The organism is Bacillus sp. LBA3-1-1.1, from assembly GCF_040676495.1.
GTDB lineage: Bacteria > Bacillota > Bacilli > Bacillales > Bacillaceae_G > Bacillus_A > Bacillus_A nitratireducens.
This window is the reverse complement of the sequence record NZ_JBEGIB010000004.1, coordinates 1-57435: the sequence shown is the minus strand read 5'-3', so window position 1 is coordinate 57435 and position 57435 is coordinate 1. Positions and strand designations below refer to the sequence as shown.

Below are 57435 nucleotides of genomic sequence, written 5' to 3'. Positions count from 1 at the left end.
ATATAGACTTTATATGTAACAAATTTCTATACGTAAAGTTACATTATATATGACTTTTCCAGCTATATAAAATTCATTGCTCACAAAAAAACTACCGAAAGAAATTCTCTCGGTAGTTTTACTGTATTAACGGTATAAACGAACAGCACCTGCAGAATTATCATCAGCTTGTCCTACTACTTCAAACTTCAGACCAAGCTTCGGTAAAATACGTCCTGCATCTGGAATTTGCTCATTAATATACTTTTTAGAGTCATCAAACTTCGGTACTCCTGGTAATCCATCGTATACGAATGTTCCACGCGTTGGAGATACAACTTTCCAAGCTGGCGTTTTGTCGAATGAGAACGCCGAATCAGCAATTTGGAATCGCGTACTGCTTTTAAATGTTGGTTTGCCATTTAGAGTTCCTGCAATTGCTTCTGGATGAGAGTCAACTACACCAAGGAAACCATGTCCTGGATGTATGCCAACCCAGTTATCTGTGTAAGCTGAATCCGCATACCATACAACCATACCAGTGTTATATACTGGACCGCGAGCAAATTTCAATGCGTTATCTGAACCCGCATAGTTTCTCCACTCTACATAGTAGTTATGTTTTTTCTTATCCATTCCGTTAGATGCAACGAAACCATCCAATTTGAATTGTGGTGTACCTTCTGCATCATCAGAGAATGCAACATTTCCATCTACAGTTAGTGACGCGTTATCAAGTGTGAATCCATTTAACGCTAATCCACCATCTGTAATATATTCAAATACTAGTTTCACTTTCTTACCTTTGAATTGACTTAAATCATATGATTTATCAACCCATTTTCCATTTGTCGTAGCTGCATTTCCACTATTTGCTTTCTCACCAAGTCTTTCAATCAACGTTTTTTGACCGTCTTCTGTTACAGCGTGTACTTCAAGGAAATCGTACTCTGCTTCGATTTCATACAATGACTTATAATCGAATTTTGCAGTCGTTGCTTTCGTTAAATCGAATAGTGGCGTTTCCATCGTTGTATGAAGGTCATCACCCTTTGTGCTGTAGTAATACTGTTTACCAAATGCAGGCTGAATTCCTTTTACCTCTTTATCTGGTAAGTTAACACGAATCAGACCTGGACGATCTGACTTCGTAACACTTTGGTCTAAGTATGTTGCTAGACCGATACCTTTATTTAATTTCTCGTAATCTACCTCTACGATATTTGCCCAGTTACCACCTATTGTTTTTTGGAAAAACTCTTTATTTTGTGGTGATAAACTCGTTGGTGTTGTTCCAGCAATTTTACCAGCCCAGCTACCGCCACTCATAATAGACCAAGCTTCAACCGGCTCACCATCACCGCTATATTGTGTATCATACTCATCTGGAAGACCTAAATCATGGCCATATTCATGTGCGAATACACCAACCGCGCCATCTTCTGGTTCAATTGTGTAGTCGAATGCTGCCATATTTCCGCCCCAATATGGAACTTTCGCTTGTGTACCTTCAATTGCGAATGGTTTTGGTCCAACTGTCCAGCGATGTGACCAAATTGCATCATCACCTAATTTACCGCCACCTGCTTCTTGTCCAACACCCGCATGAATAATCATTAAGTGATCGATTAAACCGTCCGGTTGATTTTGATTTCCATCACCATTTACATCGTATTGATCGAACTGATCAAACTGTGATAAATCAAGTCCGCTATCTACAGCTGCTTTTAATGCATCTTTTACTAGATCACGTGGTCCTTTTGGTCCTTTATTATCATGACCTGTACCAGCATCAGCACCATAATCAGCTGCTTTACCAGGAACCGTTAACCATTTTGTAACTGTTCCATCCACTGTATAGCTACCACCAGATTGCTCTTCATAATATTGTTTAAACGTTTCAATTTTACTTCCATCATCTAGTGTAAACGGCTCGTTACCGAATAACATTTTTTCATAATGCTCTTTATTAAAATCGTTGGAGTACATGTAACCAGGCTCTTTATCAATATTGTTATGTTTGAAATCAGCGTACTCTACAAGCAAAACAAGTACTTTATCTTTACGAACTTCACCGTTATATTCTTTTTGCTTAGCAGGTGAAGTTGGCACTTTCCCATTTAAGCCGCCTCTAACTGGACCTGCTCCTGCTGCAGTCCCGTTTGCTGGTTGCTCTAATTTTTCTTTCGTGTCTGCTTTCGCATCTTTCACTTTCTTTAAAAAGTCAGATGCATCTTTCGTAAGTTGGTCCCCATTTGCCGCTTCTTTCCCAGGATTTTCACCCTTCTTCTTCTCTACATACTTTTCGACAGCTTTCTTTGTTTCTGTCCCTGAAGCAGATGAATCAATTACCCCACGTTTTTTTAGCGCATTTGCTAATCTCTCTTCTGGGATTAAGTGATCATCCACTGGGCTTGTAGCTGTCTTATTCTCTGGCGTTTCAGCATATGTAGGCTGACTTCCAGCACCAAGTGACAAGCCTAGAACAGCTGTCAAAGCAATTGATGATAACACTTTAAACGGTTTCTTTTTCATCCCTTATTTCCTCCCCTAATATAAAATATGTATTACATATTTTATATTATTAAAAATTCAATATATTTTCAATATTTAGTTATATTATGTAATTTTTTTAATATATTTGTAAAAATTACATAGTTAGTATACGAATATATCACAATTCAACAATGTTTTCAGAAAATATTGAAAATATTTGTCAGAAACTTTATAATCGCCATAGAGGGAATTTAATGGGGATTTTATCTTTGTTTCATCTACAAAATATTCGATAATTTGACACATAAAATATAAAAATCGGTTAATTATCGTCTACTATGTAGCAGCAATTATGACCAATAATTAGGGAGGAATTACACTTGTACAAAGATAAGGCTGACTCACTAGATCAAGAATGGATTGATTTAATACTTGAAGCTCTAGATGCTGGCATTGCCCTGCAAGATATTGAACACTTTTTTCAACGTATGAAGCATACGAGCCAGGCTTAATAGCCTTGTTCTTTTTAACGAATTTTATGTTATAATAATGACATCATAAGACGACTACATATTGATAGAAAGGTGCGCAAATATGATAGGAGAACGTATAAAACGCCTTCGTTTACAAAAAGGTATTTCACTAACAGAACTCGCCGAAAAAGCTGGTGTCGCTAAATCTTACATTAGTTCTATAGAACGAAATTTACAAAAAAACCCTTCCATCCAGTTTCTTGAAAAAATTGCAGCTGTTCTACAAATTCCAGTCGATACTTTACTTCACGATGAAACAACTACGGAAAGTCATCTAGACTCCGAATGGACACAGCTCGTTAAAGATGCGATGAGCTCTGGTGTCTCAAAAGAACAGTTTCGTGAGTTTCTCGAGTTTACACAATGGAAGAAAAATCAAAAATAATACATAGTAAGGAGTGCTTAAAACGGCACTTCTTTTTCTTTATAAAAAAAAAGCGGGGGATACCCGCTTTTTTTTATTATTTTTCTTCGCCATCTGTTTGGCTTGCGTTGAATGTCCATTCTAAGTTCAATGAATCGCCTTGGAATTTGTTTTGATCTTTACCATCATCTTCGAATACAAATTGTACCCATAGATAGTCTTCTGTTCCAGCTTCTAAGCCACCTTTTTCACCCCACTCTGGAGCAAAGATGTCTTTAGCTAAAACATCTGGATCCACATTTTGTAAATCTGCTAAAGTTGTTTCATATACAGGCTCACTTTGTTTATCCCAGTTCCAAAGGAATTTCACTTTAATATGCTTACCGAAGTCTTCACCAGCATTATCACCTTTTGCATCTGCAATACTGTACTTTGTCGCTAATTTAACATCTTTAATTGCTAACGTTCCGTTGTTCTGTAATAAGAACTCTTTCTTAACTGAATCCCCTGGCTTTAGGTCTTTAATATCAACAATTGTTTTAGGGTTTAAAGCAAGATCTAATGTCCCAGCTGCAAATGTATTGTTCGACACTTCTTTATCGCTAAAGAATGCGAATGTTCCTCCACCAATTAAAGATAACCCCAGTGCTGCTGATGCAACTCCCATACCTAATTTTTTCTTTAGACTCACAATAAATTCCCCCTAGCCATTTTTTGTATTTTTACATGCTTATTTCTTATTTCAAATACGAGGTGTAACTAAAACTATATTAGCTTAGCTAATATTTGTTCTTTTTTGAAAACCTCAAGTTCATTATAACGAACGAAACTATATAAATACAACATATTTTTTGATTATTTTTATTTCTCAACATTTTTTATTTTTCCCAGAAAATTATTGAGAAATAAAATAAAACTTTAATCAGTGGTTTTTGTCCATCCCCACTGATTATTAACCTTCACCAAATAGCGTGCGGCCAACTAACTTCCTCGCATTCGTTGAATTTTTTGGCCCTTATACCTTCGAAAAAAACAAAGCAAACAGATGAGTAGTAGGGCTCTCTCATCTATTTGTCTTATGATTGTATTTATACCTTCCGAAATGCTGCTGTATTTTACTTGCTATTCCTATTTCTTCTGTTCTTCTTGTTTCTTGCTCTCTTCTAACTTTTTCGCTTCTTCCTGTTTCTTGCTCTCTTCTAGCTTTTTCGCTTCTTCTTGTTTCTTACTTTCCTCTAGCTTTTTCGCTTCTTCTTGCTTCTTACTTTCCTCTAGTTTTTTCGCTTCTTCTTGCTTCTTACTTTCCTCTAGCTTTTTCGCTTCTTCTTGCTTCTTACTTTCCTCTAGCTTTTCCGCTTCTTCTTGCTTCTTACTCTCTTCTAGCTTTTTCGCTTCTTCCTGCTTCTTACTCTCTTCTAGCTTTTTCGCTTCTTCCTGCTTCTTACTCTCTTCTAGGTTCTTTTTCTTTTCTGTTTCATCTACTAATAATTTCTCAAAAGCTTGAATTTGTTTATCAATTACCTGTAAATTAACCTCTTTATCAACATACTCACAGTTTTCTTTCACTATATGAAAACCAGCATTCACATAAGAGAATACTTGCTTAGTGGATTCACTTTTATTTTCCTTTAACTCTTCTTTCACTTCGTTATACGGATTTTCTATTGATACATATACTTTTTGTAACAGTTCTCTCTCCGCAACAATTTTCTCACGTCCTTGTTTCCACGTAGCAAGTGTCTGTTCTAGCTCTTGAGTGGAAGTGAAAGTTAATTTTGATTTCATCTCTCCATACTCATGCAAAATAACTTCCTTATGCTGATTAGCTTGCTTTGTTAACTGATCAACTGTTTTTGGAAAAATACTTGCTGTAGAAATAGTAGCCTGCACTTTCGTCTCATGAATGAAAGCTGCTTCGGTATAAGTCATCATTTGAGAACCTAAATAAAAAGTAATAGAGCACAAACATGGCAATATAAGCATCTTTTTGAATTTACGAGGTGCCTTAAGCATTTTAATCTCTCCTATCGAACAACTTGTTCTTTATCAAGAACTATAACTTTATTATAATAAAGTGAATTACAAAATGAAATACAAATTATGTTTCTTTTTACATTTCCCGTTTAGCACAAAAAAAGACTACTTTTGATAGTCTCTTTTCAGTATGATTATTTCTTCTCCACACCATCGCCTTGTTGTGCCTCAAATGTCCATTTTAATTGAAGTTTATCACCTTGGAATTCATTTTGATTTTCATTTTTATTTTTGAAGTGGAATTTCACTTTAAATGAATCACTAGTTCCTGCTTCAATACCTTTCTCAGGCGACAGCCAACTTACTATATCATTTTCTGCAGCAGTCATTGTTGTACTCTTCAACTCTTTTAATGTCATTCTCTTAATTACGTCCTCATGTTTATCAATATTTTTTAAGAAAACTACTTCAATGTCTTCACCAAAGTCTCTCTTATTATCCTTCTTCACATCTTCTACATCATACTCCGTATTTAATAATACTTTTTTAATATCTAATGTACCTTTATTCTCTAATGTAAACTCTTTTTCAATTGTATCACCTGGTTTTAAATTATCCACTTTCACAATTGTTGATGGGTTCAGCGCTAAATCCAATGTCCCAGACGCAAATGTATTATTTGACACTTCTTTATCGCTAAAGAATGCAAATGTTCCTCCACCAACTAATGCTGCTCCTAGTACTGCTGATGCGATGCCCATCCCTAATCTTTTCTTTAAAGTCATGTCCAAATCCCCCATAATATATATATTTGTTAATTTCCTAGTAGGAAATTATAACTACGATAACTAGACGGATTGTTCTACTTTTTTATCTTTCTTTTCTCCGTCGATGCTACGAATAGCGCCAAAAATAGAAATCGCGGAATAGCCAAGTAAAAAGACTCCTGGAATAATAAGAAGTAATGCTGATCCCGCTTTTGAACTCGCATAATTCAGTCCATAACCAAGGTATGGAACTGTAATATCTACATATTTTCCGATTACATTCTCTGCAAGTACTGGTGCTAAATCTGGTCCGTTGTTGTTATCCCCTTTTGTTTCATACATTACTTTTCCGTTTATATCTTTCACACCGATAATACGGTGAGTGACAATTTTGTTTTCTTTCTCTTTAAACGTAATAACATCACCTTTTTGATATTTAGAACCATCTTTCGTTGGCTCTATCGCAATGATTGACCCTGTCAAAAATGTTGGTTCCATCGATCCTGAAAGAACGCTCTTAAATTGATATCCCATCACTGTTGGATCACCACCACTCGCTTTTGAAGAAATAACTACAAAAGCTAAACAAACCATTACCGCAAATAAAACAAATGAGATAACGTTGCTAATCACTTTCCAAATTAATTTCATCATCTCTCTCCCTCTCCGGTGTTTTATATTATTTGAAGTATGCAATATCCACCTTTGTTCTCTAGCAAGAACACAACTAAATAATATAACGAACAGTAGAGGAATGCAATAAGAAAATTTACAATTATTAGTTATCTTAAAGGGGTATATTAACGCAAAAAAGACCGTGACAAAATCTCATCACAGTCTCCATATTAGCTATTTACTTCTCTTCTGATTTCATGCCTTGGTTATTTCGGCGCAGCACTACATATAAAATCGCTCCAAATAATACAATCGCACCTATCCCAACACTTATCACTTTCACATTTGATTCCTTTACTTCAGGTTCAACTGTATCTTTTTTAGGCATCGCAAAAGTAACATCTTCTTTTGAAAGAACATTTATCGTCGCAATCGTTTGATTATTCTTCGTAATATCAACTGCACCAACTACCTCACCACGGTGGATTCCTTTATGATACAACGAATCTTTATCTAATGAAGCCGCCCGGAAAGTCGTTCTCACATTTTTCCCTTCATCTTTCTTAAGCATAAGTTCTACACTTTTTTCAAGTTCACTATCAATATCTTTATTTAAATACGTTGTCTTTTGATGCCAACTATGTTTATCTAGTACAGTTTGCTTCGTAAATTGCCCAAAAGAATATTCCGCCATCTGCTTCAAATCTTCATAAATTTCAGGTCTTTGAGAAGCCATTACTACATTTATAATACGATTACCATCCTTCTCATTTAATAAAACGAGCGTATTGCGCGCTTCATTCGTAAATCCTGTCTTACCACCAATGCTATATGGATTTTCAAAATAAGTAGACTTATTAAAAATAGACACTGTTTGCGTAGATGTCGTAACCGTCGTTCTTTTCGTATTCATCGCTTGTAAAATTTCGGGATACTTTTGTACACCTCTTGTAATCATTGCCATATCATACGGCGTCGTATAATGATTTGGATCATGCAACCCATTCGGCGTTACAAAATGGCTATCTTTAGCCCCTAATTGCTTCGCCTTTTCATTCATCATATTGGCGAAATTTTCAACACTTCCTCCAATACGCTCCGCAATCGCATACGACACATCATTTGCACTCAGCACCATTAAAATCATAAGTGCGGTATTTCTATTAATAGTCTCACCAGGTTGAAACTCAATTTGATAATTACTCTTCTCTTGATCTAATGCTAATTGTGAAAACGTGAATTGATCCTCTGGCTTCGTATGCTCCATCAGTAAAATCGCCGTTAACACTTTTGTCATACTAGCAGGAAACGCACGATGATGTGCATTTTTGTCGTACAACACATCTCCTGTTTTTGCATCAATCGTAGTCGCAAACTGACTAAAAACATTCGGCCCTTCCGCAGGCGGCGGTGCCACTTGCTCCGGATTTACCCCAATATTCGTCTCAGCATATAACGTCATAGGCGTCAAAAAAAATAAACAAATAACCGCAACAAAAACCGAAATTTTCTTAAAATTTACCATATGACTCTCCCTTTTCACTTTACTTTCACATTCTATAAAATAACTCTACCAATCTTCTCTATGTAAAATTTGTATTAAATTGGAAGAATATTCACTATTTTTTACTATATCACACCTTTACGATGAAGAACATAAATATACAATAAAAAATAAGAAGGAATTACTCTTTCTTATCCTTCTCATCAATCAACGAATCTATTAACTTTTGTCCAGCTTCCTCAGCCGTAATCTCATCCGTCATCCCCATAAACGACCAACCTTTAGAATCGACCCACTCAACAAACTCTTGCAAAAACTCATCATGCGTCACATCCACATCAAGAATCGATCCATTAATCGAAATCGTTCTATTTCTAGACACACGCATCTTAAACGTTTTTCTTACCATTACAATAATTCTCCCTCTACTCCTGAATATTTATAAATATCTTGTACTTCTTTTATACATGATTTCTTGAAAATTGTAAAAAGGATATATTGGCCAATTCGAATGCTGCAAATGAAAATCTATTATTATATAATCCTCAATCTACATTCATTTGGTCATAAATTACTAAATACATCCATATAAAAAAACAAACCAACTTACATTCTATCACACTAAATACACTTGACTTTAGTACAATAAAATAGAATATACTAGAAAAAACTTAAAATGAGGAGGAACTCCATGGCGCGTTGCACGTATTGTAAAACGAAGTGGAAAGTAAAAGATGTATGGTCACTTCTCATAACATTTGAAAAAGATTGTCCGTATTGCTTCGGAAGACAATATATGTCTAATGATACCTTTCATCATGCTAACGCCGCTTTACCTTTGCTATTCTTATGTCCTTTACTTGTTGATCTAAGTGACGAAAATCCTTTAGATAAATATCGAAAATAATATAACCGCTACATTCAAAACCTACTTTCTATTCAGTTCTCTCCTTATTAATTCTCCCTTTATTCACTACTAATATACTTGCACATGCTCCCTCTTTAAAAACTTACTATAAAAATATTGTAAAATTTCAGTTAATTATATATAATTGCTTTAGCATAATGATTAAAGGTGCTACTACATAAGCATTTTGAAGATCCCGTAGCTCAGCAGGGAGAGCGCCACCTTGACAGGGTGGAGGTCGTGAGTTCGAGCCTCTCCGGGGTCATATAACCTAATAGTATCAAGGCTTGAGAGGGTATTCTCAAAAGCTAAAACTGTGGAGGTCTCCATCAGACACCACAAGTTAACAGAGGACTACTTCTAGTCAGCAAACCAGCTGGCTCAGGGGTAGTCCTCTTTTTTGTTTCCATAAAACTGAGAAAGGACTGAAAAGAAAATGCTACTTAAGTTTGCTATGAAGGATTTCAAAGAGGAAAAAGAGTTCGCTAATCTGTCTCCTCGTACAATTCAATCTTATATGGCTACAATGCATGAGTTCCAGATTTTCTGCTCTGAGAGAGAACTGATAGATACACGAGATATTAGAGAAGCAACTGTTAAGAGCTACCTCATGTATTGCCAAAAGACAAGAGGAAACAACGTAGTAACTAGAAATACCAAGCTTCACCATCTCAAGATTTTCTTTAACTATTTACAACATGAGGAGATTATCGCTGAGAAAGAAAACCCTATTCGTAAAATGAAGCTGGCTAAAGAGGAAATAAAAATTGAAGTCTTTCAAGATGAACATATCAAACAGATGCTTCGCTACTATAGGAGGCTGAAAGCAAGAAATAAAAGCTTCTACGCTTATCGAGATCACACTATTATAGTTTTCCTTTTAGGAACTGGCTCTAGATTAGGAGAGCTTATCAATATACGTTGGAATGAATTGGACTTGGTAAACCAAACAGTAACCCTATTCGGTAAAGCTCGTAAGCAGCAAACTGCCCCTCTCACGGACAAGCTTGTAAAAGAGCTTTGTGAGTACAAGGTGTTTGTAGAACGTGAGCTAGGTAAAACACCTGAGTACGTCTTTACTACTCGGGAAGGCACTCAGCTTACACCTAATGGTATCAAACTCATATTTAAGCGACTCAAGCAAGTAATGAACTTTAAAGATGTTCGCTTATCAGCTCATACTTTCCGTCATACTTTTGCTCATCGTTGCTTAATGGCTGAAACCAGTGAGATAACTCTTGGGACTACTGTTTATTTAGCACAGATCCCCAGTTTTACCTACAGTAATCCCCCTCGGATATCCTAATTTAATGATGCTCTACTTAGTAATTCTATACAAAAAATAAAGCAAGGATTTCTCCCTGCTTCTGTTAGTTTCTTTTATTGAGAAGATTAACCACCAATATTCTTATCTGCCATTCTATACAATTTATATCTATTTTGCCCTCTTCTTTTTTCGATTTCTAAATATAACCTCTAACACTACTACTGTGGTGAATCCTACAGTTAGTTGTAAACCTGTAAACAGCAGTTTATCATTTAGAGGAATATCAGGTGCACTCCACAGTAGTACCGGAGGGATAAGTATACCTATGATTACAAGAGTTCTCATTATCTTTCCCATTTTGTTTCCCCTATCGTGTTTTTAAAATCTATATGTATTTTTCAATCTTTTTACAATTCTACTAACCTCTCACGTAAAACTAATTCACTCTCATTCAAATACCCTCTATGTATTTCCTCTACAATCTTATCATGATTAAAGCATAACACTTTTTCATCACCTAAATAACCAACCGGATAAAGAACCCCTACATAATCAAAATCACGTTTATCTGCTGAAATGACCATTCTTCCAATAATCATAACAGGTCGGTTTAGATCTTTTAGCTTTACAACTGAACCAATCGGGAAAAGCTCCATCGTCATTCTCCGTTCTTTTTAGATATATTCTTCGACTTGTTACTCAAAATTTCTAATAGATAGGAAATTCCAATACCTATTCCACCAATAATCAATGCTGCAATAGCTGTTAAAAACCTTTTTTCCATTGGCTGCGGAAAAAAGAATGAAGAAAAAAATAAAACCGCGGTAAAAATATACATCAAAATACGTCCTTGTTTAAACATGTGTGATTACTCCTTTTTTTCAAGTTTCAAGAAAAAACCTCCTCCAAAACCTTCGTATGATGCATAAAAACCTTTCTCTTGACCCATGTGAAGCTTATACCCATAAATCCCTACTCCCAATTCTAAGCGGATTGTTATATCGTGATCACTGAAATACGGAATAATATCCGGAACATCAATTTTCTCTAAAAGCAATTCATACTTGCGCGAACTATATTCCGCACCTACCTTCGCTGTATACTCATCATAACCTACAATACTACTAAAATCGTGCATTTTTTGAGTTACAGTTATATCTTCCATTACTTCTGTTTTTTCTTGTAATATGTTGGATTCGCTATTTTTAGTAGGTTGTTTGCTCGTTTCAATTTTCTTTGTCACTTCGCCAAGCTTTTGCCCGACTTCTTCTACTTTGACAGGTTCATTCGTAACGTAGTATTCCTGGCCCTCCCATACTAACATAGGTGGCACTTGTTCTCGTTTGTTACATATTATGTAAGTAATACTAGCCATAAATAGTAGACATACTGCTATGAAGAAGATAGCTTTTTTATTCATATACTATTCTCCTTACCTATCATTTTATTGGATTATATGATATACAGAATAAATAGCAAATGGGTTTTATGGTAATTTTTGTTTTATTTTTCAAAAAGAAAAACCTTACAAAAGTAAGGTTCCATTTTTAAATTCTATAGTGACTGATTTATTAAAACGATCATTACGATAATCGCTATAAACATAACAACTAGACAGCCGATCATTTTATAAAATCCTCTTTTCGTTAACGTCCCGCCTTGAACGTCTTTACGAATAAATAAGAATACGGCTAAAAATAATACAAGCCCAATACCAAAAGCATACATCATTTGCATATGTTAATCTTCCTTTCTCTCTTCCATCTTAATATCTTTTCGATAAAACAACAAATGAGATAAAAACTGTACTCATCGTGAGTGCCATAAGTATATTCAATAATTCAACCGCAGATAGTGTAATTACTTTTAAGTTCAAACCAATAGAGAAAAGAAGATAATATGCTGTTAGCGCAAAAAAGCTGAAGAACATCCCTTTATAACGAATGAGTTTCATTCGCTCATCTTTTTCCTTAAATTGCGGGTGCAAGTAGCTTAGGCAGAAACACATAATCATCATTGCAAGCACGGTATAAGTTGGAATTGGCGGTGCTGAATGGGTCATTATACCTGCTAGTATCATAAATCCACTCATAATTAAAAAGATAATTCCCATAATAACAAAGTACTTTTGTGAATAATTCATCCTTACTCCTCCTCTTCTTTTGCTTCATAAATAAATACATGTTCTATCGTTGTTTGAAATGTTTTCGCTATTTCAAATGCTAATGGAAGTGATGGATCATATTTCCCTTTTTCAATTGAAATGATGGTTTGTCTCGAAACCCCAAGTTTCTCAGCCAATTTCTCTTGAGATAGTCCAAATTTTTTTCGGTATTCGATCATTTTATTTTTCAAGGAAATTTCTCCCTCCTCCCTTATATCGAGTATATATGTAAAGGAAGCTTTACGTCAAGGTTCCTTTACATTCATTTAGATTATTTTGCATTCTATTTATATAGAAGAAACTTTTTCAACTTAATCATGTCTATTTTGAAATGAAACATGGAACAATGTATATATCCGTTACTATATCTCCTCCCCACTTTTGTGAAAATTTAATATCTCCATATTTGTTTTATCCTTTTAAACTATTTCATTCTTCTCCTTATTAGATGAAATGCGCTATTGTTTTTACGTTGTTTTTCGCCATATTTATAGAAACTAACGGTTTATGAACCATTTTTTATGTTTAGCCACTTTTTTTGTAGAAATCCTTCATTTTCCTTTCGATATTTAACACTATCGAAATAAAGTTTACGCTAAATTCATAATTTTTTATTTTTTATACTATATTCCGTTATATTGTTGTATAATATCAATGAAAGCGCTTATTATTTCAATATACATAATTCAAACTAATATTTATCGAAACATTCTAATAACTTTACTTATATTTAAATGCAACAATTATAGTCATTAATGTAGGTATACCAAATATATCCACCTCATTTTTCTGTAAAATTACTTTATAACATGAAAGATTAACTTGGGTGATAAGTTATTGTGAATGTTTTTTTACAAAACAGATAAGTAATAGTGTTTGGTATTATGTAAATTATTGTAATAACATAAGAGTAAAGATAAAATTTACATTAATTTTTAGTTCATCAATTATTGAAAAAGAGCAAAATGCACCTTTTGTATAGGAAAAGGATTATATGCATTGGGAGGTTTAAACAAATGACGAGGAAGAATACAACGACAAACCCTTGGGCCAAGTTCCATGGTCCGAACCTTGGTTATGTTATTGAACAGTATGATCTTTACGTAACTGGAGCAGGTTCTGTTGATCCGGAATTACAAGAGCTTTTTGAAATTTTTGGAGCTCCTTCGTTTCAAGATGATGTCGTAACAGGGGACAACACAGCAACACATTTTTCTCCTCAAAACACAGGGAACATTGAAAAGATTCTTAAAGTCGTTCAACTTGTTGAACAGATTCGTTCTTTCGGGCATACGTTGGCTCACATCAATCCGATGGAAGATGCTGCAAATGGACAATCTCTTCTTGAAAAAGCATTGAACGAACTGAGCGATGCTGATTTGAAAGCGATTCCAGCTAAAACAGTATGGCAAGATGCACCAGAGGGTATTCACACTGCACTTGATGTAATTCATAGATTAAAAGACGTTTATACAAAATCTTTAGCTTATGAATTCTCACATATACAAGATAGTGAAGAACGCGCGTGGTTGCATCAAATGGTGGAATCAAATTCATTGCGTCAACCATTATCAAATAAAAAACGAACTGCTCTTTTAAAACGTTTAACAGCTGTTGAAGGTTTCGAGCAATTCTTGCATAAAACATTCGTTGGTCAAAAACGTTTCTCTATCGAGGGCGTTGATATGCTTGTACCTGTACTAGATGAAATTGTTTCAGAAGGTGCTAAAGGCGGCGTTGAAGATGTCATGATTGGTATGGCTCACCGTGGTCGTCTAAGCGTACTCGCTCACGTACTAGAAAAACCATATGCTCACATGTTTGCTGAGTTCAAACATGCAAAAATAGAAGGTGCAGTGGCAAATGCTGGCTGGACTGGCGACGTGAAATACCATTTAGGTAGAGAGCAAGTCGTTGGTAATGAAGAAGTTAGCACTCGCGTTACATTAGCAAATAACCCGAGTCATCTTGAGTTCGTTAACCCTGTTGTTGAAGGTTTCGCACGTGCAGCTCAAGAGAATCGTAAAAAATCTGGTCTTCCAGAACAAGATACTTCAAAATCATTCGTAATTTTAGTTCATGGTGATGCTGCATTCCCTGGTCAAGGTGTTGTGTCTGAAACACTCAACTTAAGCAGATTAAATGCATACCAAACTGGCGGAACGATTCATGTTATCGCTAATAATGCAGTCGGCTTTACGACTGATAGCTATGATTCTCGTTCTACTAAATATTCAAGCGACCTTGCAAAAGGTTTCGATATCCCGATTGTTCACGTAAACGCTGATGATCCGGAAGCTTGTCTTGCTGCTGCTAACCTTGCGATCCAATATCGTACGTTGTTCAAAAAAGACTTCTTAATCGATTTAATCGGTTACCGCCGATATGGTCATAACGAAATGGATGATCCAGCAGTTACGCAACCACAAGTGTACAAAAAAATTAAAAATCACCCAACTGTAAGAGCAATTTATGCAGATCAATTACAATCTGCTGGCGTTCTGAATGCAGATGAGATTGAAACAATTACTCAGTTTATACAAGAGGAATTAAAGGCTGAATACGCACAAGTGCCACCAGCTGATACGAGTGCTGCAACAATTCACGTAAAAGTTCCAGAGGTTGTTGCAAAAGGAATTCAACCGATTGACACTGGTATTTCAATTGACTCACTTCGTGCAATTAATGAAGGACTATTATCTTGGCCTGAAGGCTTTAACGTATATCCAAAAGTGAAGAAAATTCTTGAGCGCCGTAAAGATGCTCTTGAAGAGAACGGTAAAATTGAATGGGCACTTGCTGAGTCGTTAGCATTCGCTTCTATCTTACAAGAAGGCACGCCAATTCGTTTAACTGGTCAAGATTCACAGCGTGGTACATTCGCGCACCGTCATATCGTATTACACGATACTGATACAAACGAAACATATTCACCATTACACCGTTTACCGAACATTAACGCATCATTCTCTGTTCATAACAGTCCATTATCAGAGGCTGCTGTTGTTGGTTATGAATATGGTTATAACGTATTTGCTCCAGAGACTCTTGTTATGTGGGAAGCTCAATATGGTGACTTCTCAAATACTGCGCAAGCATTATTTGATCAATATGTTTCAGCAGGAAGAGCAAAATGGGGTCAAAAATCTGGTTTAGTTCTTCTATTACCACACGGTTATGAAGGTCAAGGGCCAGAACACTCTAGTGCACGTCCAGAGCGTTTCTTACAATTAGCTGCTGAGAACAACTGGACAGTTGCAAACTTAACGAGCGCGGCACAATACTTCCATATTTTACGTCGTCAAGCATCTATCTTAGGAACAGAAGCTGTTCGACCGTTAGTGCTTATGACGCCAAAGAGTTTATTACGTCATCCACTTACGCTTTCAACTGCTAGTCAGTTAAGCGAAGGACGTTTCCAACCTGCTTTAGAACAAGAAAACCTTGGTACAAAACCAAATAAAGTAAAACGTCTTGTTTTAAGTACAGGTAAAATGGCGATTGACTTAGCTGCAGAAATTGAGTCTGGAAAACATGAGTACAACTTAGATGAAGTTCATGTTGTTCGTATTGAACAGTTGTATCCATTCCCTGCTGAAAAAGTTCAATCTATTATTAAACGCTTTAAAAACTTAGAAGAAATTATTTGGGTTCAAGAAGAACCTCGTAATATGGGCGCATGGCATTACATGGCTCCAATTCTGTTCGAACTAGCTGGAGATAAAGTGAAAACAGGTTACATTGGACGCCCGGATCGTTCTAGCCCATCTGGTGGCGATCCATTCGCTCACAAAGCTGAGCAAGAACTAATTGTTGCACACGCTTTAGATGTGAAGTACAACTTCCGTCAAGATAAACAAGAAATTGAAGTTTTCAGCAACTGAAAATAACAATGAGTTTTTCCGGCTCGACTTGGGCAGAGTATCTGCCCAAGTCGAGCTAACAAATGGAGATTACCGAAGATTAAAGAAGACAAAACACACCGTTAGGCAAATAAGGGGAGGACATTTAAAATGATCGAAATTAAAGTACCTGAGCTTGCAGAATCTATTACCGAAGGAACTATCTCACAATGGCTTATCAACGTAGGCGACAAAGTTGAGAAAGGTGGCAGCGTTGTTGAGCTTGAGACTGACAAAGTCAATGTAGAAATCATTGCAGAAGATTCAGGTATTGTATCGAAGTTACTAGGCGAACCTGGGGATACAGTTGAAGTTGGCGCAACTATCGCAATTTTAGATGCAAACGGAGCACCAGTTGCAGTAAGTACACCTGCACCATTGGCTGAGCAACCAAAACAAGAAACTACTGAAGCACCGAAAGCAGAAGCTCCAAGTGCTGAACAAAATAAAGCGTTGCAAGGTTTACCAAATACAAATCGTCCTATCGCATCACCAGCTGCTCGCAAAATGGCTCGTGAATTAGGAATCGACTTAAACGATGTACGCAGCACAGATCCACTTGGACGTGTGAGACCACATGATGTACAAGCTCATGCTGCAGCACCAACAGAAGCACCAGCTGCTCCAAAAAGTCCAGCTCCTGCTCCAGTTGCAAAAACTGAATTCGAAAAACCAGTTGAGCGTGTGAAAATGTCCCGCCGCCGTCAAACAATTGCAAAACGTCTTGTAGAAGTTCAACAAACATCTGCAATGTTAACAACATTTAACGAAGTTGATATGAGTGCGATCATGGAATTACGTAAAGAACGCAAAGATGCTTTCGAGAAAAAACATGATGTGCGTCTTGGCTTCATGTCATTCTTCACAAAAGCAGTTGTTGCAGCATTAAAACAATTCCCATTATTAAATGCTGAAATTCAAGGCGATGAGCTTATCATTAAAAAATTCTATGATATCGGTATTGCAGTAGCAGCTCCAGATGGATTAGTTGTTCCAGTTGTACGTGATGCTAACCAATTGAACTTCGCTGAAATTGAAAGCGAGATTCGTAATTTAGGTCTAAAAGCACGTGATAACAAACTTTCATTAAAAGAGCTACAAGGTGGTACATTTACAATTACAAACGGTGGTGTATTCGGTTCTCTAATGTCTACACCAATCCTAAATAGCCCACAAGTAGGTATTCTAGGAATGCATAAAATCCAAGTACGTCCAGTTGCGATTGATAACGAGCGTATGGAAAACCGTCCGATGATGTACCTTGCACTATCTTACGATCACCGTATTGTTGATGGTAAAGAAGCAGTTAGCTTCCTTGTTGCTGTTAAAGATATGCTTGAAGATCCAAAATCATTATTATTAGAAGGTTGATAGATTATTAATCTATTAAAGGCTGTAGAATGAATCATTCTACAGCCTTTTTTTATTGTGTTCATACGGGACAAATCACACTACATAGACTAATAATGTATGCCTAAAGCGTAAGGGGGATAAACATGAATAACCTTCCAGTTCATGCAAAACTTAAAGCAAATAAGGATACTTTCTTCCTCCCCGATTCAAACGGGGGTGTTTACTTTCGAAATAACTCCAGTTCATTCCGTATGGATGGTGATGGAATTTATGACTGGATTGAGAAATTAATGCCTATGTTTAACGGTAATCATTCTTTGACAGAAATAACCGATGGTCTCCCTCTCCCCTATCAAAATCGTGTATTTGAAATTGGAGAGATTTTATATGAAAATGGTTTCGTCCGTGATGTAAGTCAAGATGCTCCTCATGAATTAAACAGTGCGTTACTCGACAGGTACGCTTCTCAAATTGAATTTTTAGAAGCCGATTCTCATTCAGGCGCTTTAAAATTCGAGACGTATCGTGCGGCAAATGTCCTTATAATTGGTTCTGGGGATATGCTTACTTCCTTAGTTTCTTCTTTACTAGAATCCGGATTACCTAAATTTCATTACCTTGTCACAGATTATACGGAAACAAATTACGACCGAATTCATGAACTAGTAGAACGTGCATATGAACTTGATGACAATGTAATTATTCAAGAAATAGATACGACAATGGATCGTCCTTTACATGAAGTATTCGAGCCTTTCGACTGGATTTTATACGTTTCTCAAAATGGAGATATTGAAAGTTTAAGAGCAATACATGCTATTTGTAGAGATGAGGGGAAAAATTTCATACCAGCTATTTGCTTATCAAGGGTCGGTTTAGCTGGTCCCGTCGTAATAGCAGATCGTGAAGAATGCTGGGAATCCGCATGGCATCGTCTACACGAAACTACTTTACAAAATGAAAATCCGCCCGAGCCGTTCTCACCAATTACATCTGCAATGTTAGCAAATATTATCGTTTTTGAATTATTTAAACATGTCGCTGACGATTTACACCGGCAGCATAATCCTCAATTCTTTTTATTAAACTTTGAAACACTTGAAGGAAAGTGGCACCCTTTTATAAAGCATCTTCTCGCAACCGATGAAACCTTTACAATTGATACAGTGCAAAATCTTCAAGAAAACCTTGCCCATCGTTCTGGACAATATACTTCAACTGAACTTTTTCGTTTTTTTGATACATTAACTTCTAAAGAAGCTGGCATATTCCACATGTGGGATGAACAAGATTTGCACCAATTACCTTTATCACAATGCTATATTCAAGTTGCAAATCCATTATCAGACGGACCTACCTCTCCCCTTCCTACTATAACTTGTGGTGGTTTAACTCATAATGAAGCACGCCGCGAAGCTGGTTTAACAGGAGTTGAAACGTATGTAGCTGAAATGATTCATCGCCTTATCCCCGAACATACTGATATCGGTATTGGTGCTGGGGAAACGATGATAGAAGGTGTATACCGTGCACTGCAAAAACATTTAAATAATAAGTTGTGTGAACGCCAATCACATATGCTAGAAGAAGTTACAGAGCTTGATTTAACCGAAATTCATGATAAACATTGTAGGTTTTACTATGATGCTCTCTCTACAATTCATGAGATACCTAAAGTGGGAATGAGTGAGGAGTTACTCGGTTTTCCTGTCATTTGGATCGGTATAAATGATAGATGGTACGGTGCGGCAAATATTAATATAACATTGGCGTTAAGAAACGCTCTGCAACAAGCACTCCTTCATATTCAAAATGAAGAGATTCCTTATAAAGCTAATATTTTGCCAGAATCATCCGTTGTTTTATATAGTACGGATTCTGTTAGAGTAGCAATACAAGAAGAGGAAGAAATTCCAGGCGTACAGTCTTTACAAGTCGCCTTACAAAATTTAGCAGAAAATAATTTTTATCCATTTGTTTTTGATTTAGCTATTGAATCATTTTTAAGAGACAACTTAGACGGTGTATACGGGGTATTAATTGCAAAGGAGGACGGTCTATGATTCAAAATATATTACTTACAGGAGATGGCCTACTTGTAGACTATGTACATGATCAATTATGCAAACAATATTCCATCATTCGCCAACATACAATTACAGACGAAATGCCTGAAAATATTCACCTCGCTCTCGTATTACATGACGGCTCTCCTTCTACTATTCATCATGATGCTGAGCTGACATTTCGTTCGAACCATATTCCGTGGCTTCGTGCATTTACTTCATTTGGTGAAGGCGTTATCGGTCCTTACATTGACCCTCTTGCAACGGGATGTACCCATTGTGCCGATGGACGACGCTTTATCGCTGGATTTGATCAAAAAGAAATGTGGGAACTACAGCGGAAATATGCGTTAAAAGCGGATAACGAGACGAGGCGTGATGTACGCGCTACTCAAAATGGTATGTTACAAATGTGCCAGCTCATTCATGCTGAAACGGAGAAAATATTAGCTCACGGACATTCTTCTTTAGAAAATGAACTCATTTTACTAAACTTACAAACCCTGCAATGTATGCGGCATTCGTTCCTTCCAGATCCTCTCTGTCCTGTATGTAGTAATTTACCTAATGATACTGCGGATGCGGCAGAGATTTCTTTACAGCCGAGCTTAAAAACAAGTACTGAAGCGTATCGCTGTCGTTCTATTCATGAGCTAAACACATTTTTAACGAGAGACTATTTAGATTACCGGACTGGTATTTTGAATGGAAAAATGCAGCATTCTTTATTGCCATTTGCTGACGTCATTATAAACATGCCGTTACTGTTCGGAAATGAAGGTGTTGCAGGCCGAACTCATTCATTTGCACTGAGTGAGGCAACTGCTATTTTAGAAGGTTTAGAACGATATTGCGGTATGTCACCTCGCGGGAAAAAGACAAATGTGCATGGTAGTTTTCATGATTTAGAGGATCATGCACTGAATCCCCTCACACTCGGTGTACATACAAATGAACATTACAACCGTGATAGTTTTCCGTTTAAACCATTTGATCCTGATTATGAGCAAAACTGGGTATGGGGATATTCTTTATCACAAAACAGGCCCCTTTTAGTTCCAGAATCAATCGCTTATTATAGCCTCGGTCATCGAGATGCTTTCGTATATGAAACATCAAATGGATGTGCAATTGGTGGTAGTTTAGAAGAAGCAATTTTTCACGGCATTTTAGAAATTGTAGAGCGTGACGCCTTTTTACTCACTTGGTATACAGAATTACCTCTTCCCCGTCTTGATCTTAATTCAGCAAATGATACAGAATTACAATTAATGATCCAGCGGTTACACACGATTACGGGGTATGAATTATACGCTTTTAACGCGACGATGGAGCATGGTATCCCGAGCTTATGGGTCATTGCAAAAAATACACGTGAAAATGGAATGAACGTCGTTTGTGCGGGAGGCGCTCATTTAGACCCAATCCGTGCTCTAAAGAGTGCGATTCACGAAATAGCTGGCATGTTACTAATAACAGACGATGAGCTCCAGCAAAAAAGAGAGTATTACGAAAATTGCTTACAAGATTCTTATCTCGTTAATAAAATGGAAGACCATAGTATGCTGTACGGATTGAAAGAAGCGGAAGAACGTCTTCACTTCCTTTTACGTGAAAATGCTCCGGTGCAAACGTTTCAAGAAATGAGGGCATTACATTCATTTGATATGGATTTAACATCTGATCTTCATCAACTTTTAAACAGGTTACATCAATCTGGACTTGAAGTAATCGTTGTAGATCAAACCGTTCCTCTCATAGAAAAGAACGGATTACATTGTGTAAAAGTATTAATTCCAGGCATGCTTCCAATGACATTCGGACATCATCTCACTCGGATTACAGGACTGGATAGAGTGTATATCGTACCGATGACACTTGGATATATGGCTGAGCCTTTAACGAATGAACAATTAAATCCACATCCACACCCGTTTCCATAGTAAAGGAGGGGATTTCATGCAGCTGGATGCTTTTTTACATCATCTCCATTTTTCTATTGATGAAATTATGCCGAATCATGAGGTAGACTGGGAAGATGCACCGCTTCCTTATAAATTATATCGAAATTTACCAGTCATCCCTCTCTCTTTAGAAATCCCATTAACTTTGCGGAACTCTTCTACTAAACCTAACTTAGAGGAAATCGGACATTACCTTTGGTACTCATTTGGTTTAACACAATTATGTCAACCTACTACTAGCCTAGAAAATAATAAAACAACGACTCTATTTCGAAGATTCATCCCTTCTGGGGGTGCTTTATATCCAAATGAATTATATATATATTTAAGAATTGATCATTATCCAGACGGCATTTACCATTATGACGCCGCGCATCACCGTCTTATCTTACTTCGTGAGGGAAATTTCGATTCTTATCTTACAGAAGCACTCGGCAATCGTTGTAACATACATTCTTGTTTTGGCGCAGTATTCGTATCCACTATGTTTTGGAAAAACTTCTTTAAATACAATAACTTTTCATACCGGCTTCAAGGGTTAGATAGTGGTGTTCTAATCGGGCAATTACTTGAATGTGCAAAACAATTCGGTTACACAAATGGAGTATATTTTCAGTTTCTAGACCGAGCAATGAATCATTTACTTGGACTGTCTGAAGGCGAGGAAAATGTGTATGGTGTTATTCCTCTAAGTACAGAACCGCATAAAGATTGGTTTCATAATGATTACCGTGAAAATACAACTGTTACTTCTCATGACTTGTTGCAGCAAATCCCGCCTTTAACACATGAGCATTTCGTTCGCTCAAAGCATGTAGATGAATATCCGATGATAACAAAAGTTAACGCAGCTTCTATGATTGAATCGACAGAACACTTCCAAACATTAACTCAAGAAAATCGACAGCAATACAGTGCACACGCTGTACAGCTACCTAAAGTGGAACGGTTATCCTATGATTTCTTACATCTTTGTAAAAAGCGATATTCACCTGATGCTGACTTTACTTTAACAAAATGGGATACTCGTTCACTTGCTACTTTATTACAAGAAGCGAGCCTCGCCTTCCCTTATTACAACGATCTTGATGGCAATTCTTTAAATGAACACGCACGTGTCTCATTATATGGATGTTTTTATAACGTAAAAGGTATTGAAAACGGTGCTTACGCTTATAACAGTAAATCGCATTCCATACAGCCAATACGGTATGGAGATCTTCGTTATTCCCTTCAATCAAGTATGACGATGGATAACGTAAATCTTTTTCAAGTACCACTTTGTCTACATGTAATCGGAAATAAAGATTACTATAAAAGTAAATTAGGTTATAGAGGATATCGAATTCATCAAATGGAAGCCGGCATGCTCGTTCATAAACTCGTTTTAGCTGCGACTGATATGGGAATGGGTGGCCACCCTTTACTTAGTTTTGATACAAATTCATGCGATCAATTGTACGGAATAGACGGCGGCAATGAAACGTCTCTCATTCAAATTCCGGTTGGGGCGTATCGAGCGCGTAATTGGTTGAAGGGGTATTTGTATAATTAGAAGCACGCCGGTTGATGGCGTGCTTTTTTTAGAGGAGTTAAATTATTAAAAGCGAAATGAGTATATATTCTTACATGAAAGGAGCGTTTAAATTGGGCATTTTACAACGTTTAATCAAACAAGCGAAAAATCCTCGTGGGACAATCGGTTCCTCAATGCTTTGTATTATGAACTCTGCACATACGAGACTAACAAATTGGGCTTTACAAAAAATACATATACGTGAAGATGCAGTTATTTTAGATATTGGTTGTGGGGGTGGTAAAACAATACATACGCTTTCGAGACTAACTCCGTTTGGTAAAATATATGGAATTGATTACTCCGATCAAGCTGTGAAAGATTCTATACATACGAATATGAAAGATGTACAAACACAAAAAGTAACTGTTCAAAAAGCAAGCGTCTCTTCTATTCCACATCATGCGAATTGCTTCGATCTCATTACCGCCTTTCAAACCCACTACTTCTGGCCTGACGTTAAACACGATATAAAAGAAGTATTTCGCATATTAAAACCGAATGGATTCTTTTTATTAGTGGCCGAAACTTTCAAAATTCAATATCATATGGATGAATTTAAGACAACAGAAGAATTAGTAAACCTTTTTTATAAGACGGGATTTAAAAGTGTAAAATGTTATGAAGAAAGAGGTTGCCTTTGTGTAATAGGAAACAAGTAAAAAAGCAGACCTTTCAAGGCCTGCTTTTTCACTAGATTAATTTAAAGATACTCTTAATTTGTCTTGCAAATAACCAATTTTTCGTACCGTAGTTATCATTTAGACTGTCTAAATCGATAGATTGTCCGTTAGCAAACTTTAATTCTAACGTTGTATTTTTGTCATTTGTTTTTAAATTACTATTTGTAATGGCATCATACTTTAATTTTTCAATCTCAATATATTCGTCTTTTTCTTGTCCGATAACAACATGATCTTGGAAGAAGAACAATACTTCTACTTTCTTACCGAAACAAAATACATTTTTCGTATAAATTAATGTCGCGTTATCAAGTCCGACACATACTTCTTTCATCTCTTCAACAACGTTTCCTAAGTCTTCTTCGTTTCTTGCATTTGATTCAGCAATCCATTCTTCGATTGTTTTCATGTTAATTGCCATGTTGTACCCCCTGGTTCGTTCATTGCTTTATTAAAAAATAAATACTATATGACAATATAAGCTATACGTACTATGTTTTCAAGGGTGAACGGTATATTCAAAATAAAGTGAAACTTTAATCAGCCCTCACCAATCGGGCATTTATGGGCAGCACGACTCCCATCTAACTTCTTTGCTCCAGCCGAATTTTGAGGTGGGAGTCTTACTGCCCGGCAAATAGCGGGATAAAGTTAAATTTCAAAGTAATATATCAGGGGCACCTATTTCATTATATTTTAAACGTCTGAACGAGGCATTCTTCATCATCAATTAGCTGTGTTCGCTCGTCAAATTCAATTTTCAGCTCTCTATATACTTTCTTCCAAAAAGAAACAGCCGGTATATTTTTTGTAAGTTCAATAACGAAATATTGTCCTCGTTTCTCTTCTAGTAAATTTTCAATAACCTTCTTTCCGATTTCTTTTCCCTTATATTGATTCAATATGAAAATATCATTAATACTAAAGTCGTTTTCTTTCTTCAAAAATGGGCGTTCCAATAGTAATAAAAATCCTACAATACTATGATCAACTTTTATAAAATACGGAGTGATTCCGTCATTTTTCCAAAACATGTCTAAATCTTCGTATTCAAAAAAACCATCCGCTCCAATCGTTATATTAGTCGTAAATTTAGAGAGGTCATGAAGATATAGTGAATATAAGTTACGTAAAATCATTTTTTCTGATTCTTGAACTTTTTGAAGTGCCACAACCGTTTTTAAAGATCCCCTTCCTTACATGTAACCCTTTCCCCATCTTTATTATTCGATTAAAAAGATTACTCCCCTTTAACGAAAAAATAGCACTTAAAAAAGTGCTATTCCGCTCTCCTTGCTGCTTGTTGAATTGGATCCCAAACGCTGTTATATGGTGGTGCGTAACTTAAGTCGACATCTTCTAAATCGTGAATACTCATTTTATTGAAGAGTGCCATTGCGATAACATCAATACGTTTATCTACGCCCTCTTCTCCAATTACTTGACCGCCTAACAATTGTTTCGTATCGGCGTGATATAGTAATTTCAAGTAAAGTGGTTTGGCACTTGGGTAATAACCTGCCATATTTGTTGAATCTACTTTGACCGTTTTATACGGGATGTTTAGTCCTTTCGCCTCTTTTTCATTTAAGCCTGTTCTTGCGAGCGTCAGATTCATAAATTTAATAATGCCTGTACCTAACGTACCTTTAAATGCTCTTCGTTTATCAACCATATTAAGTCCGGCAAGTCGCCCTTGTTTATTGGCAGTCGTTCCGAGCGGGATATGATCATGAATTTCCTTTATAACATGGTAATGTGTTGCACAATCACCAGCTGCATATACGTCCTGCACATTTGTTTGCATATAAGCATTTACTTCAATTGCCCCTTTATGATTTTTACGTATATTTGTCCCCTCAAGAAAATCAGTATTTGACTGTACACCAACAGATACTAAAACAAGATCTGCTTTATAGGTCCCTTTATCCGTCTCCAGTTGTTCTACTCTTGCTTTTCCTTTAAACGCTTTTACATTCTCATTTGTTAAAATTTCAATATTATGTTTGTCTGCTTCTTTATGTATATATTCCGCCATATCGGCATCATAAATTGTGCCAATATGATCGTTTCGCTCAATCATTCTTACTTTCTTACCAAGTTCTACAAATGTTTCTGCCATCTCTAGACCAATTGCACCGCCGCCAATAATTGTCACATCTTCAACTTTATTCGTTTCAAGTGTACTTAATATGCGCTCAGCGTCCGGAATTGTTTTTAAAAGGTGAACACCTTGTAAATCTTTACCTTCCCAATCCGGCATAACAGGGCGTACACCAGTTGCAATTAATAAACGGTCATATGAAAATTCAAATACATCTTTCGTCTTCGTATGTACTGCATACACAATTTTCTTTTCAGTATCTACTTTCGTTACTTCATGACGCACTTTCGCATCAATTCCATATTTATCACGAAACGTCTTTACATCGCGTGCAATTAACTTTTCAGTAGAGGCGATAACACCGCTAATCACATACGGTAATCCGCACTGAGCGTATGAATAGATTTCACCTTTTTCTAACGTTACAACATTTGCAGTTTCATCATTTCTAACAATTTGCATCGCTGCACTCATACCAGCTGCATCCCCACCAATAATGACATAGTTCACTTTACCACTCCTTCTTTTTACATACTCTTTACGATTTCCATATTTTATAGAAATAACACCTACTTAAATTGTAAAGAAAAAGAATTTAATCTACAAATTTGGTGCACAAAACTATGCTTTAATAGGTAACCGTCGTGTCTTATAAACCAGAAATTTAATATGCTATAACAGTTACTATTGAAAGTAGGTGAAACATACATGTGTGCCGGCCTTCTCGCCCAGCTTCCAGAGGAACCACTAGAACCGAAACCCGCCGTGTCACTTGACCAAGAATTTTCCATTAACGCAACATTATACAGCGCTCGTGCTTGGTTATCTAACGACGAGACTTTCGCACAAACTATTTGGAAAGGCTCTCGCTTCGCTTCAGCATCACACGCTGGCAAGTCCATCTTACCAATCGGTACTGTTAAAATTTTGAACTTATCTGATGATACAATAACAGTTACTGCATCATCAGAATCAGATGATGCCCTCAAAATAGTCGTACCGCCTCATTCTGAAGGTGTTTTAACATCTAGTGCATTATCTGATGTGCAAGCTAGTACATCAGGAGGAGCAAGTAAAGTCACATTCCTCTTTCACATCTTTTTCTCCAGGGATCCTGGTCCCGCTAAACAACCATAGAAAAGGTACAGTAATATACACTGTACCTTTTTCATGCACTCTATTCTCTTGATTTAATCAGTTCAACATTATAAGATTCAATATTAGTTAACACTCCTGTAAAATACGGATTTTCTCTGTACCAAGACTGTTTTGAAAAATAAGCTTGCATATCTTTCGTTTGAAACATATGTCCATGCCTTGCATATATTTCATTTCTAGCAATTTTCAACTGTTCTTTCGATAAATATGTTAAGTCCGCACTCGTTAATTTTCGAATATCACTATCAGGGAAGATGAAACCATTATATACATAATGAGTAGTAGGCGGCGGATTAACATTGTAAACAACTGTTTTTTCTACACTTTTCTTTTGAAATGGAAGATTATAAGCCGAAAGTGCCGTTACCGTTTCTACCTTTGTCGTTTCCCTTCCGTTTTCTCCATTTCGTTCTAAATAAATCGCCGCACTTCCATCAGTCGCTACCGGTCCCCACGTAATTTCTTCTCCGGTCAACGCTGTAACCGGCTTTTGATTCACATATAATGTTGCACCAGGCGCATTCGTTTGAACTGTAATATATTGCCCTTGCAACGTTAAATCTACCGTTACATTATTTTGACTTTGTTTTATAAGTACAACCTTTTCCTCTCTTGATAGTTTTACATAGTCATTTTTATATTCCGCTTGAAACACTTGAGCCCCTGGAAGAAACGGTCCATATTGCTTCTCAAACTTTTTATCATTTGTCTTATCAATTTCTTTTCCGTTCATTTTTAATAATGTACCTTTTTCATTTGTAAGCAAAGTCGTATAATACGTCTTCGCTTTCAATTTATACCGATCAAATATAAAGAAATACTTCCCGTCTTTCGTTAAAGAAAAATCTGCTCTCTCTATTCCATCCCCTTGTTTTTCACCTTGCCTCAAATATTCTTTCAATTCATTCACGTAAGATGGATTTTCGTTTATATATGAAAATAGAGGCGTTACACTCTCTCTCGTGATAATAACGGCTGGATCATCTGCCGTGATGATCTCAGCTAATTCCTCCCCGTCCCTCTCTTGTAAAATAGTAATCATTCGGTCTACTTGTGCCGTCTGCTTATAATACGATGATCCATACAAATACAATCCAACAATTACTATAACAAGTAATGTTAAGAGTGTAATGCCAACTTTTGTACCGCCGCTCATTTTCTTCTTTACTACAAGACTTCCCCTCTTCATCCCGCAGTTTTGGCAAAATTGCACTCCATCTTCATACTGAGCTCCACACTTTGTACATACATTCATCCATTCAACCACCTTTTCGTTAGAAGCCAGTTAATCCCTGTGTAATGGTTTGAATTATCGTGCTAATGTAAGACCAAAGTACAATGAATGTTGCGATTCCAATTAAAACATTTGCGATAATAAGTGTGTAAACAAGATCTAATCCGCCGTTGTCTAATTTTAATATGGCAACGGTTATACTAATCCCTATATAAGTTGTAGCTACAGATAATAATATCGGTAAGAAAAAGATTAATAGGAAACTAAAAAGAAAAGTAAGAACTAATATAGCGATAGCCGGCGTTGCTATCGTTCCCCATACGCCGAATACTTCAAGAAATGAAAAAGAAGATTTCATCATCTTACCACTTACAAAAATAATAAATCCGACAAACAAAGTTAAAATCAATAAAAAGAAAAAGACCGTTACAGCTTCTCCAAAAAATGTAGGAGTAGAAACATCTGGCACTAACGTTCTCGTAACTGCTGCCCCAGCACTCATCAATCTATAAAAAATACATGCTCCTAAAAAACAAATAAGTACAAGGCTTGTAATTCCATTTCGTACTTCAATATTTCCACTTTTCATAACGGCCGATGGTGATTTAAAAGCATTTTTAAAGAACTGAAAATAGCCACTTGCAAATTGTTTTGCTTGCTCTACTGTTTCATTTGGGCGAGTTTCCTTTACTTGTTCCTTGCGCGATAGCTGTCCTTCTTCCTGCCCACCACTCTCTACCACTTCTTCCGTTAACGAATGTCCACAATTCCCGCAAAACTTTGCTTCCGCTGCATTTTCTGTATGACACGCCGGACATTTCATTCTCTCATCCCTCCTTAAGCATATACCTTATAGGGTGTTACAAATTCAATATATGACTTTGGACATAAAACATGACTACAAGAAAAAGAATATGAAATCCTTCTTTTAAACGAAACTATGTGTGCTAGTAATATAGAAAAATAATGTTATTATGAAACAGAGCAAATAACATTTTTAAAAGATTGGATGAAGACAGTGGAATTTGTAAACTCGATTTTTCAAACACTCCTTACAAGCGTGATCCAATTATTTTCTTTAATTGGTGTCGTCATTGTAATTGGATTTATATTAGGTTATTTAGAATCTCTCACACGAACGTATTGGTCGAGAGCTTTTGGTAGGAAAGGCTTCCTTTTAACTGCATGGATCGGCGTTCCTATTCATGAACTTGGACATGCAATTATGTGTGTACTATTTCGTCATAAAATTGTAGCAACACAGTTTTTCCCGACAGATACAAGTCAAGGTGCTTTAGGCTACGTACAACATCAATACAATCAAAAAAGTGTATATCAACGCATTGGGAATTTCTTCATTGGAATTGGCCCTATTATTTCTGGTATTACTGCCTTAATACTTTTAATGCGCTATTTCGTACCAGAGTCATATTCTTTATTTAATACGACTCTCGAAACAACTGTTGCATCGACTTCTATTAACTTAGACATGATCCAAAACATGTTTTTATCAACATTCTTTTTATTAAAAAGCTTGTTTACAATGAGCAATTTATTGACCCCTTCTTTTTGGTTATTTTTATTTATCGCTATTTGTATTTCTGCACATATTGCTTTAAGTAAACCAGACATTAAAGGATCAATAGACGGTGTCATCGTCATGTTTATCATATTATTTTTATTCAATATAATAGCAGGACTTTTTCAGTATGATAGTAACCAACTAATCGGCAAAATGATGAAATATAATATGTATCTCATTGCATTTTCTAGTGTAGCGCTTCTTTTCTCTTGTATTTCTACACTTGTTAGTTTTGGGTTTTATAAAATAAGAAGAGGGCGTTCTTTTTGAACGCCCTCTTCTTATTAATTATTTTTCTTATAATCACAATGCTCAACCGGAACACGAGCATGCCCCTCTTCATCGGTACACCATGATTGCGACTGAAAAGCAAGAAAAATACCAATCCACTCTTCCTTCTTCTCAAAGTGAATCAATATCCCACCGTCTTGCCATATGCCATCATCACCTTGCCATTTCTCTACATTCCCTTGATTCATATGAATATCGTGTATACCGTTTCCAGGTTTAAAGTGGAAATATGAATCAGGCACTGTTTCTTCTGGTCCCCACCTTTCCCCAAACGCGTAAATAATTACTTTTTCCTCTATCGCTCGTTTTATATAACGTTCTATCTTTTCATTTAAATCATTATCAACTCCTGCTCTTTCAGCAGGTAAAGGAATCATTTTCTTTGAGTCAAATAAATTACCTCTTACATAATCTAAGGCCACTTTCGGTTCATTGTTTTTTATTTCTGTAAAACCGAATGGTAATATCGGTAAAATATGAATCGCCTCTGACCAAATATTGTCGCTCGCAAAATATAAAACTTCTGACGGATAACTTTGCGACTTCACGTTAATTGCAATGCGATAATCTACTCCTGCTTCGCCTTGTAAATGAACTTGATAATGAGGTGTTTTCCCTTTTCCAATCTTAGATTGTACAACTGTACCTTTTAATACACCGTAGTTTTTTAAGGGCATCTCTTTCATCTCCTATTCATTTAGTAGAAGCTTTTCATACTTAAGGCATTATCCATATAAAAAGAAAATCCTCCTTTGCCAGGAGGATTTTTTATTTTTTCAACATATACCAAAAAATCACCTCCACCACTACAAGCAACACCGCACCAAAAATCATTAACGTCGTCTTCTTTAATAGTTCATTTTCACGATACGGTATATTACATAAATAAGCACCAAGCGTAATACGTGATGGGCAAGCGATTGTCGCTACTGATGATGCGGTGTTTTGAAGTGTTGTGACGTATTGCCACGGAAGTGCTACGTTTTGTGCTGTTTGCATTTGGAGTTTTATAAACATCGCATTTGATCCTGCGTTACTACCAGTTAAAAAGCCGCCGATTCCGCCAATGAATGGAGCAATGAAAACGAAAAATGTACCAAATGTTTCACCAGCTGTTTTTGCAAGTAATGAATGCATGCCAGATGCCCCCATTAGTTCTGAAATCGCAATGAACATAGTCGTTGTAATTGCGAAAGGAATCCATTGTTTTATCGTTTGCGAGAGTGATTGTTTCATAATATTAGATGGAATGCGGAAGAAAATAATTGTAAACAAACACGTCATGGCGAGCCAAAATCCTGGCGAATATAGTAGCTCTAGTTTGTAAGAGTATGATTTTAAATCGAGAACCGCATATGACCTGAGCAAATCATGTAATGCAGGAACGAGGCGAGATAGTAAAATACAAACTGTTAAGAATATATAAGGGCTAATAATTTTTATAATGGATACTTCCCTCTCCGTAGCCGCCGCATGTTCTGTTAAAAGGTTTTGTTCATTTTTCCCTTTTAATTTTATGATAAGAAAGCCAAATGTAATGGTAACGATAGAACTTAATATCCCTGCTAGTTCAACACTTACGTATGCGTTAGAAAGATAGATTCCGAGAGAAAATAATAGAAAGAAACCAACGCCTTCCTTCCACTTTTCTATAACTGCCTGAAAGCCACCGACAACGTATAAAGAAAGGAAGATAAAGTATGCAAAAATCGGGATGCTTAATAATGCTGTATTTGTGCCAAGAGTTGTGAGCGGCATGTTAATAAGCTGCGAACCGATAATCGTACCCGTTGCCATCGCGCCCCATGAACTTGCAAGTAAACCGATAAACGAGAGCAGTACAGCTTGAAATGGTTTATAGCCTAACGAAAGAAAGATCGGCGCTGCGACCATAAAACCAATACCGAATCCACTTACCGATTCAATAAGTGGACAAATACCAAAACACATTAGAAGCATTTGTAATAATCGATCGCGCGTGACTTGTTCTAGAAATCGTGCTACTTGATCGATGTACCCCATTTTGTTCATGAGGTGAAATAAAAAAATACCGAAAAACAAAACGTATCCGACAATAAAACAAATTAACCACCCTTTAATTGTTGCGTGTACAGTTTCACTTATCCCTAATTGAAACGTTGGCGAGAGTAAAACGATTCCGACAGAAACGGCATAAGAGATTAATGAGGCTCTTAATGACGTTTGTTTAAACAAAAACAAACAAATGAAAATCATCATAATCGGGATAAGTGCCAACAATATGGCCATACTATCATCTCTTTTCATTAAAAATACAATTTTTAACTATTATATAACAGCTGTCATATTTTTCAATTGTTTTTACAACAGATTCAAAAAAGGAGCCGTTTGGCTCCTTTTTTGAATCACTCCCATTTTCTTTTATCCTGAAAAACCGTCTGTTGTCCGATTATTTTTTCTAGCACAACAAACACAATATAAGCACATATTACTTGCAATACAATATTTCCAAATTTCATTAATTCAAATGAATAAATCCCCCGAAATAACTCGTTTAATAACACAATCGAAACGATACTAAATAATTCTATACTAATCGAAAATATACATACTTCTAAAATAGATTGCTCTTGTATTCGATTTAATTGGGAAAAGATGAATACATATCCTAAAAATAGAGCCATCAACTCTATTTTCGTCATGCTAATGAGCCAAGCATATAGTGGTACAGTTAAAAGAAGATATAGTAGTTTACGTCTTAGCATGCCTTCTCACCCTCTGAATTATATGTATTTTCTGTATATTTTAACATTTATTACGCAAAACAAAAAGAAGAGACTTATGCCTCTTCTTTTTGTTTTGCTGCCTGTATTAACTCACATATTTCCTCTAGCTTTTCATTTTCTAACAGCTCAATAACTTTACTTCCAACGACAACGCCATCACATATTGTAATCATTTCTTCTACATGTTCCTTCGTTGAAATACCGAACCCTGCCACTACCGGTAAATGCGTATGTGATTTTACTTTTTCTAAATAACTATGAATCTCATCTTTAAAGTTTTGACGTACTCCCGTTACACCCGCTACTGTAACGGCGTAGACAAATCCCTCTGATTCACTCGTAATTTTTTCAATTCGCTCAATTGGGCTCGTAACAGTAACAAGTGGAATTAAAGCTATATTCGCCTCACGAAGAAGTGGTACAATAATTTCTTGTTCTTCATACGGTAAGTCTGGAACGATTATGCCATCCACACCCGATTCAAGGCAACTCTCAATAAATCGTTCTTTTCCAAATGCGAGTACTGGATTTAAATATGTCATGAGTACAAATGGAATTTGAACTTCTTGCCTCACCTCTATTAATGCCTGAAAAATGCCTTTTACTGTTACACCGCTATCTAATGCTCGTTTCCCTGCTCTTTGAATAGTTGGCCCGTCTGCGACTGGATCTGAGAATGGGATACCAATTTCAATGATGCTTGCTCCTGCTTCATCAAGAAAACGAATTCTTTCTTTTAACTTTTCAAGCCCACCATCTCCGCCCATTACGTACGGAATAAATGCCTTTTCACCATTTTCAAACGCTGCTTTAATTTTCGCTACTCCCATTTTTTACACCTCTTCCATATAACGTTTTATACTCTCTACATCTTTATCACCACGGCCGGATAAACAAATAACAAGTCCTTCGTCTTTCTTCATTTGCGGCGCTAGCTTTAAAGCGTATGCAACAGCATGTGAACTTTCTAATGCCGGGATAATCCCTTCTTTTTTCGTTAATAACTGAAATGCTTCTAACGCTTCTTCATCTGTAATGGAATGATAAGAAACGCGACCAATATCTTTTAGCAAGCTATGTTCTGGTCCAACCCCTGGATAATCTAGTCCCGCCGAAATAGAATGCGCTTCTTGAATTTGTCCTTCTTCATTTTGCAGAAGGTACATCATCGATCCGTGTAAAACACCGACGCTTCCTTTCGTTAAAGTTGCTGCGTGCTTTTCTGTATGAACACCTTTCCCAGCTGCTTCTACGCCGTAAAGGGCAACTTCTTCATCGTGTACGAACGGATAAAACATTCCCATTGCATTACTACCACCGCCGATACAAGCAACGACTGCTTCTGGTAATTTCCCTTCTAATGCTTCGTATTGTTCTTTCGTTTCTTTCCCAATTACACTTTGGAAATCACGAACAATTTGCGGGAATGGATGCGGTCCTAGAACTGATCCCATAATGTAGTGCGTATCGTGCACGTGTGAAACCCAGTAACGAAGCGCCTCGTTCACCGCATCTTTTAATGTGCCGCTACCTGCCGCTACGCTTTCTACCTTTGCTCCGAGTAATTCCATTCGGAACACGTTTAATTTTTGACGTCTCACATCTTCTGCTCCCATAAAGATGACGCATTCTAATCCGAGAAGGGCACATACAGTAGCTGTTGCAACTCCGTGTTGTCCTGCTCCTGTTTCAGCGACAACTTTTTTCTTACCCATTCGTACGGCAAGAAGTGCCTGACCGATTGTATTGTTAATTTTATGTGCGCCTGTATGATTCAAATCTTCACGTTTCAAATAAATTTTTGCACCGCCGCAATACTTCGTCATATTTTCAGCAAAATATAGCGGTGTTTCTCTTCCAACGTACGTTTGTAAATAATGGTTTAATTCCTTTTGAAACTCTTCATCTTGCATCGCTTCTTTATATGCTTCTTCTAATTCTAATACGGACTGCATTAACGTTTCTGGAACGTATCGCCCCCCGTATATACCGTAGTGACCTTTTTCATCTGGATATGCGTAGTTCATTTGGAACACCCCTTCGCTTTTTTAATAAATTGTTTTATTTTCTTTAGATCTTTCTTTCCTTCTGTCTCTACTCCGCTACTTACATCGACCATATATGGCTGAACGGTTTGAATGGCTTCTTCTATATTAATGATGTTTAATCCGCCAGCTAATATCGTTTTCTCTCGCGACTCTTTTGGCATATGTGCAAGTAACTCCCATGAGAATGTCTTTCCATTTCCTCCGTAGAACTTTTCTTTCGGGCTATCAAATAACATATAATCTGTTTCGTATTTTTTCGCATGTTCCATATCTTGCTCTAAAGCTACTCCTACAGCTTTTATAGACGGAATTTTCAATCTTCTAATTTGATGATTGTCTTCATCCCCATGTAGTTGCACATGTGTCAACCCACACTCATCTGCAATTTTCTGGATCACTTCTACTGATTCATTTACGAAAACACCGACCTTTAACACGTTTGTTGGAAGCTCCTGAATGATTTCTTTCGCTAGCCCTGGGGTGATTTTCCGCTTACTTTCTGCAAAAACAAATCCAATTGCATCTGCTCCGTATTCGCACGCACTTTTCGCTGTTTCAACATCAGTAATACCGCAAATTTTCACTTTCATATGTTCATCTTACAGTCTTCGAAAAAGTTACTTATAGAAGATGATGTCATAAGCGCTTCACCAACTAATACACCTTTTGCACCAGCTCGTTTGACGCGAATGATATCTTCTTTTGAATGAATGCCGCTTTCACTAATCCAAAGTACTTTCTCCTCATCCAGTCGTTTTCCGAGCTTTTCAGTTTGGCTTAAATCTACTTCAAATGTTTTTAAATTACGGTTATTAATTCCGATAACGTGCGGATTTAATCGGATTGCAATTTCTAATTCCTGTTCATCATGAACTTCAACAATCGCTTCTAATCCTTTTTCTAGTACGTAGTTATAAAGCTCGTTTAATTTCTCTTTTGACAATACTGCAACGATTAATAAAATAAGATCGGCTCCTGCTTCATACGCTCTATCAATTTGGATTTTATCGATTATAAAATCTTTACATAAAAGCGGAATGTTACTTTCTGCTCTTGCCGTTTGTAAGTCGTGAAACGACCCTTTAAAAAATTGACCTTCTGTTAAAACCGAAACTGCTCCTGCGCCGCATTCTTCATATGTTTTCACTTGTTTTGGCACATCAACGTGTAAATTAATATCGCCTTTTGATGGAGACGCTCGCTTTACCTCTGCAATTACAGTAAACTGCTCTAAAGCTTTTACAAGTGAGTGTGTTTTCCTTTTTTCTTTCACTGGTGAATATGTTTCATATAACTCCGTAACTTCTACTTTCTTTTGCTCTACAATTTTGTCTAAAATCGTCCCCATTTTAATTCACCCTTTCTAATTTTTCATGGCTTGCTGTAATTAATAAGTTTAATTTTTCTAATGCTTTTCCAGAATCAATGCTATGTGCCGCTAGTTTAATTCCTTCTTCAATCGTTTCCGCTTTTCCGTTTGCGAAAAGAGCAAGCCCTGCATTTAGTAAAACTGTTTCGCGGTATACACTTTTTTCTCCGCTCAATACTCCGAGCGTAATCTTTGCATTTTCTTTTGAATTTCCGCCTCTAATTTCTTCATTTTTCACTCTAGAAAAACCGTATTTTTCAGGCTCAATACTCATTTCAATTATTTCGTTATCTTTTAAAATAGCGACGCAGTTTTCTCCTTGTAATGATGCTTCATCTAAAAATCCACTTCCGTTTACGACAAGTGCTTGTTTTCTGCCAAGTTTCTGCAATACTTCCGCTACCGGTAATAACATATCTCGTTTATAAATACCGACAAATTGCGTTTCTAAATGAACTGGATTCGTTAACGGTCCAATTAAGTTAAAGATCGTCGGAACGTTTAATTCTTTTCTTATTTTCATAATGCGTCTTAATGCTGGATGCATCGCTGGCGCGAATAAGAAGGCAATCCCTACATTTTCTAATAAGTAGTCAATTTCACCTGGCGTACAGCTTATGTTTACACCGAGTTCTTCTAATAAATCAGCACTTCCTGTTTTACTAGAAACAGCGCGGTTTCCATGTTTCGCAACCTTTACGCCAGCTCCGGCAAGTACAAATGCCGATGTTGTACTAATATTGAATGTTTGCGCACCGTCACCACCCGTTCCGCAATTGTCCATCGCGCCTTTTACATGATTTGAAAACGGTAATGCCTTTTCGCGAAGAGCACGAACGAGACCGTATATCTCTTCTGCTGTTTCGCCTTTCGCTTTCAGCAATACTAAGAAAGCTGCAACTTCACTTTCCAATATGTTGTCACTTAATAAAAGGAGCCCTGCTTCATACATTTCTTCTTCTGTTAAATGTTGTCCCTCTACTAATTTTCGAAGATAACTGTTCATACTCTCTCCTCCTCTTTCACTTGTGCTAAAAAGGCACGTATTAATTTCCCGCCTTCTTCTGTTGCAATTGATTCTGGGTGAAACTGTAATCCGAAGAGCGGATAATAGTTGTGACGAACTGCCATGATTTCTCCGTCATCCATCGCCGTCGCGAGTATGTCAAAGCATTGTGGTAAACTATTTTGCGCTGCAACAAGTGAATGGTAACGCATTGCCGTTAGCGGCTGCGTTACGTATGAAAAGATTGACGTTCCGTTATGTTTCACACGTGATGTTTTTCCGTGTTTAATGCGCTCTGCTCTAACAATTTCTCCTCCAAATGCGGATATGATTGCTTGATGGCCAAGGCAAATTCCTAAGATGGGAACGTTCTTATAAAAGTGACGAATAACATCGATACAAATTCCAGCATCTTCTGGTTTCCCAGGTCCCGGTGAAAGCACAATTCCTTTCGGTTTCATCTCCTCTAATTGTTCAATTGTTATTTGATCATTTCTTACGACGATGATGTTTTCTTCGTACTCACCTAATAGTTGATACAAGTTATATGTGAAGGAATCATAGTTATCAATCAGTACAATCATTTCATAACCTCCAAAAGCGCTCTCGCTTTATTTAATGTTTCCTCATATTCAGCAACCGGATCTGAATCGTAGACGATACCCGCTCCTGCCTGAACGTACGCTTTCTCATCTTTCACAACCATCGTTCGAATTGCTAGCGCCATATCAAGGTTTCCTGAGAATGAAATATATCCAACTGCTCCGGCATATACATTTCTTTTTTCATGCTCTAATGTATTGATAATTTCCATCGCCCTTATTTTCGGAGCTCCTGACACTGTGCCAGCTGGTAAACAATACGCTAATGCCTCAAATCCGCTCGTTAGTTTTCGCAATGTTCCGTGAACTTCAGATACAATGTGCATAACGTGAGAGTATTTCTCTACTTTCATATATTTATCTATCGTCACAGAGCCAATTTCACTTACTCTACCAATGTCATTTCGGCCTAGGTCCACAAGCATCATATGCTCTGCTCGCTCTTTCTCATTTCCTAACAGTTCTTTTTCGATTTCCTCATCTTCCTGCTTCGTTTTCCCTCTCGGCCTCGTACCCGCAATTGGGTTTGTCATCACCTTATCGTCTCTTACTGATAGTAAACTTTCTGGCGAAGAACCGAGAACGACGTAATCTTGAAAATCGATATAGAACATATATGGTGATGGATTTGCAATTCGAAGTTTCCGGTATAATGCAAATGGATCTCCAATACATTCACTTTGCAAACGCTGGGATAATACAACTTGAAAAATATCTCCGGCCCGAATGTATTCTTTCGCTGTTTCTACCATTTCACAAAATTCTTTTTTCGTTATTGAAGAAGTAAATGATAACGATGATATTACTTCACTCACCTTCTCTTCTTCACCGTTTAACACATCCTCTTTGTATCTTTGCAATCTTTCGTATACTTCTTCATAAGAAGCTGAATCTTCTTGCCCGCATACATATACAAACGACAACTTTTGGCGTAAATGATCGTAAACGATAAACTCGCGATACAGTAGTACGTGTACTTCTGGAATATTTAATGGATCATGTAAGTCTACTCCTATATTTTCATACTGCCGAATTACGTCATAGCCGATATATCCAATCGCTCCTCCGCAAAACGGAAATGGACTCTCTACTTGTTCTGGTGCGATTACCTCTTCTAATACTTGCAATACGTTACCTTGCAATTTTTCTGTTTGCCCATACATCGTTCGTTCTACTTCTATACCGACGCTTTTCACTTCTCCATAAGGATTACACCCTAAGTAAGAATAGCGCCCTTTATCTTGATGAAGCTGTGAACTTTCTAGTAAAAACTTTTTCTTACCCTTCATACGTCTATATAAAGAAATTGGCGTAATGCTATCTCCTTCTTCTTCAGCGATTACTAAAAATGTTTTTCCTTGTTCTTTTTGCTTCATAAATTCCTCTTTTGTCATCATGCCTTTCACCTCACTCTGAAAAATAAAAAAAGTCCCCTACATATCGAAATATGTAGAGGACGATAAATTTACCGTGGTACCACCTCATGTTGGACGCAAAAGCATCCCGCTTTATTCAGGTACAAAATATATACCTTATCCTTGTAACGGCGGAACCCGGGTTGCCTACTGAAAACAATTGTTCAGCATACCTCTCGTAAGCCCATTCCGTATATGGCACCGCACCGGGCTCCCACCTGCCCCCGGCTCTCTGTAACGTCTCCAATATACGTACTCTTCTTACTTAAACGATTTAATTTATTTAATTTTTTATACACAAAAAGGGAGTACTCATCCTATAGAAAGGACGGGTACTCCCGTGGTGCCACCTTAATTCGTTACGAATGTAACGCACTTTGCCGTATCAAAAAATAATACGTGTCTCTTATATCGATGAGATCATGTCGCCAAAGCCTACTTCTTTCGTTTCGGTTTGGAAGCTCTGAAGCCCATTCCACATCAATTCCATACTGATTCGCACCAACCATCAGCTCTCTGACATGTTCATCATGTGTACTCTTCTTCATCAACGCTTGCATTTTTTTAAGTTGCACTCATTATATTCCTCTCATTTCTAATAAGTCAATACTTTTTCCGAAAAAAATATTTTTCCTTCATTCAATATTATATTGACAAAACAACCTGTTTTTATGTAAATATAATAAATACTCTATTAAAATTACGGTTTTTTGTCAGAAAATCATATATTACAAAAGCGAAACATTGTCAAAAAACGCTTACATTTCAGAAAATTCATATTTCTGAATGGATTTTTCTGAATAATCATGATAGATTATAAATATGCATAACGCATCAAAAGACATGACAAAAGGAAGGGGAACTACATGAGTACGCAGATGTTAACTTTAACTTCTATCTCTATTTACATGCTCGGGATGTTAGTAATCGGCTATTTCGCCTACAAACGAACGTCCAACTTAACAGATTATATGCTTGGCGGGCGTACACTAGGCCCCGCAGTAACAGCATTAAGTGCTGGAGCATCAGATATGAGCGGTTGGCTTTTAATGGGCTTACCCGGTGCAATGTTTAGCGTTGGATTAAGTAGTAGTTGGATTGCATTCGGCCTAACATTAGGCGCATACGCAAACTGGCTATATGTCGCTCCTCGCTTACGTACCTACTCTGAAATTGCAAACAACTCTATTACTATTCCAGAATTTTTGGAACACCGTTTCCACGACAAATCTCACATGCTACGCTTAGTATCCGGACTTGTTATTATGATTTTCTTTACTTTTTATGTAGCTTCAGGATTAGTTTCAGGCGCTGTATTATTTGAAAATTCATTTGGTATGAACTATCATGTTGGATTATTCATTGTAGCAGGCGTTGTTGTAGCTTACACATTATTTGGTGGTTTCTTAGCAGTAAGTTGGACAGACTTCGTGCAGGGAATCATTATGGTTGTTGCTCTTATTCTTGTTCCTATTGTAACAATTATGAATTCACACGGACTTGGGCCTGCATTTGATACAATTCGATCGGTAGATCCAACACGTTTAGATATTTTTAAAGGTGCCTCTACTTTAGGAATGATTTCTTTATTCGCATGGGGCCTTGGTTATGTTGGACAACCTCATATTATCGTACGCTTTATGGCAATTTCGTCTGTAAAAGAAATTAAAAGCGCACGAAGAATTGGTATGAGCTGGATGATTTTCTCTGTTGTCGGAGCTATGTTTACTGGTCTTATTGGTATTGCTTACTATTCACAACAAGAGTTGACATTATCTAACCCAGAAACAATTTTCCTTGAACTAGGAAAAATTTTATTCCACCCACTTATTACTGGATTTTTATTAGCAGCTATTTTAGCAGCGATTATGAGTACAATCTCATCTCAGCTTCTTGTTACCTCTAGTGCTATAACAGAAGATTTATATCGTACATTCTTTAAACGCTCTGCTTCTGATAAAGAGCTTGTATTTGTCGGTCGTATGGCTGTACTTGTTATCGCCTTAGTTGGGTGTGCATTAGCGTTTAAACAAAATGATACGATTTTAGCTCTTGTTGGATACGCTTGGGCTGGATTTGGTTCTTCATTCGGACCTGCTATTTTATTAAGCCTATATTGGAAACGCATGACAAAATGGGGTGCGCTTGCTGGTATGATTTCAGGTGCCGCTACAGTAATTATTTGGACTCAATTCAAATTCTTAAAAGATTTCTTATATGAAATGATTCCTGGTTTCGCTATTAGTTTAATAGTGATCATCATTGTTAGTTTACTAACTAAACCTTCAAAAGAAGTTGAAGAGCAATTTGAGAATTTTGAAAAACAACATAGTCATAATCTATAAGAAGAAAGCTCTGCTGTTATCATAACAGCAGAGCTTTCCTTTTATTAAAGTTCGACAATCTTCTTTTCAAATTTAACAAATTCTTTATGTTTCGTTAAATTTAACATAACACTACTCCTTTATAGTATTAGTATCAGCACTTATACAGAAAGGGGACTCCAACATGTTAGCAGCTTTCCAGCGACAACATATAAGAAAATTTTCACCTATCACAAATACTTCTACTTCTTGTTTAAACATACAACCTAATCCACCCAAAATTTCTATTGCTCCTTCTGTTATTTCAGTCATCGGTGTTCATATGGAAAAAAATAAGTTAAAAGTAAGAACTGGACAAAGCACTGAGTTATCAGCTTCCGTTTTGCCAGTGCAAGCAACGAATAAAGAACTTATTTGGACAAATATGAATGCTGATGTCATCACAATGTATCCAAAAGGTGATACGGTAACGATTACTGGAAAAAGTGCAGGAAGAGCAGTCGTAATTGTTACAACTGCTGAGGGAAAATTTCGTGACCTATGCGTCATTCATGTACAACCTTATATGACAAATCCAAAGTAAAAGAGTGGCTTCATAGCCACTCTTTTACTTTATTTCAATATGCTTATTTTTACTTTTTACGAGTTGGATAAATTGTTCCTTATCTTTTGGAGAAATAATTTCTGTTTTATATAAATCATAAACAATTTCAATTCGATCAAATGATAATGCATGAGCTGCTATTGGGTTTTTCGTATTTGAAATTTGTTTTATATCTCGTATAAATATGCGCTTTTTAACGAGACCTGATCTAATAGTAATCTCTTCTTCCCCTACAATATATTTTGTTGAAAACCAACTCCAACTAAACAGTATCGCTAATGGAATTGTAAAAAATAAAAGAAAGTAGTCTCTCCCTGCAAATATTGGAGCAAAACAGGCGCCTAAAACAATGAAAAAGATTGGATATAACCATGCATCTTTTTTTGATGGAAATTCCATTACGCTCTCTCCTCTCTTGATTTAAGTCAATGAATCATCCTCCTTCTCTTATTAAAATGAAAGTAATATTGAAATAGGAGGACGACATATGAATGAACGAAAGTTTGCCTTATTTGCTGGTGCTTCTCTTCTTATTATAGCATTCGCTGCATTTTTTTCTTACGGTTTTGTTTACGGAAATCTCGTTGTACAAGGAGATGCGAGCACGACACTCCATAATATTCAAACTTCAAGTTCACTTTTCAAAGCAGAAATTTTCGGATGGATTATCATTTTTATTACGGATATTATCACCTCGTGGGCTCTTTATTTCTTTCTAAAACCTATCCATGCTAGCCTCTCATTACTAGCTACCTGTCTTCGTCTTATGTATACAACTATACTTGGGATTTCTATATTCAATTTAACATTTGTATTACTTCTTTCAAAAAGTACAGTTGCTAATTCAGAAGCATATACAATGTTATTTCTAGAAGCTTTTGAATACATTTGGTCTGTAGGGTTAATCATTTTCGGCTTACATCTTTTCGTTTTAGGATATGTAACTTTTCTATCTAAACAAATACCGAAATTTATTAGTGTATTACTATTCATCGCTGCTATCGGTTATATCGTAATTCACGTCATGAATACAATGTTTTCACAATATGATGCGATGATTTCCATTCTTAACGTTGTCTTTCAATTACCGATGATCGCAGGTGAACTAGGATTTAGTATATGGCTATTGATTAGAGGTGGAAGAAACTCTACTGTTTGAGTCGTTTCTTAATTCTACTTAATGATTCTGGCGTAATACCTAGATAACTTGCCAATTGATATTGAGGAACACGATTGATTAAATGAGGTCGTTTTTGTAATAATGATTTGTAGCGCTCTTCTGGTGTCGATGCAATAAATAATGTAAGTTCTTCTTGTACCTCACCAAAATTGTATTCAATCATTTGACGCGTCATTTCTTCTAACTGTGAATATTTCTTATACATGTCCTTTTCACAACATAGGTCGCCAACTACAACTAGGCAGTCTTCTAGACACGTTAATGTATGTGGGGATGATTTATCTTGTTTATGATGGTTGAAATTCGCGATTGCTTGTTCTTCTGTATAAAAATTTGATGTAACCTCTTTCCCTGTTTCATCTATACAATGTTGCCTCACGCATCCTTTTAATACAAAGTAACATTTAGACGGAACATCTCCTTGTCTTAGGAGTACTGTTCCTTTTTTATATTCTGCAATTTGTAATTCTTCCACGATTATACGCTGCTGCTCTTCACTTAATGTTGTATGCTTTGTCATGTATTTCATTAAAATATCTTTCATTTGGTCTCTCCTTCCCCTTCTATATTTGTATGAGAAGCGTATGATGTAACTCCACTATATATTATCTTTTTCATGCTATATGGCGGGAATTCCCCCTATTGATCTGTTTTATTTTCTGCATGGAACAAAAAAAGAGAAGTTACCAATAACTTCTCTTTTCGTATATTAGAATAGACTCGTTATAATTCCTGTGTATAAGCCGGTTCGTTCACCACATTTTTTGCTGTTCGTTTTTGTTGCTGTAGTAAGAAAACAGATACACCAAACAATACGAGTATGCTGCCGATAATTTGCATTGCATTTAATTTTTCTCCAAGTAAGAAGAACGCTAGTATAGATGCCCCAACTGGTTCTCCTAAAATACTCATTGAAATTGTTGTTGCATTTACGTAGTTTAATAGCCAGTTATTAATGACATGTGACACTGTCGGCACAATCGCAAGTAAAAGAAAAATAGTCCAGTCCCACTTCGTATAACCTGTAAAAGGTACTTGCAGCACGATATTATAAATCCCCATAAAAATACCTGCGAATGCAAAAACTGTAAAGCTATAAATCCAGTGTGATACTTTCTTTACTGTCGTTTGTCCGATAAATAAATAACCGACAACTGCTATTACACTTAAAAAGGATAATATATCTCCATAAATTGCTTGTTTACTTAAACCTAAATCTCCCCAACCAATACACATTACACCTAATATAGCGATACCCATCGTCGCAATGGCTGAATAGGTTGTTCTTTCTTTAAATAAGAAAAAACCTCCAATTAAAGATACGATCGGTTGAAGTGCTAAAATAATCGTCGAACTAGCAACTGTTGTATGCTTTAAAGATTCAAACCATAAAAGAAAATGAAGCGCTAAAAAGAATCCAGATCCAATTAAAAATCCCCAATCTTTTATTTGAATCTTATGGAACTCTTCCCGCTTTTTCCAAACGATTGGCAGCATAATAATTACGATAATCCATAATCGGTACATACTTAAAATAGAAGATGGTGCTGAGGACATCTTTACAAAAACTGCTGCGAATGAAATTGCTATAATAGAAATTGCTAATGGTAGTGCGATTGATTTTTCTTGTTTCAAACCCTGTCTCCCCTCTCACCTGTAAAAATCCCACTTCATTATATCCGTTTTCTTTCATAACTTAAATACTAATTTTTTAGATTCTTCGTACCATTATGGTAAAATAGAAATTGAGGCACCTATTAGTGAATATTTCTTTCCTTTTCACTACAAGCGTCGCTGTTACAATCATAGTAAATTTTTATTTAGGGGGATATACATGAATCAAACAATAGGGAGAATTGAAGAAATTTCATTTTTTAGTACATCACTTCAAGAGGAACTTACACTTCTTGTTTATTTACCAGTAAATTACACACCTCTCCATAAGCATACGGTTGTTATTGCACAAGATGGTAGAGATTATTTTCAGCTTGGTAAAGCGCACCGTGTAATTGAGCGCCTTCGCGAAACTGAAGAAATTGACTGCACAATTATTGTCGGTATTCCATATAAAAATGTACACGATCGTAAGGAAAAATATTTCCCAAATGATGTAAAGAATGCTGCTTACATTCGTTTCCTTGCTCACGAGCTTGCTCCATATATTGATGAAAATTATCCAACGTATCAAATGGGTAAAGGACGCGTTTTAATTGGAGATTCTCTTGGCGGTACAGTTTCTTTCATGACTGCACTTATGTATCCGCATACATTCGGTAAAGTCGTTATGCAATCACCATTTGTTGATGAAACAGTTATGAACTTAGCAAAAGACTTCAAAGATCCACAGGCGTTAGAACTTTATCACGTCATTGGGACAGAAGAAACAGCTGTAAAGCGCACAGACGGACAAGTATCTGATTTCGTAGAACCAAATCGCGAGTTAAATAAACTTCTTACAGATAGAAATTTCATCACGCATTATGAAGAGTTTGAAGGGAATCACACTTGGAAGTATTGGCAAGCTGATTTACCGAAAGCTTTCTCTCATATTCTATCAATGAAATAATAGAGAGCAGTATTCAGAATAATTTGATATAATAGATAAAGAGATTTATTTTTCTCAAAATCTAACTAGACTTACAAAGGGAGGAATTGGAACATGAAATTAGGCATTGTAATTTTTCCATCAAAAATGATTCAAGATAAAGCGAACGGATTGCGTAAACGTTATGATCCACACTACGCATTAGTTCCGCCACATATTACATTGAAAACACCCTTTGAGACGCAAGATGATCAACTAGAATCGATTGTAAACGAGTTACATACAATCGCAAGTAAAACGAACCCTTTCACCCTTCATGTTGGAAAAGTCGGTTCATTCGCACCTGTTAATAATGTCCTTTATTTTAAAGTAGAAAAAACACCTGAACTAACTTTCTTAAATGAAGAAATGCATAATGGTTTCTTTACACAAGAGCGTGAATACTCTTTCGTACCTCATTTAACAATCGGTCAAGACTTATCAGATGCAGAGCATGCTGATGTATTAGGTCGATTACGTATGAAAGATTTCTATTATGAACAACCAATCGATCGTTTCCACCTTCTATACCAATTAGAAAATGGAACGTGGACTGTACATGAAACATTCCACCTTGGAAAGGAGAACAACTAATTTGCACGCACAAATCGTACAAACGGACGAACAACTAAGAGATGCATTCTCTGTACGTAAGCAAGTATTTGTGAATGAGCAACGTGTTTCTGCAGAAGAAGAGTATGATGAGTTTGAAGAAATTTCAACACACGTTGTTATATATGATAATGATGTTCCAGTTGGTGCTGGTCGCTTCCGCATCGTTGATGGAGTTGGAAAGATGGAACGCATTTGCGTACTAGCTTCCCATCGCAAAAAAGGCATTGGCAAAATCATTATGGATGCACTTGAAGCATATGCGAAGGAAGAATCGCTACCAAAATTGAAACTTCATGCTCAAACGCACGCTGAAGATTTCTATAAAAAACTTGGTTATGTTACAAGTTCTGATGTATTTATGGAAGCCGATATCCCGCACGTCGTAATGATAAAAGAATTGTAAATTTGTAGCAGGAGGTAACCCCTCCTGTTTTTTACATTGCTATTTTCTTTTTCTTCCGCTAAAGTTAAATGTTGATGCTATAGTTTTGAAGGTGAATATATGACACAAGAAAAATTTTCACAAAAATCGTTAACACACGCTGGCATTCCGCAAGCGACGTATCATATTCCGAAAACATCTACCCATTTAATTATGGAAGAAGATGCAGATGCGGCGTATTTCCGCGCTTTAGAACAGCAAGGTGTTTATTTAAATGAAAAACAGTTAGAAGCAGTGCGAACGACAGAAGGACCTGTCCTTACACTAGCTGGTGCTGGAAGTGGTAAAACATCTGTTTTAACAACTCGCGTTGGTTATTTAGTTAATGTAAAACATGTTCATCCGCGAAATATTTTACTGCTTACGTTTACACAAAAAGCAGCTGAAGAAATTCGAAGCCGTGTAGCGAATTTACCTGGTATGAATCATGCCGCAAGTAGCTATGTCGTTGCTGGTACATTCCACTCTGTCTTTTTAAAATTGCTTCGTAGTCAAGGATATAATCAGCAAATTTTAGCAAATGAAAAACATAAACAAATTATGATAAAGAAAATTTTGAAAGAATTGCGCTTAAAAGACGCTTATGATGCCGAAACGATACTCGCTATGATTTCACTTGAGAAAAACAAATTGAATCGTCCGAAAGATGTAAAAGCGAAAACACCGGTTGAACAAGAGTTCAAAGAAGTATACGAACGTTTCGAAGAGGTAAAACAACGATACAATTATATCGATTTTGACGACATCTTATTAGAAATGTATTATCTGTTAGAAAATAACGCTCCCCTGCTTACTCAATTACAAGAGCGTTTTCATTACATTGAAGTAGATGAGTTTCAAGATACGTCGTATGCACAATATGAAATTGTAAAATTGTTAGCCACGCCAAGAAATAATTTATTTATCGCAGGTGATGACGATCAAGCGATTTACGGCTGGCGAGGGGCAAGTCACCAAATTATTTTATCTTTTCCAAAGGAATTTGATAATACAACGATTATCGCGCTTAATACGAATTATCGATCTAATCCATTTATCGTCGGACTTGGAAATGAAGTTATTAAGCTCAATCAAGAACGTTTTGATAAAGAGCTATATTCTGTTCGTAACGATGGCATGCAGCCGTTTTATGCACGACCTGCGACAACTCTTGATGAAGCAAATCAAATTTTGCAACTCATTCAGGAAAAAGTAGATAGTGGTGAACGAAATTATAAAGATTTTTGTTTATTATATCGTACACATTCTGTAAGCCGTTCTTTACTTGATCAGCTTACAATTCATAAGATTCCATTTATTAAACATGGAGCGAGCCAATCTTTCTACGAACATTCTTTAATTAGGCCCGTATTAGATCACTTACGACTCGTGCTTGAACCGTTCCGCCTCGAATCACTTTCAAATATATTACCAACAATGTATATTGGCCGTGATGAGTGCATTTCATTTATTGAACGTGAACAATGGAAATATGGTGAGGGCCGGTTCCCTTCCCTTCTTCATTTCCTATTACTAAATCCAAGCTTGAAACCTTTTCAAGTTAAAAAAGTAAATGAACGCATCGATTTTATTAAATTTATAAAAGAACTTGAACCGAAAAAAGCATTGAAAGAAATTATTCATGGTAAAGGAAAATATTTAGAGTACTTACAAAGTAACGATCGTTCTTCCTTTACGATGCATAAGGACATACAAGAAGAAATGCTAGAAGAATTAATGGAATCAGCAACTCGCTTTACGGATATTCCAGCTTATTTACAATTTATTAATGAAGCAATTCAAGGTCAAAAAGAAATGGAAGCATTAAAAACAATGCCGCAAAAAGATGCCGTATCGCTTATGTCGATTCATAACGCAAAAGGCCTTGAGTTTCCATGCGTCTTTTTACTCGGAGCAAGCGATGGCATACTGCCACATACTTCTTCTTTAAAAGATGCCAATGACCGTGTGACGGAGACTTCTGAAGCATTAGAAGAAGAACGACGATTACTCTATGTCGCCATTACGCGTGCTAAAGAAGAACTTTACATTTCCTCCCCGCAATTTTTCAGAGGAAAGAAACTAGATATATCTCGTTTTTTATATACTGCGCGAAAAGATTTACCTGAAAAGACATCCATTAAATAAGGGTGTCTTTTTGCATATCACGTTGTGTACATCCCCTCTATTTAAATTCCCTGTTTCTATCCTGAGAATTAACGTAATATCAATCATATCCCGTTCATATTGTAATAGTGTATGTCAGAACTCACGATAAGGAGTGAACATAATGAGCTGCAATTGTAACGAAGATCATCATCATGATTTTGATTTTAACTGTGTATCGAATGTCGTTCGTTTTATACATGAGCTTCAAGAATGTGCAACCACAACATGTGGATCGGGATGCGAAGTTCCATTTTTAGGAGCACATAATAGCGCATCGGTAGCGAATACGCGACCTTTTATTTTATACACAAAAGCTGGAACACCTTTCGAAGCATTCGCACCATCAGGAAGTCTTAAGCACTGTACGTCCCCGATTTTCCGCGTGGAGAGCATAGATGATGACGGATGCGCTGTACTACGCGTCCTAACCGTAACAATTGGTGGAGATCCTGTCACACCTGGCGATGATCCAATTTGCACGTTTTTAAATGTTCCAACTGCAACTTTACGGGGAACGAATTCTTGTATTACTGTTGATTTAAGCTGCTTCTGTGCTATTCAATGCTTACGTGATGTTACGATTTAAAACTGAATAATGATTTAAGCATGGATTGGGTGGCAGAAATTTCTGTCACCCAATCCATGCTTAAAAGGTACTAACGTATTTTTTATAAAATTAGGAACTTGTCTAGAGCAAAGGGCTTATCTCTTTCATTGACTAAAAGTAGAAGAAATAAAGGAGTGAAAAACATGCTCTCTTCTAATAAATATAAATTTAATAAAATTGATTGCAACGCAAAAGCCGTTAGTACATTGCCAGCTTTCGGCTTTGCATTCAACGCTACTGCCCCTCAATTCGCTTCATTATTCACACCACTACTATTACCTAGTACAAGTCCAAACCCAGATCTCACTGTTACAGTAATAAATGATACAGTAAGCACTGGAAGCGGAATTAAAATTCAAAAAATTGGCATTTATCAAATCAGCTATACCTTATCAATATCTTTAAATGATCCTACTATTACCCCCAGCCTGGCTCGCTTCTTTTTATCATTAAATACACCCCAGAATATTATTCCCGGATCAGGTACAGCAGTCCGTTCTAACATTATTGGCACTGGTGAAGTAGACATATCCAGCGGTGTTATTCTTATTAACTTAAACCCTGGTAATCTCATTCAAATCGTACCTGTTGAATTACAGGGCAGTATAGATGTTCGTGCTGCAGCATTAACAGTCTTACAAATTGGTTAACTAAAAGTGGTATTTCTTATTTGAGATACCACTTTTAATTATTAAATGAAAAACACTCACATTAACATGAGTGTTTCATTCTTCATATTGTTTTATTATATTTTTCTTCTTTCCGCAATTACATCCCTTTTTCTTCACAAAGCCTTGTTGCTGTAATTGCTCTTGATGTACCTGTTGCTGTTGCTGTTGCTGTTGCTGTTGCTGTTGCTGTTGCTGTTGCTGTATGTTATACCACTGCTGCAGATCATATGAATTTGGCCTTGGATTATTGCTCACAGCAAACATCTCCTCTACTGTCAATTCTGTCTATTTACTATATGAACAACTCCTTATTTTTGTTCCCTCACTCCCCTAAACTCCGCCTTTTCAATATGAAAATTCATCCTGCTATTTGCATCTCCTACCTCAACACGCAAAGAAAACATGGACGTTAGGCCGGTATGAAATAGAGAGCTCGATAGTTAAAGTTCCACTTTATTATTCTCCCATAAAATATCCAGTAATTGTTTCAATAATCGCTGCTGCTCCTGCAATAGCTAATAATGCAAGTAGCGGCTCCGCGACGATAGGTATCCAATTATATAAGACTAATAAAAAAGCACTAACCCATACACCTGTACACCAATAGCAACTTAATAATTCTCCAATCCATTTTCTTAGACCTTTACCTTTCACTTTTGTAAAAGTCGATACACTTCCATCTGGCTCTGTAATCTCTAACTCATCAATAAACGGTCTTCGCAAAAAGGCTGTAATTTTGTCATAAACAATAAGACGAGTTAACCTAAAAGCAGCTAGAGCGAAAATAAAAAATAAAAGCCAGCTTGTAAATAACATGATTCCACCTTCCCTATCCTCTTTAGCCTATTTTAAAAAAAAAGTCTTGAGACTGTGACCAAATCTCCCCCACTCCAATATCTTATTAATGTAAATACAAACAAGAAGATAAGGAGTGACATTAATGAGTTGTAACGAAAATAAACACCATAGCTCTTCTCATTGCGTAGCTGATGTTGTAAAATTTATCAATGAATTACAAGATTGTTCTACTACAACATGCGGATCTGGTTGCGAAATTCCATTTTTAGGAGCACACAGCAGTTCATCAGTAGCAAATACACGTCCTTTTATTTTATACACAAAAGCTGGAACACCTTTTGAGGCATTTGCGCCATCTGGAAGCCTTACAGACTGTACGTCACCATTTTTCCGCGTCGAGAGCGTAGATGATGATAGCTGTGCTGTATTACGTGTATTAACTGTAACTGTCGGCGGAGATCCAGTAACAGATGGGACTAAACAAATTTGTACGTTTTTAAATTCACCACATGCAACTTTACGCGGTACAAATACTTGCATTACTGTTGATTTAAGCTGTTTCTGTGCTATTCAGTGCTTACGAGACGTTACTATCTAATAAGTAAACTAAAAAACTATTGGGGTGGTAGAATCTATCTACCACCTTTACATAATTTAAAAAACAGCCATATCAATTGATTTTATCTCTTCTATAGATACTCGAATATCTCTCATACTATTTGGCGGCATAATTGATACAACACCATTTCGATATGAAATAATAGATCCAACATATGAGACTGTCGCTGTTTTTATTCTACATCTTACTTTCGGAATGTAATGAGGGCGGTTTAATAAGAAATGAATTTTTTCTTCATTGTTCATATCCTTAAATGATTTATTATACGGGACTGTTCTCACTTGCTCTTCTTGCTCTTCTTGTTCCTCTTGTTCCTCTTGTTCCTCTTGTTCCTCTTGTTCTATTTTTTCTTCTACTTGCTGCTCTTCTTGTTGTTTTTGTTCTAGTACCTCTTCCACAGCACTACTTACAATATTTTCTTTTCTATTACTTTTCCCTTTTTGATCCTCATTTTCAAAGTTTGTTAAGATAATTCTTTTTATTTTCGGTGCAGCAAGTTCTAAATTTACTTGCGCAATATATAACAACGGTTTTCCAACTGTTGAGCTTTTATTCTTCACACTCGTCCCTCCCACTTCCATACATAGCTGGATAAATCGTGTACTATTATAGTTATATTCATAACGATGCAAGAACTTTCGTTAAAAATCGCTCTTTCCGAGAACAATTAAAAAGGACAGCCTCAATATTTAGAGACTGCCCTTTAACAAACTATAATAAATATTATATTTACCCTAGAATATGATATCCTGAATCCACATGAATATTCTCACCTGTTACTCCGCGTGCTAAATCACTGAATAAGAATACTGCTGTATCCCCAACTTCTTCTGGAGTCGTTGTGCGACGAAGTGGTGCGCGCTCCTCTATTTCTCTTAAGATTGAGTTAAAGTCGCCTACACCTTTCGCAGATAACGTACGAATTGGTCCTGCAGAAATAGCGTTAACGCGGATGCCATGTTGGCCTAAATCATTCGCTAAATATTTCACGCTAGCTTCTAATGAAGCTTTCGCAACACCCATAACGTTATAGTTTTTCACAACACGCTCGCCGCCAAGGTATGTTAAAGTTAAAATATTTCCGCCTTCTGTCATCACTTTCTTCGCTTCTCTTGCTACAGCTGTTAAAGAGAATGCACTAATATTTTGTGCAAGTAAAAATCCATCGCGAGAAGTATCTACAAATTCACCTTTTAAGTCGTCACGATTTGCAAAAGCAATACAATGTGCTACACCGTGAATAGTACCTACTTCTTGCTTAATCGTTTCAAAGCAAGCTGTAAGTTCTTCATCATTCGTTACATCACAAGGTAATACAAGTGATTCTTGTCCTTCTAATGTATCCGCTAATTCACGAACGTTTCTTTCTAAACGTTCTCCTGCAAATGTGAATATTAATTTTGCACCTGCATTATGCAAAGAGCGAGCAATTCCCCATGCAATACTTCTTTGGTTCGCAACGCCCATAACAACAAATGTTTTCCCTTGTAATAGTTCCATGATATATCCTCCCAGAAATGCTTATACTTGTTATTAGTACCTGATACTATAATTATAGTATCATAAAACCTCTTAAAGGCAAACAAAAAAGTCATTAACGTAAATTCGTTAATGACTTTTTGTTTCTATAAAAAACCGCTCTAATCCTTCTTCCCAAGAAGGCATTTCTAAAAAACCATTTAGTCGTAGCATGTTATGTTGAAAAATAGAATATTTCGGTCTCGCTGCCGCCGATCCAAATTCTTCGGTTGAAACAGGTAATACATTCACTTTCATATTTGCATATGAAAATATTTTTTGAGCAAATTCAAACCAAGAACATGAACCTCTATTTGATACGTGATACGTACCGTATAAAGAAGTATGAATGAGCTTATTAATAACCATATTTAAATCTGCCACATACGTAGGAGAGCCGATTTGATCCGCTACAACAGATATTTCTTCTCTTTCTTTTCCTAATCGCATCATCGTTTTCACAAAATTATTTCCATATTTACCATATAGCCACGATGTACGAACGATAAAATATTTATTATGTAACTCTTTGACGAACTGCTCCCCCGCATACTTAGAAGCTCCGTATATATTTATCGGCGTTGGATTATGAAATTCATCATATCCATCCGGTCTGTCCCCTTGAAATACATAATCGGTACTAATATAAACTAACTTAGCCCCTACTAATTGTGAAGAAACCGCTACATTTCGAGCTCCTATTGCATTGATTAAATAAGCAAGATCTTGTTCTTTCTCAGCATGATCAACCTTCGTATACGCTGCACAATGAATGATTATATGTGGCCTTATTTCTTGTACCACTTGCTGGATTCGGGATATATTTGTTACATCTAGTAACTTTTTATCAAATGGATATATGTCATATTCTTCAGGATTTAACTCTTCTTGTAGTTGTTTTCCTAATTGACCATTTGCTCCTGTTATGATAACCCGCTCTTTCATTTACATGCCCCTTACTGTTACTGTTCTTTTAGTGGTTTCCACCATTCCTTATTCTTTTCATACCAATGCACCGTCTCTTGTAATCCTTGTTCGAACGTATACTTCGGTTCCCAATCAAATTCGTTCTTCATTTTCTCTGCATCAATCGCATAACGGCGATCGTGCCCTAAACGGTCCGTAACATATTCAATGTCTTTTTTTGTTTTTCCTAAGAGAGTAATAATTTGTTCCACAACTTCTACATTCGTTTTTTCGTTATTTCCACCTATGTTATATACTTCTCCTACACGCCCCTTATGCAAAACAATATCAATCGCACGACAATGATCTGTTACATGTAACCAGTCTCTTATATTTAAGCCATCACCATATAACGGTAGTTTTTTTCCTTCCAGTGCATTCGTAACCATTAATGGAATTAACTTTTCAGGATATTGGTACGGTCCATAATTATTGGAACAACGCGTTACTATAACTGGTAATTGATATGTTTTATAATAAGTTAAAGCTATCATGTCGGCGCTCGCCTTACTTGAAGAATATGGACTATTTGGAGCTAACGGGGTTTCCTCAGTAAACTTTCCTGTTTTCCCTAAAGAACCGTATACTTCATCTGTTGATACTTGCACGAACTTAATATGCGGATACTTTTTCACTAATTCTAATAAAGTGACTGTCCCGATTACATTCGTATCGTAAAAGGGAATCGGATTTTCAATACTACGGTCCACATGTGATTCAGCTGCAAAATTAACCATTACTTGCACATCACGCTCTTTAATAACATGCTCCAGCAGCTCTCCATTTTGAATTTTCCCGTTTACAAAAGAGTAATTAGGATGCTCTTGAATAGACTTTACATTATTCAAATTCCCGCTATATGTTAATGCATCGAAATTAATGATTTTATATGTTTCATAGCTTTGCAGCATGTAATGAACAAAATTACTTCCAATAAATCCAGCTCCACCTGTTATTAATATATTCATAAACAACTCTCCTACTTAAAAACTATCTTCATATTCCTGAAGTGATGGTAATATTCGATCCTTATCAGATAAGATAGGATTTGTTACCGGCCATGGAATTGCTAATTCTTTATCCTCCCAAAGTAATCCCGAGTCATGCTGTGCACTATAATACTCATCTACTTTATACATAACAATAGTATGTGGAACAAGCGTACAAAACCCGTGCGCAAATCCTTTTGGCACCAATAATTGCCGGTGGTTATCCGCACTTAAAATATACCCTTTCCACTGTTTAAATGTTGGTGATTCTTTTCGTAAGTCTACGATAACATCATAAATTGCCCCTTGCATAACTTGAATGAGTTTCGTTTGTGCTTTCGGATTTTTTTGAAAGTGCAATCCTCGAATCGTTCCTGCCTGTGCTGAATAAGATACGTTATCTTGTACAAATGAATACGTAATCCCTAATGTTTCTAGCACCTTCTTATTATAACTCTCTGTAAAAAAGCCACGCTCATCTCCAAATAGCCTCGGTTCTAACAATTTTGCATCGGTAAAGTTTGTTTCTACAACTTTCATATTCTCACCTATTCTCCGTTAAACTGTTTCCCAAAGTTTATATCTCGGGCTAACGTATTTGCCCTTTGAAGAGAAGCATGAGTTCCCGCATCCGTCCACCAGCCGCTCATTTCGTTATAAGTAAGTACCCCTCGTTTTAAATACCAATTATTTATATCTGTAATTTCAAGTTCTCCCCTTGCGGAAGGTTTTAATTCTTTTATATAAGTAAAAACTTTCGAATCATATAAATAAATTCCCGTAACAGCATAGGAACTTTTCGGTTCCGTCGGCTTTTCTTCAATTTCAATTATTTTTTTATTTTGAATATGTGCTACACCAAATCGTTCAGGATCTTCTACAGATTGAAGCAGTACTTTTGCACCTTCTTTTTGCTTTGTAAACTCTTCAACATACGGACGAATATCATCTGAAAAAATATTATCTCCTAATACAACTACCATGCGATCGTCCCCAATAAAATCCTCACAAAGCCCTAACGCTTGTGCAATTCCGCCCGCCTTATCTTGCACACGATACGTAAAGGACACACCAAATTCGTGACCACTTCCTAAAAAGCTAACAACATCTCCCATATGCTCTTTACCTGTAATAATCATAATATCTGTAATCTCACATTGTTTCAGTTTATATACTGCATGATAAATCATCGGATACCGCCCAACGGGAAGTAGATGTTTATTCGTTACTTTCGTTATTGGATATAGTCTTGATCCAGTTCCGCCCGCTAAAATAATCCCTTTCATTATGCATCTCTCCCTTATGATGGAGATAGTACATCTTTATAATGTTCCATATACTTACTCTGTTCCATCTCAATCATATGTTATATGCACACAAAACTTTCCATTTTTTTATATTGTTCAATATAATTAAAGTTTCTTTTCAAGCATGCAAATATCTATGTCATTTTCTCATTAATTTTCACCTATTATATAACGAGAGATTTACGGAGGTGAATTTATGTCCAATCATAATGATTCAAACGACTTAAATCCAGTTGACTCTTTATCTTCCGGCACATTTGACCCTACATTTCCACAATTTTCTTTGACACCTGGACCGACTGGTGCTATCGGGCCGACCGGCGATACCGGACCGACTGGCGATACCGGACCGACTGGCGATACCGGACCGACTGG

General features: G+C 36.5%; 61 protein-coding genes, 1 tRNA gene, 1 pseudogene and 2 other annotated features. Of the genes and pseudogenes, 23 read left to right on the top strand and 40 right to left on the bottom strand.

Going from position 1 to position 57435, the window contains the following annotated elements:
* Positions 1-126 precede the first annotated feature (126 nt).
* On the bottom strand, positions 127-2514 hold the full coding sequence (gene inhA1, locus MRBLBA3_RS04910; RefSeq protein ID WP_212089698.1) for a M6 family metalloprotease immune inhibitor InhA1: 2388 nt from the start codon (positions 2512-2514) through the stop codon (positions 127-129).
* Between the two features lie 341 nt (positions 2515-2855).
* Here inhA1 and MRBLBA3_RS04905 point away from each other — a divergent pair, with 341 nt between their 5' ends.
* Both MRBLBA3_RS04905 and MRBLBA3_RS04900 read left to right on the top strand, forming a co-directional pair.
* Positions 2856-2987 (top strand): anti-repressor SinI family protein, encoded by a 132-nt coding sequence (locus tag MRBLBA3_RS04905; RefSeq protein WP_212089696.1) that lies wholly within the window; start codon positions 2856-2858, stop codon positions 2985-2987.
* Positions 2988-3069: 82 nt separating this feature from the next.
* A complete protein-coding gene (locus tag MRBLBA3_RS04900; protein ID WP_000578889.1) occupies positions 3070-3393 on the top strand; it encodes a helix-turn-helix domain-containing protein in 324 nt (107 codons plus the stop codon).
* 76 nt (positions 3394-3469) lie between these two features.
* Here MRBLBA3_RS04900 and calY read toward each other — a convergent pair whose 3' ends face one another.
* The 6 genes from calY to MRBLBA3_RS04870 all read right to left on the bottom strand — a co-directional run bounded on the left by calY (position 3470) and on the right by MRBLBA3_RS04870 (position 8641).
* The gene (gene calY, locus MRBLBA3_RS04895) at positions 3470-4063 is read right to left on the bottom strand and encodes a biofilm matrix protein CalY (protein ID WP_212089694.1); all 594 of its coding nucleotides are present in this window, start codon (positions 4061-4063) and stop codon (positions 3470-3472) included.
* Positions 4064-4500: 437 nt separating this feature from the next.
* Positions 4501-5385: a DUF4047 domain-containing protein gene (locus MRBLBA3_RS04890; RefSeq protein ID WP_363380000.1), complete on the bottom strand. Its 885-nt coding sequence runs from the start codon at positions 5383-5385 to the stop codon at positions 4501-4503.
* A 155-nt stretch (positions 5386-5540) separates the two neighbouring features.
* Complete coding sequence (locus MRBLBA3_RS04885) at positions 5541-6131, bottom strand: TasA family protein (RefSeq protein WP_363379998.1); 591 nt, start codon at positions 6129-6131, stop codon at positions 5541-5543.
* 63 nt (positions 6132-6194) lie between these two features.
* Complete coding sequence (sipW, locus tag MRBLBA3_RS04880; protein ID WP_363380167.1) at positions 6195-6764, bottom strand: signal peptidase I SipW; 570 nt, start codon at positions 6762-6764, stop codon at positions 6195-6197.
* A 202-nt stretch (positions 6765-6966) separates the two neighbouring features.
* Positions 6967-8253, bottom strand: a complete 1287-nt coding sequence (locus MRBLBA3_RS04875) for a D-alanyl-D-alanine carboxypeptidase family protein (RefSeq protein WP_363379995.1) — start codon at positions 8251-8253, stop codon at positions 6967-6969.
* A 160-nt stretch (positions 8254-8413) separates the two neighbouring features.
* On the bottom strand, positions 8414-8641 hold the full coding sequence (locus tag MRBLBA3_RS04870) for a hypothetical protein (protein ID WP_000251863.1): 228 nt from the start codon (positions 8639-8641) through the stop codon (positions 8414-8416).
* A gap of 282 nt (positions 8642-8923) precedes the next feature.
* Between MRBLBA3_RS04870 and MRBLBA3_RS04865 the strand changes: the two genes are divergently transcribed.
* The 3 genes from MRBLBA3_RS04865 to MRBLBA3_RS04855 all read left to right on the top strand — a co-directional run bounded on the left by MRBLBA3_RS04865 (position 8924) and on the right by MRBLBA3_RS04855 (position 10445).
* Positions 8924-9139, top strand: a complete 216-nt coding sequence (locus tag MRBLBA3_RS04865) for a hypothetical protein (protein ID WP_044741019.1) — start codon at positions 8924-8926, stop codon at positions 9137-9139.
* Between the two features lie 192 nt (positions 9140-9331).
* A tRNA-Val gene (locus MRBLBA3_RS04860) sits at positions 9332-9404 on the top strand.
* 171 nt (positions 9405-9575) lie between these two features.
* Complete coding sequence (locus tag MRBLBA3_RS04855; protein ID WP_363379992.1) at positions 9576-10445, top strand: tyrosine-type recombinase/integrase; 870 nt, start codon at positions 9576-9578, stop codon at positions 10443-10445.
* Positions 10446-10574: 129 nt separating this feature from the next.
* Here MRBLBA3_RS04855 and MRBLBA3_RS04850 read toward each other — a convergent pair whose 3' ends face one another.
* The 7 genes and pseudogenes from MRBLBA3_RS04850 to MRBLBA3_RS04820 form a co-directional block, all read right to left on the bottom strand.
* Positions 10575-10763, bottom strand: coding sequence for a hypothetical protein (locus tag MRBLBA3_RS04850; protein ID WP_000516419.1), 189 nt, complete (start codon positions 10761-10763; stop codon positions 10575-10577).
* 50 nt (positions 10764-10813) lie between these two features.
* Entirely contained in the window at positions 10814-11062 is a 249-nt protein-coding gene (locus tag MRBLBA3_RS04845) for a DUF4176 domain-containing protein (protein WP_363379989.1), read from the bottom strand.
* Positions 11063-11064: 2 nt separating this feature from the next.
* Positions 11065-11268, bottom strand: coding sequence for a hypothetical protein (locus MRBLBA3_RS04840; RefSeq protein ID WP_000476182.1), 204 nt, complete (start codon positions 11266-11268; stop codon positions 11065-11067).
* A 291-nt stretch (positions 11269-11559) separates the two neighbouring features.
* A pseudogene (locus MRBLBA3_RS04835) lies at positions 11560-11826 on the bottom strand (hypothetical protein); the annotation flags it as partial.
* Between the two features lie 134 nt (positions 11827-11960).
* A complete protein-coding gene (locus tag MRBLBA3_RS04830; protein WP_001178300.1) occupies positions 11961-12143 on the bottom strand; it encodes a DUF3976 domain-containing protein in 183 nt (60 codons plus the stop codon).
* A gap of 28 nt (positions 12144-12171) precedes the next feature.
* The gene (locus tag MRBLBA3_RS04825; RefSeq protein WP_001109920.1) at positions 12172-12549 is read right to left on the bottom strand and encodes a hypothetical protein; all 378 of its coding nucleotides are present in this window, start codon (positions 12547-12549) and stop codon (positions 12172-12174) included.
* Between the two features lie 2 nt (positions 12550-12551).
* Complete coding sequence (locus MRBLBA3_RS04820) at positions 12552-12761, bottom strand: helix-turn-helix transcriptional regulator (protein ID WP_363379986.1); 210 nt, start codon at positions 12759-12761, stop codon at positions 12552-12554.
* A gap of 825 nt (positions 12762-13586) precedes the next feature.
* On the opposite strand from MRBLBA3_RS04820, the gene odhA reads away from it, so the two are divergent.
* The 6 genes from odhA to MRBLBA3_RS04790 all read left to right on the top strand — a co-directional run bounded on the left by odhA (position 13587) and on the right by MRBLBA3_RS04790 (position 24093).
* Positions 13587-16454 (top strand): 2-oxoglutarate dehydrogenase E1 component, encoded by a 2868-nt coding sequence (odhA, locus tag MRBLBA3_RS04815; RefSeq protein ID WP_363379984.1) that lies wholly within the window; start codon positions 13587-13589, stop codon positions 16452-16454.
* A 129-nt stretch (positions 16455-16583) separates the two neighbouring features.
* Positions 16584-17843 carry a 2-oxoglutarate dehydrogenase complex dihydrolipoyllysine-residue succinyltransferase gene (gene odhB, locus MRBLBA3_RS04810; protein ID WP_000569917.1) on the top strand — a complete coding sequence of 420 codons (1260 nt, stop codon included), beginning with the start codon at positions 16584-16586 and terminating at the stop codon, positions 17841-17843.
* A 125-nt stretch (positions 17844-17968) separates the two neighbouring features.
* The gene (locus tag MRBLBA3_RS04805; RefSeq protein WP_212089683.1) at positions 17969-19888 is read left to right on the top strand and encodes a putative thiazole-containing bacteriocin maturation protein; all 1920 of its coding nucleotides are present in this window, start codon (positions 17969-17971) and stop codon (positions 19886-19888) included.
* Positions 19885-21834 (top strand): TOMM precursor leader peptide-binding protein, encoded by a 1950-nt coding sequence (locus MRBLBA3_RS04800; RefSeq protein WP_363379980.1) that lies wholly within the window; start codon positions 19885-19887, stop codon positions 21832-21834. The genes MRBLBA3_RS04805 and MRBLBA3_RS04800 overlap by 4 nt, the downstream gene beginning before the upstream one ends.
* A 16-nt stretch (positions 21835-21850) precedes the next feature.
* On the top strand, positions 21851-23410 hold the full coding sequence (locus MRBLBA3_RS04795) for a SagB family peptide dehydrogenase (RefSeq protein WP_363379977.1): 1560 nt from the start codon (positions 21851-21853) through the stop codon (positions 23408-23410).
* A gap of 92 nt (positions 23411-23502) precedes the next feature.
* Entirely contained in the window at positions 23503-24093 is a 591-nt protein-coding gene (locus MRBLBA3_RS04790; protein ID WP_363379974.1) for a class I SAM-dependent methyltransferase, read from the top strand.
* Between the two features lie 31 nt (positions 24094-24124).
* Here the strand turns inward: MRBLBA3_RS04790 and MRBLBA3_RS04785 are convergent, their stop codons facing one another.
* From MRBLBA3_RS04785 to MRBLBA3_RS04775, 3 genes are all read right to left on the bottom strand, one after another.
* Positions 24125-24535: a DUF3908 family protein gene (locus MRBLBA3_RS04785; protein WP_212089679.1), complete on the bottom strand. Its 411-nt coding sequence runs from the start codon at positions 24533-24535 to the stop codon at positions 24125-24127.
* Between the two features lie 268 nt (positions 24536-24803).
* Entirely contained in the window at positions 24804-25253 is a 450-nt protein-coding gene (locus MRBLBA3_RS04780) for a GNAT family N-acetyltransferase (protein WP_363380164.1), read from the bottom strand.
* A gap of 140 nt (positions 25254-25393) precedes the next feature.
* Complete coding sequence (locus tag MRBLBA3_RS04775) at positions 25394-26728, bottom strand: FAD-dependent oxidoreductase (protein WP_363379971.1); 1335 nt, start codon at positions 26726-26728, stop codon at positions 25394-25396.
* 198 nt (positions 26729-26926) lie between these two features.
* Between MRBLBA3_RS04775 and MRBLBA3_RS04770 the strand changes: the two genes are divergently transcribed.
* Positions 26927-27355 (top strand): hypothetical protein, encoded by a 429-nt coding sequence (locus MRBLBA3_RS04770; RefSeq protein WP_363379968.1) that lies wholly within the window; start codon positions 26927-26929, stop codon positions 27353-27355.
* Between the two features lie 40 nt (positions 27356-27395).
* Here the strand turns inward: MRBLBA3_RS04770 and MRBLBA3_RS04765 are convergent, their stop codons facing one another.
* On the bottom strand, positions 27396-28631 hold the full coding sequence (locus MRBLBA3_RS04765) for a TcaA 3rd/4th domain-containing protein (RefSeq protein WP_363379965.1): 1236 nt from the start codon (positions 28629-28631) through the stop codon (positions 27396-27398).
* A 19-nt stretch (positions 28632-28650) separates the two neighbouring features.
* Entirely contained in the window at positions 28651-29433 is a 783-nt protein-coding gene (locus tag MRBLBA3_RS04760; RefSeq protein WP_363379962.1) for a zinc ribbon domain-containing protein, read from the bottom strand.
* A gap of 195 nt (positions 29434-29628) precedes the next feature.
* On the opposite strand from MRBLBA3_RS04760, the gene MRBLBA3_RS04755 reads away from it, so the two are divergent.
* Positions 29629-30462, top strand: coding sequence for a hypothetical protein (locus MRBLBA3_RS04755; RefSeq protein WP_363379959.1), 834 nt, complete (start codon positions 29629-29631; stop codon positions 30460-30462).
* A 14-nt stretch (positions 30463-30476) separates the two neighbouring features.
* On the opposite strand, the gene MRBLBA3_RS04750 is transcribed toward MRBLBA3_RS04755, so the two are convergent.
* The 10 genes from MRBLBA3_RS04750 to trpE all read right to left on the bottom strand — a co-directional run bounded on the left by MRBLBA3_RS04750 (position 30477) and on the right by trpE (position 39670).
* A complete protein-coding gene (locus tag MRBLBA3_RS04750; RefSeq protein WP_363379956.1) occupies positions 30477-31160 on the bottom strand; it encodes a YukJ family protein in 684 nt (227 codons plus the stop codon).
* Positions 31161-31251: 91 nt separating this feature from the next.
* A complete protein-coding gene (locus tag MRBLBA3_RS04745; protein WP_363379953.1) occupies positions 31252-32751 on the bottom strand; it encodes an L-lactate permease in 1500 nt (499 codons plus the stop codon).
* Positions 32752-32867: 116 nt separating this feature from the next.
* Complete coding sequence (locus tag MRBLBA3_RS04740) at positions 32868-33227, bottom strand: DUF4029 domain-containing protein (RefSeq protein ID WP_044741003.1); 360 nt, start codon at positions 33225-33227, stop codon at positions 32868-32870.
* A 74-nt stretch (positions 33228-33301) separates the two neighbouring features.
* Positions 33302-34078 (bottom strand): tryptophan synthase subunit alpha, encoded by a 777-nt coding sequence (gene trpA, locus MRBLBA3_RS04735; protein ID WP_363379950.1) that lies wholly within the window; start codon positions 34076-34078, stop codon positions 33302-33304.
* A gap of 3 nt (positions 34079-34081) precedes the next feature.
* Complete coding sequence (trpB, locus tag MRBLBA3_RS04730) at positions 34082-35275, bottom strand: tryptophan synthase subunit beta (RefSeq protein ID WP_363379949.1); 1194 nt, start codon at positions 35273-35275, stop codon at positions 34082-34084.
* Positions 35272-35886: a phosphoribosylanthranilate isomerase gene (locus MRBLBA3_RS04725; RefSeq protein WP_363379947.1), complete on the bottom strand. Its 615-nt coding sequence runs from the start codon at positions 35884-35886 to the stop codon at positions 35272-35274. Before MRBLBA3_RS04725 ends, trpB begins: the two co-directional genes overlap by 4 nt.
* Positions 35883-36644: an indole-3-glycerol phosphate synthase TrpC gene (gene trpC, locus MRBLBA3_RS04720; RefSeq protein ID WP_363379945.1), complete on the bottom strand. Its 762-nt coding sequence runs from the start codon at positions 36642-36644 to the stop codon at positions 35883-35885. Before trpC ends, MRBLBA3_RS04725 begins: the two co-directional genes overlap by 4 nt.
* Position 36645: 1 nt before the next feature.
* Positions 36646-37671 carry an anthranilate phosphoribosyltransferase gene (gene trpD, locus MRBLBA3_RS04715; RefSeq protein WP_363379943.1) on the bottom strand — a complete coding sequence of 342 codons (1026 nt, stop codon included), beginning with the start codon at positions 37669-37671 and terminating at the stop codon, positions 36646-36648.
* A complete protein-coding gene (locus MRBLBA3_RS04710; RefSeq protein WP_363379941.1) occupies positions 37668-38255 on the bottom strand; it encodes an anthranilate synthase component II in 588 nt (195 codons plus the stop codon). The genes trpD and MRBLBA3_RS04710 overlap by 4 nt, the downstream gene beginning before the upstream one ends.
* Positions 38252-39670 (bottom strand): anthranilate synthase component I, encoded by a 1419-nt coding sequence (gene trpE, locus MRBLBA3_RS04705; protein WP_363379939.1) that lies wholly within the window; start codon positions 39668-39670, stop codon positions 38252-38254. Before trpE ends, MRBLBA3_RS04710 begins: the two co-directional genes overlap by 4 nt.
* Positions 39671-39722: 52 nt before the next feature.
* Positions 39723-39967 (bottom strand) — a binding site (T-box leader).
* Between the two features lie 42 nt (positions 39968-40009).
* Positions 40010-40248: a binding site (T-box leader), on the bottom strand.
* A gap of 306 nt (positions 40249-40554) precedes the next feature.
* On the opposite strand from trpE, the gene putP reads away from it, so the two are divergent.
* Together putP and MRBLBA3_RS04695 are read left to right on the top strand one after the other, a co-directional pair.
* The gene (gene putP, locus MRBLBA3_RS04700; RefSeq protein ID WP_363379937.1) at positions 40555-42033 is read left to right on the top strand and encodes a sodium/proline symporter PutP; all 1479 of its coding nucleotides are present in this window, start codon (positions 40555-40557) and stop codon (positions 42031-42033) included.
* 163 nt (positions 42034-42196) lie between these two features.
* The gene (locus MRBLBA3_RS04695) at positions 42197-42595 is read left to right on the top strand and encodes an Ig-like domain-containing protein (protein WP_000878741.1); all 399 of its coding nucleotides are present in this window, start codon (positions 42197-42199) and stop codon (positions 42593-42595) included.
* 24 nt (positions 42596-42619) lie between these two features.
* On the opposite strand, the gene MRBLBA3_RS04690 is transcribed toward MRBLBA3_RS04695, so the two are convergent.
* Positions 42620-43015, bottom strand: coding sequence for a PH domain-containing protein (locus MRBLBA3_RS04690; RefSeq protein ID WP_000395631.1), 396 nt, complete (start codon positions 43013-43015; stop codon positions 42620-42622).
* A gap of 88 nt (positions 43016-43103) precedes the next feature.
* On the opposite strand from MRBLBA3_RS04690, the gene MRBLBA3_RS04685 reads away from it, so the two are divergent.
* Entirely contained in the window at positions 43104-43775 is a 672-nt protein-coding gene (locus MRBLBA3_RS04685; protein ID WP_363379934.1) for a DUF4386 domain-containing protein, read from the top strand.
* Here the strand turns inward: MRBLBA3_RS04685 and MRBLBA3_RS04680 are convergent.
* Both MRBLBA3_RS04680 and MRBLBA3_RS04675 read right to left on the bottom strand, forming a co-directional pair.
* Entirely contained in the window at positions 43765-44340 is a 576-nt protein-coding gene (locus tag MRBLBA3_RS04680; RefSeq protein ID WP_363379932.1) for a Crp/Fnr family transcriptional regulator, read from the bottom strand. The genes MRBLBA3_RS04685 and MRBLBA3_RS04680 overlap by 11 nt on opposite strands.
* A gap of 179 nt (positions 44341-44519) precedes the next feature.
* Complete coding sequence (locus tag MRBLBA3_RS04675) at positions 44520-45431, bottom strand: DMT family transporter (RefSeq protein WP_363379930.1); 912 nt, start codon at positions 45429-45431, stop codon at positions 44520-44522.
* A gap of 199 nt (positions 45432-45630) precedes the next feature.
* On the opposite strand from MRBLBA3_RS04675, the gene MRBLBA3_RS04670 reads away from it, so the two are divergent.
* From MRBLBA3_RS04670 to exsF, 6 genes are all read left to right on the top strand, one after another.
* On the top strand, positions 45631-46362 hold the full coding sequence (locus tag MRBLBA3_RS04670) for an alpha/beta hydrolase (RefSeq protein WP_363379928.1): 732 nt from the start codon (positions 45631-45633) through the stop codon (positions 46360-46362).
* A 93-nt stretch (positions 46363-46455) separates the two neighbouring features.
* Positions 46456-46974, top strand: coding sequence for a YjcG family protein (locus MRBLBA3_RS04665; protein ID WP_000765866.1), 519 nt, complete (start codon positions 46456-46458; stop codon positions 46972-46974).
* A gap of 1 nt (position 46975) precedes the next feature.
* Positions 46976-47398, top strand: a complete 423-nt coding sequence (locus tag MRBLBA3_RS04660) for a GNAT family N-acetyltransferase (protein ID WP_000543289.1) — start codon at positions 46976-46978, stop codon at positions 47396-47398.
* Between the two features lie 99 nt (positions 47399-47497).
* On the top strand, positions 47498-49564 hold the full coding sequence (locus MRBLBA3_RS04655) for an ATP-dependent helicase (protein WP_363379925.1): 2067 nt from the start codon (positions 47498-47500) through the stop codon (positions 49562-49564).
* 142 nt (positions 49565-49706) lie between these two features.
* The gene (locus MRBLBA3_RS04650; protein ID WP_212089642.1) at positions 49707-50171 is read left to right on the top strand and encodes a CotY/CotZ family spore coat protein; all 465 of its coding nucleotides are present in this window, start codon (positions 49707-49709) and stop codon (positions 50169-50171) included.
* Between the two features lie 164 nt (positions 50172-50335).
* Positions 50336-50842, top strand: coding sequence for an exosporium protein ExsF (gene exsF / locus MRBLBA3_RS04645; RefSeq protein ID WP_363379923.1), 507 nt, complete (start codon positions 50336-50338; stop codon positions 50840-50842).
* 75 nt (positions 50843-50917) lie between these two features.
* On the opposite strand, the gene MRBLBA3_RS04640 is transcribed toward exsF, so the two are convergent.
* Positions 50918-51127 carry a cytochrome C oxidase subunit III gene (locus MRBLBA3_RS04640; protein ID WP_363379921.1) on the bottom strand — a complete coding sequence of 70 codons (210 nt, stop codon included), beginning with the start codon at positions 51125-51127 and terminating at the stop codon, positions 50918-50920.
* Positions 51128-51319: 192 nt separating this feature from the next.
* Positions 51320-51679: a DUF1360 domain-containing protein gene (locus MRBLBA3_RS04635; protein WP_000899662.1), complete on the bottom strand. Its 360-nt coding sequence runs from the start codon at positions 51677-51679 to the stop codon at positions 51320-51322.
* A gap of 124 nt (positions 51680-51803) precedes the next feature.
* Here MRBLBA3_RS04635 and MRBLBA3_RS04630 point away from each other — a divergent pair, with 124 nt between their 5' ends.
* Positions 51804-52259, top strand: a complete 456-nt coding sequence (locus MRBLBA3_RS04630; protein WP_328022798.1) for a CotY/CotZ family spore coat protein — start codon at positions 51804-51806, stop codon at positions 52257-52259.
* A 56-nt stretch (positions 52260-52315) separates the two neighbouring features.
* Here the strand turns inward: MRBLBA3_RS04630 and MRBLBA3_RS04625 are convergent, their stop codons facing one another.
* From MRBLBA3_RS04625 to MRBLBA3_RS04600, 6 genes are all read right to left on the bottom strand, one after another.
* Complete coding sequence (locus MRBLBA3_RS04625) at positions 52316-52861, bottom strand: spore coat CotO family protein (protein ID WP_363380161.1); 546 nt, start codon at positions 52859-52861, stop codon at positions 52316-52318.
* Between the two features lie 148 nt (positions 52862-53009).
* Entirely contained in the window at positions 53010-53780 is a 771-nt protein-coding gene (fabI, locus tag MRBLBA3_RS04620) for an enoyl-ACP reductase FabI (protein ID WP_002158869.1), read from the bottom strand.
* 108 nt (positions 53781-53888) lie between these two features.
* Positions 53889-54743: a dTDP-4-dehydrorhamnose reductase gene (rfbD, locus tag MRBLBA3_RS04615; RefSeq protein ID WP_363379918.1), complete on the bottom strand. Its 855-nt coding sequence runs from the start codon at positions 54741-54743 to the stop codon at positions 53889-53891.
* Between the two features lie 17 nt (positions 54744-54760).
* Positions 54761-55732: a dTDP-glucose 4,6-dehydratase gene (rfbB, locus tag MRBLBA3_RS04610; RefSeq protein WP_363379916.1), complete on the bottom strand. Its 972-nt coding sequence runs from the start codon at positions 55730-55732 to the stop codon at positions 54761-54763.
* A gap of 15 nt (positions 55733-55747) precedes the next feature.
* Complete coding sequence (rfbC, locus tag MRBLBA3_RS04605) at positions 55748-56293, bottom strand: dTDP-4-dehydrorhamnose 3,5-epimerase (protein ID WP_000869428.1); 546 nt, start codon at positions 56291-56293, stop codon at positions 55748-55750.
* 8 nt (positions 56294-56301) lie between these two features.
* Entirely contained in the window at positions 56302-57039 is a 738-nt protein-coding gene (locus MRBLBA3_RS04600; RefSeq protein WP_363379913.1) for a sugar phosphate nucleotidyltransferase, read from the bottom strand.
* Positions 57040-57435: the final 396 nt, after the last annotated feature.

Coding starts and splice junctions, on each gene's coding strand:
- odhA (WP_363379984.1), top strand. CDS start 13,587: ATGACGAGGAAGAATACAACGACAAACCCTTGGGCCAAGTTCCATGGT.
- trpC (WP_363379945.1), bottom strand. CDS start 36,644: ATGGGGACGATTTTAGACAAAATTGTAGAGCAAAAGAAAGTAGAAGTT.
- MRBLBA3_RS04625 (WP_363380161.1), bottom strand. CDS start 52,861: ATGGAAGTGGGAGGGACGAGTGTGAAGAATAAAAGCTCAACAGTTGGA.
- MRBLBA3_RS04685 (WP_363379934.1), top strand. CDS start 43,104: ATGAATGAACGAAAGTTTGCCTTATTTGCTGGTGCTTCTCTTCTTATT.
- trpD (WP_363379943.1), bottom strand. CDS start 37,671: ATGAACAGTTATCTTCGAAAATTAGTAGAGGGACAACATTTAACAGAA.
- MRBLBA3_RS04655 (WP_363379925.1), top strand. CDS start 47,498: ATGACACAAGAAAAATTTTCACAAAAATCGTTAACACACGCTGGCATT.
- exsF (WP_363379923.1), top strand. CDS start 50,336: ATGCTCTCTTCTAATAAATATAAATTTAATAAAATTGATTGCAACGCA.
- rfbC (WP_000869428.1), bottom strand. CDS start 56,293: ATGAAAGTTGTAGAAACAAACTTTACCGATGCAAAATTGTTAGAACCG.
- inhA1 (WP_212089698.1), bottom strand. CDS start 2,514: ATGAAAAAGAAACCGTTTAAAGTGTTATCATCAATTGCTTTGACAGCT.
- MRBLBA3_RS04785 (WP_212089679.1), bottom strand. CDS start 24,535: ATGGCAATTAACATGAAAACAATCGAAGAATGGATTGCTGAATCAAAT.
- MRBLBA3_RS04680 (WP_363379932.1), bottom strand. CDS start 44,340: ATGAAAGATATTTTAATGAAATACATGACAAAGCATACAACATTAAGT.
- MRBLBA3_RS04825 (WP_001109920.1), bottom strand. CDS start 12,549: ATGAATTATTCACAAAAGTACTTTGTTATTATGGGAATTATCTTTTTA.
- MRBLBA3_RS04725 (WP_363379947.1), bottom strand. CDS start 35,886: ATGAAAGTGAAAATTTGCGGTATTACTGATGTTGAAACAGCGAAAAGT.
- MRBLBA3_RS04870 (WP_000251863.1), bottom strand. CDS start 8,641: ATGGTAAGAAAAACGTTTAAGATGCGTGTGTCTAGAAATAGAACGATT.
- fabI (WP_002158869.1), bottom strand. CDS start 53,780: ATGGAACTATTACAAGGGAAAACATTTGTTGTTATGGGCGTTGCGAAC.
- MRBLBA3_RS04750 (WP_363379956.1), bottom strand. CDS start 31,160: ATGCCCTTAAAAAACTACGGTGTATTAAAAGGTACAGTTGTACAATCT.
- odhB (WP_000569917.1), top strand. CDS start 16,584: ATGATCGAAATTAAAGTACCTGAGCTTGCAGAATCTATTACCGAAGGA.
- MRBLBA3_RS04900 (WP_000578889.1), top strand. CDS start 3,070: ATGATAGGAGAACGTATAAAACGCCTTCGTTTACAAAAAGGTATTTCA.
- rfbB (WP_363379916.1), bottom strand. CDS start 55,732: ATGAATATATTAATAACAGGTGGAGCTGGATTTATTGGAAGTAATTTT.
- MRBLBA3_RS04695 (WP_000878741.1), top strand. CDS start 42,197: ATGTTAGCAGCTTTCCAGCGACAACATATAAGAAAATTTTCACCTATC.
- MRBLBA3_RS04640 (WP_363379921.1), bottom strand. CDS start 51,127: ATGTTTGCTGTGAGCAATAATCCAAGGCCAAATTCATATGATCTGCAG.
- MRBLBA3_RS04795 (WP_363379977.1), top strand. CDS start 21,851: ATGCAGCTGGATGCTTTTTTACATCATCTCCATTTTTCTATTGATGAA.
- MRBLBA3_RS04760 (WP_363379962.1), bottom strand. CDS start 29,433: ATGAAATGTCCGGCGTGTCATACAGAAAATGCAGCGGAAGCAAAGTTT.
- MRBLBA3_RS04885 (WP_363379998.1), bottom strand. CDS start 6,131: ATGACTTTAAAGAAAAGATTAGGGATGGGCATCGCATCAGCAGTACTA.
- trpB (WP_363379949.1), bottom strand. CDS start 35,275: ATGAACTACGCATATCCAGATGAAAAAGGTCACTACGGTATATACGGG.
- MRBLBA3_RS04710 (WP_363379941.1), bottom strand. CDS start 38,255: ATGATTGTACTGATTGATAACTATGATTCCTTCACATATAACTTGTAT.
- MRBLBA3_RS04765 (WP_363379965.1), bottom strand. CDS start 28,631: ATGAATGTATGTACAAAGTGTGGAGCTCAGTATGAAGATGGAGTGCAA.
- MRBLBA3_RS04855 (WP_363379992.1), top strand. CDS start 9,576: ATGCTACTTAAGTTTGCTATGAAGGATTTCAAAGAGGAAAAAGAGTTC.
- MRBLBA3_RS04890 (WP_363380000.1), bottom strand. CDS start 5,385: ATGCTTAAGGCACCTCGTAAATTCAAAAAGATGCTTATATTGCCATGT.
- MRBLBA3_RS04740 (WP_044741003.1), bottom strand. CDS start 33,227: ATGCTAAGACGTAAACTACTATATCTTCTTTTAACTGTACCACTATAT.
- MRBLBA3_RS04665 (WP_000765866.1), top strand. CDS start 46,456: ATGAAATTAGGCATTGTAATTTTTCCATCAAAAATGATTCAAGATAAA.
- MRBLBA3_RS04830 (WP_001178300.1), bottom strand. CDS start 12,143: ATGCAAATGATGTATGCTTTTGGTATTGGGCTTGTATTATTTTTAGCC.
- MRBLBA3_RS04630 (WP_328022798.1), top strand. CDS start 51,804: ATGAGTTGTAACGAAAATAAACACCATAGCTCTTCTCATTGCGTAGCT.
- MRBLBA3_RS04800 (WP_363379980.1), top strand. CDS start 19,885: ATGATTCAAAATATATTACTTACAGGAGATGGCCTACTTGTAGACTAT.
- MRBLBA3_RS04865 (WP_044741019.1), top strand. CDS start 8,924: ATGGCGCGTTGCACGTATTGTAAAACGAAGTGGAAAGTAAAAGATGTA.
- MRBLBA3_RS04600 (WP_363379913.1), bottom strand. CDS start 57,039: ATGAAAGGGATTATTTTAGCGGGCGGAACTGGATCAAGACTATATCCA.
- MRBLBA3_RS04780 (WP_363380164.1), bottom strand. CDS start 25,253: ATGATTTTACGTAACTTATATTCACTATATCTTCATGACCTCTCTAAA.
- MRBLBA3_RS04670 (WP_363379928.1), top strand. CDS start 45,631: ATGAATCAAACAATAGGGAGAATTGAAGAAATTTCATTTTTTAGTACA.
- MRBLBA3_RS04650 (WP_212089642.1), top strand. CDS start 49,707: ATGAGCTGCAATTGTAACGAAGATCATCATCATGATTTTGATTTTAAC.
- rfbD (WP_363379918.1), bottom strand. CDS start 54,743: ATGAAAGAGCGGGTTATCATAACAGGAGCAAATGGTCAATTAGGAAAA.
- MRBLBA3_RS04635 (WP_000899662.1), bottom strand. CDS start 51,679: ATGTTATTTACAAGCTGGCTTTTATTTTTTATTTTCGCTCTAGCTGCT.
- MRBLBA3_RS04875 (WP_363379995.1), bottom strand. CDS start 8,253: ATGGTAAATTTTAAGAAAATTTCGGTTTTTGTTGCGGTTATTTGTTTA.
- MRBLBA3_RS04770 (WP_363379968.1), top strand. CDS start 26,927: ATGTGTGCCGGCCTTCTCGCCCAGCTTCCAGAGGAACCACTAGAACCG.
- MRBLBA3_RS04845 (WP_363379989.1), bottom strand. CDS start 11,062: ATGGAGCTTTTCCCGATTGGTTCAGTTGTAAAGCTAAAAGATCTAAAC.
- MRBLBA3_RS04745 (WP_363379953.1), bottom strand. CDS start 32,751: ATGGCCATATTGTTGGCACTTATCCCGATTATGATGATTTTCATTTGT.
- MRBLBA3_RS04840 (WP_000476182.1), bottom strand. CDS start 11,268: ATGTTTAAACAAGGACGTATTTTGATGTATATTTTTACCGCGGTTTTA.
- trpE (WP_363379939.1), bottom strand. CDS start 39,670: ATGATGACAAAAGAGGAATTTATGAAGCAAAAAGAACAAGGAAAAACA.
- sipW (WP_363380167.1), bottom strand. CDS start 6,764: ATGAAATTAATTTGGAAAGTGATTAGCAACGTTATCTCATTTGTTTTA.
- MRBLBA3_RS04690 (WP_000395631.1), bottom strand. CDS start 43,015: ATGGAATTTCCATCAAAAAAAGATGCATGGTTATATCCAATCTTTTTC.
- MRBLBA3_RS04805 (WP_212089683.1), top strand. CDS start 17,969: ATGAATAACCTTCCAGTTCATGCAAAACTTAAAGCAAATAAGGATACT.
- MRBLBA3_RS04850 (WP_000516419.1), bottom strand. CDS start 10,763: ATGGGAAAGATAATGAGAACTCTTGTAATCATAGGTATACTTATCCCT.
- putP (WP_363379937.1), top strand. CDS start 40,555: ATGAGTACGCAGATGTTAACTTTAACTTCTATCTCTATTTACATGCTC.
- trpA (WP_363379950.1), bottom strand. CDS start 34,078: ATGGGAGTAGCGAAAATTAAAGCAGCGTTTGAAAATGGTGAAAAGGCA.